This is a genomic window from Pseudomonas syringae group sp. J248-6, from assembly GCF_032586995.1.
GTDB classification, from domain to species: Bacteria; Pseudomonadota; Gammaproteobacteria; order Pseudomonadales; family Pseudomonadaceae; genus Aquipseudomonas; species Aquipseudomonas amygdali.
In genome coordinates this window covers 1-45,797 of sequence record NZ_JAWHOP010000017.1, presented here as the reverse complement: position 1 = coordinate 45,797, position 45,797 = coordinate 1, and the positions used below count along the sequence as shown (strand labels likewise).

Annotated in this window: 40 protein-coding genes and 1 tRNA gene; 6 read left to right on the top strand and 35 right to left on the bottom strand. The window is 58.4% G+C overall.

Annotation, left to right across the window (positions count from 1 at the left end):
- Nucleotides 1–130: 130 nt before the first annotated feature.
- On the bottom strand, nucleotides 131–859 hold the full coding sequence (locus RYC17_RS20070) for a dienelactone hydrolase family protein (RefSeq protein WP_058400467.1): 729 nt from the start codon (nucleotides 857–859) through the stop codon (nucleotides 131–133).
- 90 nt (nucleotides 860–949) lie between these two features.
- Nucleotides 950–2,857: a molecular chaperone HtpG gene (htpG, locus tag RYC17_RS20065; RefSeq protein WP_058400466.1), complete on the bottom strand. Its 1,908-nt coding sequence runs from the start codon at nucleotides 2,855–2,857 to the stop codon at nucleotides 950–952.
- A gap of 313 nt (nucleotides 2,858–3,170) precedes the next feature.
- Between htpG and RYC17_RS20060 the strand changes: the two genes are divergently transcribed.
- Nucleotides 3,171–3,431: a lipoprotein gene (locus RYC17_RS20060; protein ID WP_002552985.1), complete on the top strand. Its 261-nt coding sequence runs from the start codon at nucleotides 3,171–3,173 to the stop codon at nucleotides 3,429–3,431.
- A gap of 108 nt (nucleotides 3,432–3,539) precedes the next feature.
- Here RYC17_RS20060 and brnQ read toward each other — a convergent pair whose 3' ends face one another.
- From brnQ to sdhC, 10 genes are all read right to left on the bottom strand, one after another.
- Complete coding sequence (gene brnQ / locus RYC17_RS20055) at nucleotides 3,540–4,853, bottom strand: branched-chain amino acid transport system II carrier protein (RefSeq protein WP_316904215.1); 1,314 nt, start codon at nucleotides 4,851–4,853, stop codon at nucleotides 3,540–3,542.
- Between the two features lie 375 nt (nucleotides 4,854–5,228).
- Nucleotides 5,229–6,110: a succinate--CoA ligase subunit alpha gene (sucD, locus tag RYC17_RS20050; RefSeq protein WP_003316562.1), complete on the bottom strand. Its 882-nt coding sequence runs from the start codon at nucleotides 6,108–6,110 to the stop codon at nucleotides 5,229–5,231.
- Nucleotides 6,110–7,276, bottom strand: a complete 1,167-nt coding sequence (gene sucC / locus RYC17_RS20045) for an ADP-forming succinate--CoA ligase subunit beta (RefSeq protein WP_003316561.1) — start codon at nucleotides 7,274–7,276, stop codon at nucleotides 6,110–6,112. Before sucC ends, sucD begins: the two co-directional genes overlap by 1 nt.
- Nucleotides 7,277–7,484: 208 nt before the next feature.
- Nucleotides 7,485–8,921, bottom strand: a complete 1,437-nt coding sequence (gene lpdA, locus RYC17_RS20040) for a dihydrolipoyl dehydrogenase (RefSeq protein ID WP_316904213.1) — start codon at nucleotides 8,919–8,921, stop codon at nucleotides 7,485–7,487.
- A 170-nt stretch (nucleotides 8,922–9,091) separates the two neighbouring features.
- Nucleotides 9,092–10,327 carry a 2-oxoglutarate dehydrogenase complex dihydrolipoyllysine-residue succinyltransferase gene (gene odhB, locus RYC17_RS20035; protein WP_002552979.1) on the bottom strand — a complete coding sequence of 412 codons (1,236 nt, stop codon included), beginning with the start codon at nucleotides 10,325–10,327 and terminating at the stop codon, nucleotides 9,092–9,094.
- A 41-nt stretch (nucleotides 10,328–10,368) separates the two neighbouring features.
- Nucleotides 10,369–13,200, bottom strand: coding sequence for a 2-oxoglutarate dehydrogenase E1 component (locus RYC17_RS20030; protein WP_122258718.1), 2,832 nt, complete (start codon nucleotides 13,198–13,200; stop codon nucleotides 10,369–10,371).
- Between the two features lie 259 nt (nucleotides 13,201–13,459).
- On the bottom strand, nucleotides 13,460–14,164 hold the full coding sequence (locus RYC17_RS20025) for a succinate dehydrogenase iron-sulfur subunit (RefSeq protein WP_316904210.1): 705 nt from the start codon (nucleotides 14,162–14,164) through the stop codon (nucleotides 13,460–13,462).
- A gap of 12 nt (nucleotides 14,165–14,176) precedes the next feature.
- Nucleotides 14,177–15,949 carry a succinate dehydrogenase flavoprotein subunit gene (sdhA, locus tag RYC17_RS20020; protein WP_002552976.1) on the bottom strand — a complete coding sequence of 591 codons (1,773 nt, stop codon included), beginning with the start codon at nucleotides 15,947–15,949 and terminating at the stop codon, nucleotides 14,177–14,179.
- A 3-nt stretch (nucleotides 15,950–15,952) separates the two neighbouring features.
- Nucleotides 15,953–16,321: a succinate dehydrogenase, hydrophobic membrane anchor protein gene (gene sdhD / locus RYC17_RS20015; protein WP_003382006.1), complete on the bottom strand. Its 369-nt coding sequence runs from the start codon at nucleotides 16,319–16,321 to the stop codon at nucleotides 15,953–15,955.
- Nucleotides 16,315–16,689 carry a succinate dehydrogenase, cytochrome b556 subunit gene (sdhC, locus tag RYC17_RS20010; RefSeq protein WP_002552975.1) on the bottom strand — a complete coding sequence of 125 codons (375 nt, stop codon included), beginning with the start codon at nucleotides 16,687–16,689 and terminating at the stop codon, nucleotides 16,315–16,317. Before sdhC ends, sdhD begins: the two co-directional genes overlap by 7 nt.
- Before the next feature lie 362 nt (nucleotides 16,690–17,051).
- Between sdhC and gltA the strand changes: the two genes are divergently transcribed.
- The gene (gltA, locus tag RYC17_RS20005) at nucleotides 17,052–18,341 is read left to right on the top strand and encodes a citrate synthase (RefSeq protein WP_002552974.1); all 1,290 of its coding nucleotides are present in this window, start codon (nucleotides 17,052–17,054) and stop codon (nucleotides 18,339–18,341) included.
- Between the two features lie 67 nt (nucleotides 18,342–18,408).
- Here the strand turns inward: gltA and RYC17_RS20000 are convergent, their stop codons facing one another.
- The 9 genes from RYC17_RS20000 to RYC17_RS19960 all read right to left on the bottom strand — a co-directional run bounded on the left by RYC17_RS20000 (nucleotide 18,409) and on the right by RYC17_RS19960 (nucleotide 25,647).
- Nucleotides 18,409–19,020 carry an START domain-containing protein gene (locus RYC17_RS20000; RefSeq protein WP_122258717.1) on the bottom strand — a complete coding sequence of 204 codons (612 nt, stop codon included), beginning with the start codon at nucleotides 19,018–19,020 and terminating at the stop codon, nucleotides 18,409–18,411.
- Nucleotides 19,021–19,077: 57 nt separating this feature from the next.
- Nucleotides 19,078–19,335: a YkgJ family cysteine cluster protein gene (locus tag RYC17_RS19995; RefSeq protein ID WP_058400461.1), complete on the bottom strand. Its 258-nt coding sequence runs from the start codon at nucleotides 19,333–19,335 to the stop codon at nucleotides 19,078–19,080.
- 94 nt (nucleotides 19,336–19,429) lie between these two features.
- Nucleotides 19,430–20,071 (bottom strand): translation initiation factor 2, encoded by a 642-nt coding sequence (locus RYC17_RS19990; protein WP_316887309.1) that lies wholly within the window; start codon nucleotides 20,069–20,071, stop codon nucleotides 19,430–19,432.
- A gap of 116 nt (nucleotides 20,072–20,187) precedes the next feature.
- Nucleotides 20,188–21,627: a PLP-dependent aminotransferase family protein gene (locus RYC17_RS19985; protein WP_058400459.1), complete on the bottom strand. Its 1,440-nt coding sequence runs from the start codon at nucleotides 21,625–21,627 to the stop codon at nucleotides 20,188–20,190.
- Nucleotides 21,628–21,844: 217 nt separating this feature from the next.
- The gene (locus tag RYC17_RS19980; RefSeq protein ID WP_011168312.1) at nucleotides 21,845–22,660 is read right to left on the bottom strand and encodes an OmpA family protein; all 816 of its coding nucleotides are present in this window, start codon (nucleotides 22,658–22,660) and stop codon (nucleotides 21,845–21,847) included.
- A complete protein-coding gene (locus RYC17_RS19975) occupies nucleotides 22,657–23,010 on the bottom strand; it encodes a DUF4398 domain-containing protein (RefSeq protein WP_004658957.1) in 354 nt (117 codons plus the stop codon). Before RYC17_RS19975 ends, RYC17_RS19980 begins: the two co-directional genes overlap by 4 nt.
- A gap of 10 nt (nucleotides 23,011–23,020) precedes the next feature.
- On the bottom strand, nucleotides 23,021–23,848 hold the full coding sequence (locus tag RYC17_RS19970) for a substrate-binding periplasmic protein (protein ID WP_031594912.1): 828 nt from the start codon (nucleotides 23,846–23,848) through the stop codon (nucleotides 23,021–23,023).
- Nucleotides 23,849–23,967: 119 nt separating this feature from the next.
- A complete protein-coding gene (locus RYC17_RS19965; RefSeq protein WP_316887310.1) occupies nucleotides 23,968–24,897 on the bottom strand; it encodes an electron transfer flavoprotein subunit alpha/FixB family protein in 930 nt (309 codons plus the stop codon).
- A complete protein-coding gene (locus RYC17_RS19960; protein WP_316904209.1) occupies nucleotides 24,898–25,647 on the bottom strand; it encodes an electron transfer flavoprotein subunit beta/FixA family protein in 750 nt (249 codons plus the stop codon). It abuts the gene before it with no gap.
- A gap of 519 nt (nucleotides 25,648–26,166) precedes the next feature.
- On the opposite strand from RYC17_RS19960, the gene RYC17_RS19955 reads away from it, so the two are divergent.
- On the top strand, nucleotides 26,167–27,822 hold the full coding sequence (locus RYC17_RS19955) for an electron transfer flavoprotein-ubiquinone oxidoreductase (protein WP_316887311.1): 1,656 nt from the start codon (nucleotides 26,167–26,169) through the stop codon (nucleotides 27,820–27,822).
- A 47-nt stretch (nucleotides 27,823–27,869) separates the two neighbouring features.
- On the opposite strand, the gene RYC17_RS19950 is transcribed toward RYC17_RS19955, so the two are convergent.
- Nucleotides 27,870–28,763, bottom strand: coding sequence for an AraC family transcriptional regulator (locus tag RYC17_RS19950; protein WP_058400453.1), 894 nt, complete (start codon nucleotides 28,761–28,763; stop codon nucleotides 27,870–27,872).
- Between the two features lie 179 nt (nucleotides 28,764–28,942).
- Between RYC17_RS19950 and RYC17_RS19945 the strand changes: the two genes are divergently transcribed.
- The gene (locus RYC17_RS19945; protein ID WP_031594913.1) at nucleotides 28,943–29,995 is read left to right on the top strand and encodes an NAD(P)-dependent alcohol dehydrogenase; all 1,053 of its coding nucleotides are present in this window, start codon (nucleotides 28,943–28,945) and stop codon (nucleotides 29,993–29,995) included.
- An 11-nt stretch (nucleotides 29,996–30,006) separates the two neighbouring features.
- Here RYC17_RS19945 and RYC17_RS19940 read toward each other — a convergent pair whose 3' ends face one another.
- From RYC17_RS19940 to leuC, 9 genes are all read right to left on the bottom strand, one after another.
- On the bottom strand, nucleotides 30,007–30,816 hold the full coding sequence (locus RYC17_RS19940) for an IclR family transcriptional regulator (RefSeq protein WP_316887314.1): 810 nt from the start codon (nucleotides 30,814–30,816) through the stop codon (nucleotides 30,007–30,009).
- 76 nt (nucleotides 30,817–30,892) lie between these two features.
- A complete protein-coding gene (locus RYC17_RS19935) occupies nucleotides 30,893–32,203 on the bottom strand; it encodes an MFS transporter (RefSeq protein WP_002552961.1) in 1,311 nt (436 codons plus the stop codon).
- A gap of 232 nt (nucleotides 32,204–32,435) precedes the next feature.
- Nucleotides 32,436–33,614 (bottom strand): galactonate dehydratase, encoded by a 1,179-nt coding sequence (gene dgoD / locus RYC17_RS19930; RefSeq protein ID WP_255872618.1) that lies wholly within the window; start codon nucleotides 33,612–33,614, stop codon nucleotides 32,436–32,438.
- A gap of 23 nt (nucleotides 33,615–33,637) precedes the next feature.
- The gene (locus RYC17_RS19925; RefSeq protein ID WP_058409243.1) at nucleotides 33,638–34,273 is read right to left on the bottom strand and encodes a 2-dehydro-3-deoxy-6-phosphogalactonate aldolase; all 636 of its coding nucleotides are present in this window, start codon (nucleotides 34,271–34,273) and stop codon (nucleotides 33,638–33,640) included.
- 1 nt (nucleotide 34,274) lies between these two features.
- A complete protein-coding gene (locus tag RYC17_RS19920) occupies nucleotides 34,275–35,279 on the bottom strand; it encodes a 2-dehydro-3-deoxygalactonokinase (protein WP_316887316.1) in 1,005 nt (334 codons plus the stop codon).
- Between the two features lie 180 nt (nucleotides 35,280–35,459).
- Nucleotides 35,460–36,572 carry an aspartate-semialdehyde dehydrogenase gene (gene asd / locus RYC17_RS19915; RefSeq protein WP_002552957.1) on the bottom strand — a complete coding sequence of 371 codons (1,113 nt, stop codon included), beginning with the start codon at nucleotides 36,570–36,572 and terminating at the stop codon, nucleotides 35,460–35,462.
- A gap of 70 nt (nucleotides 36,573–36,642) precedes the next feature.
- Entirely contained in the window at nucleotides 36,643–37,725 is a 1,083-nt protein-coding gene (gene leuB / locus RYC17_RS19910; protein ID WP_004658980.1) for a 3-isopropylmalate dehydrogenase, read from the bottom strand.
- A gap of 147 nt (nucleotides 37,726–37,872) precedes the next feature.
- Nucleotides 37,873–38,514 carry a 3-isopropylmalate dehydratase small subunit gene (gene leuD, locus RYC17_RS19905; protein WP_005732380.1) on the bottom strand — a complete coding sequence of 214 codons (642 nt, stop codon included), beginning with the start codon at nucleotides 38,512–38,514 and terminating at the stop codon, nucleotides 37,873–37,875.
- A gap of 10 nt (nucleotides 38,515–38,524) precedes the next feature.
- A complete protein-coding gene (gene leuC, locus RYC17_RS19900) occupies nucleotides 38,525–39,949 on the bottom strand; it encodes a 3-isopropylmalate dehydratase large subunit (RefSeq protein ID WP_002552954.1) in 1,425 nt (474 codons plus the stop codon).
- 145 nt (nucleotides 39,950–40,094) lie between these two features.
- Here leuC and RYC17_RS19895 point away from each other — a divergent pair, with 145 nt between their 5' ends.
- Together RYC17_RS19895 and RYC17_RS19890 are read left to right on the top strand one after the other, a co-directional pair.
- Nucleotides 40,095–40,964 carry a LysR family transcriptional regulator gene (locus RYC17_RS19895; RefSeq protein WP_002552953.1) on the top strand — a complete coding sequence of 290 codons (870 nt, stop codon included), beginning with the start codon at nucleotides 40,095–40,097 and terminating at the stop codon, nucleotides 40,962–40,964.
- Nucleotides 40,965–41,034: 70 nt separating this feature from the next.
- On the top strand, nucleotides 41,035–43,227 hold the full coding sequence (locus RYC17_RS19890) for a putative bifunctional diguanylate cyclase/phosphodiesterase (RefSeq protein ID WP_058400451.1): 2,193 nt from the start codon (nucleotides 41,035–41,037) through the stop codon (nucleotides 43,225–43,227).
- A 45-nt stretch (nucleotides 43,228–43,272) separates the two neighbouring features.
- Here RYC17_RS19890 and RYC17_RS19885 read toward each other — a convergent pair whose 3' ends face one another.
- The 4 genes from RYC17_RS19885 to RYC17_RS19870 all read right to left on the bottom strand — a co-directional run bounded on the left by RYC17_RS19885 (nucleotide 43,273) and on the right by RYC17_RS19870 (nucleotide 45,797).
- Nucleotides 43,273–43,716, bottom strand: coding sequence for an Hsp20 family protein (locus RYC17_RS19885; RefSeq protein ID WP_058400450.1), 444 nt, complete (start codon nucleotides 43,714–43,716; stop codon nucleotides 43,273–43,275).
- Between the two features lie 130 nt (nucleotides 43,717–43,846).
- Nucleotides 43,847–44,812 (bottom strand): tRNA dihydrouridine synthase, encoded by a 966-nt coding sequence (locus tag RYC17_RS19880; protein WP_058400449.1) that lies wholly within the window; start codon nucleotides 44,810–44,812, stop codon nucleotides 43,847–43,849.
- 29 nt (nucleotides 44,813–44,841) lie between these two features.
- Nucleotides 44,842–45,303: an acyl-CoA thioesterase gene (locus RYC17_RS19875; RefSeq protein ID WP_054076471.1), complete on the bottom strand. Its 462-nt coding sequence runs from the start codon at nucleotides 45,301–45,303 to the stop codon at nucleotides 44,842–44,844.
- A 418-nt stretch (nucleotides 45,304–45,721) separates the two neighbouring features.
- Nucleotides 45,722–45,797: transfer RNA gene (locus RYC17_RS19870), tRNA-Glu, on the bottom strand.

Genomic DNA, 45,797 nt, shown 5'->3' with positions numbered 1-45,797 from the left:
AGCATGGGCACGATGATGCTCTGCGGTGTGCCTGCAGGAACGATGGATCTTCAGAACACCGCTCGTTCCTCACGCTCTGCGTGGGCACGATAGTGTTCTCCGGCACGCCCTAGGCGCGATAGGTATCCATTCAGCCGAACACTTCTTTCAGCAAATCATGCATCGACTTGAACGCACGGCTCGACACTTTGGCGTCGTACATCATCATGCCCGGCACGTTGGCGTGCGGATCGGTGAAGGAATGGAATGCCCCGCCGTAACTGTGCAGTTGCCAGTCCACACCTGCGGCGTTCATTTCCTCTTCGAAAGCAGGCAATTGCTCTTTTGGCACCAGCGGGTCCGACGCACCGTGGAGAACCAGTACCGAGCCCTTGATGTTCTTCGCATCAGCCGGGTTGGGCGTGTCCAGGGTACCGTGGAACGAAATGGCAGCCTTCAGCTCGGCTCCGGTACGTGCGAGCTCCAGCGAGCAGCAGCCACCGAAGCAGAAACCGAATGTTGCGATCTTGCTTGAGTCCAGAGACACATCCGCCTGGCTCAACAACTGGTCGAGGCCAGCCTGCATACGCTTGCGCAGAAGACCGCGATCATTCTTGAGCGGCGTCATCGCAGCGCCCGCCTCGTCATTGTTACTCGGGCGAATCTGCTGACCGTAAAGATCAGCCAGCAGCACTACATAACCCTTCGCAGCGACCGCTTTGGCGATGTCTTCAGCACCCTGGCTAACACCCATCCAGTTAGGCGCCATCAACAGGCCTGGCTGTGCAGCGCTAGCTTTCGGGTCGTAGGCAAGACGGCTTTCATAAGTCTGGCCATCGATCTGATAGACCACAGAACGAATTTCGATATTGCTGCTCATTACTGACTCCTGATCGTTAGGGAGATGAAAAACGTGTCGCGGGAACTGAAACAAAAAACCCGCCGAGGCGGGTTTCTTGTCAACCGGCTATCAAACCGACAGTTCTACCAACAGCTTGTTCAGACGACGCACATACGCGGCTGGATCCTTGAGGCTGTCACCGGCGGCCAGCGCCGCCTGATCGAACAGGATGTGCGACAGATCGCCGAAGCGTTCTTCGCTCTGCTCTGCATCAAGCTTGCCGATCAGCGGGTGGGCCGGGTTGAATTCGAAGATTGGCTTGGAGTCCGGAACCTTCTGACCGCTGGCTTCCAGAATCTGACGCATCTGCAGCCCCATGTCCTGCTCGCCAATGGCCAGAATCGCAGGTGAATCGGTCAGACGATGGGAAACACGCACTTCGCTTACAGACTCACCGAGCGCCGCTTTCAGGCGCTCGATCAGGCCCTCTTTGTCCTTGGCGATCTCTTCCTGAGCCTTCTTGTCCTCTTCGGAGTCAAGACTGCCCAGATCAAGGTCGCCACGCGCCACATCCACAAAGCCCTTGCCGTCGAAATCGCTCAGGTAGCTCATCAGCCACTCGTCGATACGGTCGGTCAGCAGCAGCACTTCGATGCCTTTCTTGCGGAAGACTTCAAGGTGCGGGCTGTTCTTGACCTGCGCGTAGGATTCGCCAGTGAGGTAGTAAATCTTGTCCTGACCTTCCTTGGCACGCGCCAGGTAATCGGCCAGAGAAACACTTTGCTCGCCGCTGTCGTCGGAGGTCGATGCAAAGCGCAGCAAGCCGGCGATCTTTTCCTTGTTGGCGAAGTCTTCCGCCGGACCTTCCTTGAGCACCTGACCGAAGTTTTTCCAGAAGCCCTTGTACTGCTCGGGCTCGTTCTTCGCCAGTTTCTCGAGCATGTCCAGCACGCGCTTGGTCAGCGCCGACTTCATCGAGTCGATGATCGGGTCTTTCTGCAGGATTTCGCGGGAGACGTTCAGCGACAGGTCATTGGAGTCGACCACACCCTTGATGAAGCGCATGTACAGCGGCAGGAACGACTCGGCCTGATCCATGACGAAGACGCGCTGCACATAGAGCTTCAGGCCGCGCGGTGCTTCACGCTGATACAAATCAAACGGAGCACGCGCAGGCACGTACAGCAGCGACGTGTACTCCAGCTTGCCTTCGACCTTGTTATGGCTCCAGCTCAGCGGGTTCTCGTAGTCGTGCGCGACGTGTTTGTAGAACTCCTGATATTCCTCATCCTTCACCTCGGTGCGAGAACGGGTCCAGAGGGCGCTGGCGCGGTTGACGGTTTCCCACTCCGGTGCCGGTGCTTCCTCGCCCTCGGCTGCCGGAGCCTGCTCTTTGGGCAGTTCGATGGGCAAAGCGATGTGGTCGGAGTACTTCTTGATGATGTTACGCAGACGGTAGCCGTCAGCGAATTCCTCTTCACCGCTTTTCAGGTGCAGAACGATACGCGTACCGCGCTCGGCCTTGTCGACGTTTGCAACTTCAAACTCGCCCTCACCTTTGGAGGACCAGTGCACACCTTCACTGGACGGCGAACCGGCACGACGGCTGAACACTTCGACCTTATCGGCAACGATGAATGCCGAGTAGAAACCCACGCCGAACTGACCGATCAGGTGCGAGTCCTTCTTCTGGTCGCCCGACAGGTTTTTCATGAAGTCAGCGGTGCCGGACTTGGCGATGGTCCCCAGATGGGTGATCACATCTTCACGGCTCATACCGATGCCGTTGTCTTCAAGGGTAACGGTCTTCGCGTCCTTGTCGAAGCTCACGCGAATCTTCAGCTCGGCGCCGCCTTCCAGCAGCTCCGGCTTGGACAACGCTTCAAAACGCAATTTGTCGACCGCGTCAGACGCGTTCGAGATCAATTCGCGAAGGAAAATTTCCTTGTTGGAATACAGCGAATGGATCATGAGGTGCAGCAGTTGCTTTACCTCGGTCTGGAAGCCCAGGGTTTCCTTTTGAGTTTCCACACTCATAATCATCAAACTCCGATCTGGATGGTATAAGCCGTCACGGTCAGGCAGCAGCCTGTGTGACAGCGGGTAGTCATCAAGGTGGGGGCTGGGTCGGGGATTTCAAGAGCCAATGATGCGCGGAACGCGTTTCATGCGCCGGATAACACACGCATTGCGTTGGTGGGTGCTGGCCAGAACTGTCCGCAATCGGTACAGCGCCATCGGCCTGTAACGACCGCGAAACAACGGCTTTCAATATTGTCACCACGGGTGGAACTTAACTCACGAGCGCAGGCTCTTAGCCTCGTGAACACTCAATAAGGAGAAACACCCCATGCGTAAATCTTTAGCCTATGCCTTGATGCTTTCTGCCACCCTGGGCCTTGCCGCCTGTGACAAAAAGTCCGAAAACACTCAGCAAGATGCCAACAAGGCAGCTCAGCAGTCCCAGGAGTCGATGGAAAAGGCTCAGGAAAAAGTGAATGACGCGGCCAAGGAAAGCCAGGAAGCCGCTCAGAAGAACGCTGAAGCCGCTCAGCAGCGTACCAATGAGAACGCCAACAAAGCGCCAGAAGCAGCGCCAGCCACCAAGTAAGGCTGAAACGCTTACAGAACTAAAAAAGCCCGCTCAAAGCGGGCTTTTTCATTTAACTTGTCTTACCTGACACCTGACGTCAGTTCGACATTGCATCGTGTACCGACTTCAAGCCAGCGCCTCGCTGCGCTTGCCCATGAGCCTGTCAACGGCCACAGCGCCCGCCAGCGTGACTACCGAGGGCACCAGCCACGCCAGGCCTTGATCACTCAGCGGCAGACTGGTCAGAACACCCGGTAGATAGTCAGTAAAACCGGCACCCTTCAGCGCATCGATCAGGCCAAAGATGAGTGATACCAGCATCACCGGTGCAACAACCCGTCCCTGGCTCTGCCAGAGGCCTTTGCAGAAGCTCAGCGCCACCAGCACGATGCACGGTGGATAGATGGCGGTGAGCACCGGAATCGAAAACTGGATCAGCTTGGTCAGCCCCAGGTTGGATACCAGCAGCGAGAACACCGCCAGGATGATCACCAACGTCCGGTAGGACAGCGGCAGCACCTTGGCAAAGTACTCAGCACAGGCACAGGTCAGGCCTACCGCTGTCACCAGACACGCCAATGAAATCAGCACGGCGAGAAAACCGCTGCCCAATGAACCGAAGGTGTGCTGCACGTAGGCATGCAGAACCGCCGCGCCGTTGCTTGCGCCTGCCGCGACCGCATGGCTGCCGGAACCCAGGCGAAACAGGCTGACATACACCAGCGCCAGCCCGACACCGGCAATGAGCCCGGCAATGATCGCGTAGCGCGTGATCAGACGTGGTGACTCGACACCACGAGAGCGAATGGCATTGACGATGACAATCCCGAAGACCAGCGCCCCGAGGGTGTCCATGGTCAGATAACCATTGATGAAACCCTGGGAAAACGGCGCAGCGGCATAGGCGGGCTCAGCCTCGCCTATTCCGCCTGCGGGTAATGCGAATGCCGCGATCCCCAATACTGCAAGGGCGATAATCTTGAGCGGTGCCAAAAAGCGCCCGACCGTGTCGAGCAAGCGCCCCGGATACAATGAAACCCAGAACACCACCAGAAAATACGCCAGGCTGTAGAGGAACAACGCGACTGGAGTGTCACCGGTCAGAGGCGCCAGGCCGACTTCAAACGAGACGGTCGCGGTACGCGGGGTCGCAAACAACGGGCCGACCGCCAGATAGCAGACTGCTGCGAGCGCCCCGCCGGCAATCTTGCCGATCGGACTGCTCAGGGCATCCATTGCTCCCCCTACCCTGGCCAGAGCAATCACCGTAACGACCGGCAGCCCGACCGCCGTGACCAGAAAGCCCAGCGCCGCCATCCAGACATGTGGCCCGGCCTGCAGGCCGACAATAGGTGGGAAGATGATATTGCCAGCCCCGACAAACAGGGCAAATGTCATAAAACCGAGTGCCAGGATGTCCTGGCCTTTCAACACTTTCATTACGAGGGACCACACGGAATCGAAATAAGGGATGGGACGCCACCCATGAATGGGGCAGACGCAGCCCGTCGGCGTAAGACGTGGCAGTACCTTGCGAAACGCCCCTCGTGAGGGCAACGCAAAAACGGCGGACAGGGTAGCCAACTTCGACCGAAAATGCACTGTCTCAGGGCGCGCCAGCCGACGACGCACCGTTTGTTGGCGGATGAAAAAGCCGCCAGACAGTTGGAAATACCGGCAATGAGAGGTTCTGGTGAACCAGGCCGGGTAAGCCTCGAACCTTTTCAGACGCCCAAACAAAAGCCACCCGAAGGTGGCTTTTGTCGATTGCTCGAATCAGGCAAGCGAGCTTACCTGATCAGCAAACAGTGAAGCTTACTTGGTTGGCCAGCCAGTCAGCTCGGCCAGGGCCTTGCCGATGTCTGCCAGGGAGCGCACGGTTTTTACACCAGCGTCCTGCAGTGCAGCGAATTTCTCGTCTGCAGTACCTTTACCACCCGAGATGATTGCACCGGCATGGCCCATGCGCTTGCCCGGAGGAGCAGTCACACCAGCGATGTAGGAAACAACCGGCTTGGTCACGTGCGCCTTGATGTAGGCAGCCGCTTCTTCTTCAGCCGAACCGCCGATCTCGCCGATCATGACGATCGCCTCGGTCTTCGGGTCTTCCTGGAACAGCTTCAGGATATCGATGAAGTTCGAACCAGGGATCGGGTCACCACCGATACCTACACAGGTGGACTGACCGAAACCGGCGTCAGTGGTCTGCTTCACAGCTTCGTAGGTCAGGGTGCCGGAACGCGACACGATGCCTACTTTGCCTGGCAAGTGAATGTGACCTGGCATGATGCCGATCTTGCACTCGCCCGGAGTGATGACGCCTGGGCAGTTAGGGCCGATCAGGACCACACCCAGCTCGTCGCACTTGACCTTGGCTTCCAGCATGTCGATGGTCGGGATGCCTTCGGTAATGCAGACGATCAGCTTGATGCCGCCGAACGCTGCTTCAAGGATGGAATCCTTGCAGAAAGGAGCCGGAACGTAGATGACGCTGGCAGTAGCGCCAGTGGTGTCTACGGCTTCTTTCACAGTGTTGAACACTGGCAGGTTCAGGTGCGTGGTGCCGCCCTTGCCCGGAGTCACGCCGCCAACCATTTTGGTGCCGTAGGCAATGGCTTGCTCGGAGTGGAAGGTACCTTGCGAACCAGTGAAACCCTGGCAGATAACCTTGGTGTCTTTATTGATCAGGACGCTCATTACTTGCCCTCCGCGGCTTTGACAACTTGTTGAGCAGCGTCGGTCAGGCTGGTCGCAGCGATGATGTTCAAACCGCTTTCTGCCAGTACTTTAGCGCCCAGTTCAGCGTTGTTACCTTCAAGGCGAACAACAACCGGGATTTTCACGCCGACTTCTTTCACTGCACCGATGATGCCTTCGGCAATCATGTCGCAACGAACGATGCCGCCGAAGATGTTGACCAGTACTGCAGCGACGTTAGCGTCGGACAGGATGATCTTGAACGCTTCGGTAACGCGCTCCTTGGTGGCACCGCCGCCAACGTCAAGGAAGTTTGCAGGCTTGCCGCCATGCAGGTTGACGATGTCCATGGTACCCATGGCCAGGCCAGCACCGTTGACCATGCAACCGATGTTGCCTTCCAGCGCTACGTAGTTCAGTTCGAACTTGGCAGCGTGAGCTTCGCGAGGATCGTCCTGCGAAGGATCGTGGAAGCCCTTCAGCTTTGGCTGACGGTACATGGCGTTGGCATCGATGTTGATCTTCGCGTCCAGGCAGTGCAGATCGCCGTCAGCCTTGATCACCAGCGGGTTCACTTCCAGCAGGGCCAGGTCGTGGTCCTGGAACAGCTTGGCCAGACCGGTGAAGATCTTGGCGAACTGAGTGACCTGCTTGCCTTCCAGACCCAGCTGGAATGCCAGATCGCGACCCTGGAACGGCTGAGCGCCGACCAGTGGGTCAATCGTGGCCTTGAGAATCTTTTCAGGAGTGTCGTGAGCGATCTTCTCGATGTCCACGCCACCTTCGGTGGAAGCCATGAACACGATACGACGGCTGGAACGATCGACCACAGCGCCCAGATACAGCTCTTTGGCGATGTCGGTGCACGATTCGACCAGGATCTTGGTCACTGGCTGACCATTGGCGTCAGTCTGGTAAGTCACCAGGCGCTTGCCCAACCACTGTTGGGCGAACGCTGCAGCGTCTTCCTTGCTGCGAACCAGCTTTACGCCGCCCGCTTTACCGCGACCACCTGCGTGAACCTGGGCTTTGACGACCCACTCGGTTCCGCCAATCTTGTCGCAGGCTTCTGCTGCTGCTTCCGGGGTGTCTACCGCGTAACCCTTGGATACTGGCAGGCCGTACTCAGCGAACAGCTGCTTACCCTGATACTCGTGAAGATTCATGCTTATTACCGTCTTCGTTTAGGTACTGCGCATTCGGTGCTGCACGTCAGCGTGCCGCACCACCTGTGACCGCTACTCCGGGTGGACTCCGCAAGTGCCGTGGGACACTCATGGAGCCGCCTGAGAGGTCGAGTCCGGCGCAGATTCCGCGGTAAGCCCTGCTTGCAAGGCCAACGACGGGCACTGCGCCGTGGTTTCTCTTGTTGTCTTAGCGTTTCTTGCGATTCTGGATATGGATGGCGCCGCCATTCACAGCCAGTGCAGCTTCATGCAGCGCTTCGGACAGGGTCGGGTGCGAGAAGACCATCATGCCGATGTCTTCTGCGCTGCTGCCGAATTCCATCGCGATTGCGCCCTGCTGTACCAGTTCGGCAGCGCTTGGACCAATAACGTGAACACCCAGTACGCGGTCAGTCTTGGCGTCGGCAATGATCTTGACGAAGCCGCCGGTGTCGTTGGCTGCCATGGCACGGCCACTGGCCGCGAACGGGAACGTACCGACATTGACTTCAACGCCTTCGGCCTTGAGCGTCTGCTCGGTCTTGCCGACCCAGGCGATTTCCGGGTGGGTGTAGATAACCGACGGGATCAGGTTGTAGTTCATCTGAGCCTTGTGGCCCATGATGCGCTCGACAACCATGATGCCTTCTTCCGACGCCTTGTGTGCCAGCATCAGGCCACGCACCACGTCACCGATGGCGTATACGCCAGGAACGCTGGTGGTGCAGTAGTCGTCAACGTAGATGAAACCGCGCTCGTCCAGATCAACGCCGCTGTCCGATGCCAGCAGGTCAGTGGTCACGGGACGACGGCCAACGGCAACGATCAGACGATCAAAGGTAATCGACTGCTCGCCAGCGGCGTCGGTGTAGCTGACCACCACTTCTTCACCATCGACCTTGGAACCGGTCACGCGAGCGCCCAGCTTGATGTCCAGACCTTGCTTGGTGAAGGTTTTCAGCGCTTCCTTGGAAACTGCCTCGTCGGCCGCCGGAATGAACTTGTCCAGTGCTTCCAGAACAGTGACCTGAGCGCCAAGGCGAGCCCATACAGAGCCCAGCTCCAGGCCGATCACGCCAGCGCCGATGACGCCCAGACGCTGTGGAACCTGTTGGAATTCCAGAGCGCCGGTCGAATCGACGATGACTTTCTGGTCAACCGGAGCTGGCGGGATGTCGATAGGACGCGAGCCCGAAGCCAGAATCACATGGTCAGCTTCGATGATTTCAACGGTGCCGTCGGCAGCTGTCAGCTCGACCTTCTTGCCAGCCAGCAGTTTGCCGTGGCCTTGCAGAGTGGTCACGCCATTGGCTTTGAACAGGCTGGCAACGCCGCCGGTCAGGCCTTTGACGATAGTCGACTTGCGACCGATCATGGCCGGCACATCGATGTTCACTTCAGATGTCGAGATGCCGTGCACGCTGAAGCCGTTCTTGGCTTCATAGAACTTCCAGGAGCTGTCGAGCAGCGCCTTGGAAGGAATGCAACCAACGTTGAGGCAGGTACCACCGAGGGCCAGTTTGCCCTCCTTGTCCTGGTACTTCTCGATGCAGGCAGTCTTGAGACCAAGTTGCGCAGCCTTGATGGCGGCAACATAACCGCCAGGGCCTGCGCCAATCACTACCACGTCGAATTTCTGGGACATAACAAAGAGTTCCTCTTTAGCTGCGAGCTTTTAGCTGCAAGCTGCAAGTCGATCCGCGATCAGGCAAAAACGACTTGCGACCTATTAATCAGGTGAAACACACCAGCCCCGGCTGCACGCCCTTTCGCTTCTGACTTGAAGCTTGAAGCTTGCAACCACGAGCTGCCTCATCAGATATCCAGCAACAGACGAGCCGGATCTTCCAGCAGGTTCTTGATGGTCACGAGGAAGGTTACCGCTTCCTTGCCGTCAATCAAACGGTGATCGTACGACAGTGCCAGATACATCATCGGACGAATCACTACCTGACCGTTGACTGCCATCGGGCGCTGAAGAATGTTATGCATGCCCAGAATTGCAGCCTGTGGCGGGTTGACGATCGGCGTCGACATCATCGAACCGAAAGTACCACCATTAGTGATCGTGAAGGTGCCACCGGTCATCTCGTCGATGGACAGTTTGCCATCACGGGCCTTCTTGCCGAAGGTGGCGATGCCGCCTTCAATTTCAGCCAGGCTCATGTGCTCGGCGTTACGCAGAACCGGTACAACCAGACCACGGTCGCTGGACACTGCAACACCGACGTCGGCGTAGCCGTGGTAGACGATGTCGGAGCCGTCGATCGACGCGTTGACAGCCGGGAAGCGTTTCAGCGCCTCGGTAGCAGCCTTGACGAAGAACGACATGAAGCCCAGACGTACGCCGTTGTGCGACTTCTCGAACAGGTCCTTGTACTTCGAACGCAGCGCCATGACTTCGGTCATGTCGACTTCGTTGAACGTGGTCAGCATGGCCATGTTCGACTGGGCTTCGACCAGACGCTTGGCAACGGTTGCACGTACACGAGTCATCGGCACGCGCTTCTCGGTGCGATCACCAGCAGCGACAACCGGTGCGGCAGCGGCAGCAGGTTTGGCAGCAGGAGCAGCGGCTGGAGCGGATTTCTTCGCTTCAACGGCAGCGACCACGTCTTCCTTGGTGATACGACCGTCTTTACCAGTGCCTTTGACGCTGGCCAGGTTGATACCGTTTTCTTCAGCGAGTTGACGCGCAGCAGGCGCGGCAATCGGGTCTTCTTCGCCAGCGGCAGCCGGTGCAGCGGCGGGTGCCGAGGCAGGCGCAGCAGAGGCAGGCGCAGCAGCAGGTGCTGGAGCAGCAGATGCCGTGGCACCATCATTCAAAGTGCCAAGCACTTCGTTGGAGAGGACGATAGCGCCCTCTTCCTTGGTGATCGAGCCCATCACGCCGTCAGCTTCGGCCAATACTTCCAGAACAACCTTGTCAGTCTCGATATCGACCAGCATCTCGTCCCGTTTTACCGCATCACCCTCTTTTTTGTACCACTTGGAAATGGTGCCATCGGCAACGGATTCCGGGAAAGAGGGGGCTTTGATCTCGATAGCCATTATCTGTAATTCCTTAATTCGGTTTCTAATGCTCGAAGGCGTTAAACAGTGAAGGCATCTTGCAACAGTTTTTCCTGCTGCTCGGCGTGCATCGAAGCGTACCCACAGGCTGGAGCGGCAGAGGCGTCACGACCGGCGTACTCAAGAACGAGTTCACGTTTGTGGTTGCCCATGCTGCGGCGCAGGTGGTGCTGACTGCTGTACCAGGCACCCTGGTTCATCGGTTCTTCCTGACACCAGACCACATGCTGCAGGTTGGTGTACGGCGCGATGGTTTCCATCAGGTCGTCTTCAGGGAACGGGTACAGTTGCTCGATACGAACGATGGCAATGTCTTCACGCCCTTCGGCACGGCGTTTTTCCAGCAGGTCGTAGTAAACCTTGCCGCTGCACAGCACCAGACGCGTGACCTTGGCCGGATCGAGGGTATCGATTTCCGGAATGACGGTCTGGAACGAGCCTTCGGCCAGATCTTCCAGGGTCGAAACAGCCAGTTTGTGACGCAGCAACGACTTGGGAGTCAGCACGATCAGCGGCTTGCGCAGCGGGCGGATGACCTGACGACGCAGCAAATGGTAGATCTGCGCCGGAGTTGTTGGTACGCACACCTGAATGTTGTGCTCGGCACACAATTGCAGGTAACGCTCAAGACGTGCCGACGAGTGCTCTGGCCCCTGCCCTTCGTAGCCGTGAGGCAACAGCATGGTCAGACCGCACAGACGGCCCCACTTGTGTTCACCGCTGGTGATGAACTGGTCGACAACCACCTGGGCACCGTTGGCGAAGTCGCCGAACTGCGCTTCCCAGATAACCAGTGCATCCGGCTGGGTGGTCGAGTAACCGTATTCGAATGCCAGCACGGCCTCTTCCGACAGGAACGAGTCGTACAGGTCGAAACGCGGCTGACCGGAGTACAGATTCTGCAGCGGGATATAGGTCCCGGCGTCTTTCTGGTTGTGCAGTACGGCGTGGCGGTGCGAGAACGTACCGCGACCGATGTCCTGACCTGTCATACGGATCGGGTGACCTTCGAACGCCAACGTGGCGTACGCCATGGTTTCGGCGTAACCCCAGTTGATCGGCAAGCCACCGGCCTGCATCTTCTGACGGTCTTCGTAGATCTTCTGAACCTGACGCTGCACGACGAAGCCTTCCGGCAGTTCCATCAGCTTGGCGGACAGTTCCTGCAGGGTCTTGAGATCGAAGCGGGTGTCGTGACGCGCAGTCCAGGCGTGGCCCAGATACGGACGCCAGTCGACGAACAATTCCTTGTTCGGCTCCTTGACCAGGCTTTTCACTACGTGCAGACCATTGTCCAGCGCGCTGCGGTAATCATCGACCTTGGCCTGAACACGGGCCTCATCGAGAATGCCGGTCTTGATCAGATGCTCGGCATACAGCTCGCGGGTGGTGCGCTGCTTGGTGATCTGCTGATACATCAGAGGCTGAGTGCCGCTAGGCTCGTCAGCTTCGTTGTGACCGCGGCGACGGTAGCAGACGAGATCGATCACGATATCGCGCTTGAACTGCATGCGGTAATCGATCGCCAGCTGGGTCACGAACATCACGGCTTCCGGATCATCACCATTCACATGGAGGATCGGCGCCTGGATCATCTTGGCAACGTCGGTGGCGTACTCGGTCGAACGCGAGTCCAGCGGGTTGCTGATGGTGAAGCCCACCTGGTTGTTGATGACGATGTGGATCGTGCCGCCCGTCTTGAAGCCGCGAGTCTGCGACATCTGGAAGGTTTCCATGACCACGCCCTGACCTGCAAAGGCCGCGTCGCCGTGGAGGGAAATCGGCAGAACCTTGTCGCCATTCGGATCGTTGCGACGATCCTGACGCGCACGCACCGACCCCTCGACCACCGGAGAAACGATCTCCAGGTGAGACGGGTTGAATGCCATGGCAAGGTGAACCTCACCGCCTGCGGTCATGACGTTGGAAGAGAAGCCCTGGTGGTATTTGACGTCACCGGAACCCAGCTCCACTTTTTTCTTGCCTTCGAACTCGTCGAACAGGTCGCGCGGGTTCTTGCCGAAGGTGTTGACCAGTACGTTCAGACGGCCGCGGTGGGCCATACCGATCACGACTTCCTTGGTGCCATAGGACCCGGAACGCTGAATCAGCTCGTCGAGCATCGGGATCAGGCTTTCGCCACCTTCAAGACCGAAGCGCTTGGTACCCGGATATTTGGTACCCAGGTACTTCTCGAGACCTTCGGCTGCGGTGACACGCTCGAGCAGATGGCTCTGGATATCAGCCGAGAACGCTGGACGACCGCGAACACTCTCAAGACGCTGCATGAACCAGTTGCGCTGCTCGGAATCCACGATGTGGGTGAACTCGGAGCCGATGGTGCGACAATATGTCTGCTGCAACGCTTCATGAATTTCGCGTAGGCTCGCTTCCTCTTTGCCGATGAACAGGTCGCCGGCACGGAAGGTCGTATCTAGATCGGCATTGGTCAAGCCGTAATGATTGATCGACAGATCCGCAGGCGCAGGGCGCTGCCAAAGGCCCAACGGATCGAGCTGGGCAGCCTGGTGGCCACGCATCCGATACGCCTGGATCAGTCGCAGCACTTCAACCTGCTTCTTCTCGTGTTCGCTGCTCACACTGCCGGCGGAGACCGGTTGAGCGCGGCGCTGGTTTTTGGCCAGCAACACGAAATGATCGCGAATAGTCGAGTGCGATACATCAGTGGCAGAGCTGCCGTCTGCTGGCAACTTCTGAAAGTAGGTGCGCCATTCTTCTGGCACAGCGTTAGGGTCGTGCAGGTAAAGCTCATAGAGCTCTTCCACATAGGCAGCGTTACCACCGGATAGGTGGGCACTGTTCCACATGCGCTGCATCACGCTTTCTTGCATGCTTGGTCACCCTCGGTAAGGGGACACCACCGGCGAAGACACCAGAGCAATCCTGAAATAGTCGTGTGCAGCGACTGTATCAAGTCACCAGGGATCACGCAGATAGTCCGGGTACCAGCCCGGATGCCCCTGCTGGTCTCATTTCTTCAAAATAAGAGCGGCAGCTTTGCGAGCTACTGCTCAGGTTAAAACTACGGCGCCGGTTGAAGCCTGCGCCGCAGCCACTTCAGTGCAACGGTGTAACAGATAAAACGATGAATCAGACGCCGTTTTGCAACAACATGTTGCGCACGTGACCGATAGCCTTGGTTGGGTTAAGGCCTTTCGGGCACACGTTGACGCAGTTCATGATGCCGCGGCAGCGGAATACGCTGAACGGATCATCAAGCGAAGCCAGACGCTCACTGGTGCGGGTGTCACGGCTGTCAGCCAGGAAACGGTAGGCTTGCAGCAGCGCAGCAGGACCCAGGAACTTGTCGGGGTTCCACCAGAAGGACGGGCAGGAAGTCGAGCAGCAAGCGCACAGAATGCGCTCGTACAGACCATCGAGCTTTTCGCGCTCTTCCGGAGTTTGCAGACGTTCGATGGCCGGAGCCGGCGTGTCATTCTGCAGGAACGGCTTCACCTTCTCGTACTGCTTGTAGAAGATGCTCATATCGACGACCAGGTCACGAATAACCGGCAAACCAGGCAGCGGACGTACGATCAGCTTGTTCTTGGCAACGACAGCCGACAGCGGCGTGATGCAGGCCAGACCGTTCTTGCCGTTGATATTCATGCCGTCGGAACCGCACACGCCTTCACGGCATGAGCGACGATAAGAGAACCCTTGATCCTGTTCTTTGACCAGGGCGAGCACGTCCAGCACCATCAGGTCCTTGCCACCGGTATCGACCTGAAACTCCTGCATGAACGGCGCGGCGTCCTGCTCAGGGTTGTAACGATAAACACTGACTTGCAACATATCGGCCACCCCTTAATAAGTCCGAATCTTGGGTTCAAAAGTCGGAACAGTCTTCGGCGAGAAGTTCACGGCACGTTTGGTCACGCGCTTGTCACCCGGGAAATACAGGGTGTGGCACAACCAGTTCTCGTCATCGCGATCTTCAAAGTCTTCACGGGCGTGAGCGCCGCGGGACTCTTTACGATGCTCTGCGGCGATCGCCGTGGCTTCGGCAACTTCCAGCAGGTTTTGCAGTTCAAGCGCTTCGATACGGGCGGTATTGAATGCCTGGCTCTTGTCGTTGATCTTGACGTTGGCGATACGCACGCGCAGGTCAGCCAGCTGAGCAATACCCTTCTGCATGTATTCGCCGGTGCGGAATACACCGAAGTAGTTCTGCATGCAGCTTTGCAGCTCTTTACGCAGCGTGGCGACGTCTTCGCCGGTAGTGCGCTCGTTCAGGCCGGCAACGCGTGCCAGCGCAGCATCGATGTCGGACTCGGAAGCACGGGCGTAGTCGATACCTTCGCTCAGCGCTTTCTCCAGGTGGATACCCGCAGCGCGACCGAACACAACCAGATCGAGCAACGAGTTGCCGCCCAGACGGTTTGCGCCGTGAACCGATACGCAAGCCACTTCACCTACCGCGAACAGACCCGGAATGATCTGATCGACACCGGCGGCGTCCTGAGTGATCGCCTGACCATGAATATTGGTGGCAACGCCGCCCATCATGTAATGGCAGGTAGGAACTACCGGAATCGGCGCTGTTGCAGGGTCGACGTGAGCGAAGGTCTTGGACAACTCCATAATGCCTGGCAAACGGCTGTGCAACACTTCTTCGCCCAGGTGATCGAGCTTGAGCATTACATGGTCGCCATCCGGACCACAGCCGTTGCCGGCAATGATTTCCTTGACCATGGAGCGCGCAACCACGTCACGACCTGCAAGGTCCTTGGCGTTAGGAGCATAACGCTCCATGAAACGCTCGCCGTGCTTGTTGATCAGGTAACCGCCTTCACCACGGCAGCCTTCGGTGACCAGTACACCTGCACCGGCAATGCCGGTCGGGTGAAACTGCCACATTTCGATGTCCTGAACCGGGACACCGGCGCGCAGTGCCATACCGATACCGTCACCGGTATTGATCAGGGCGTTGGTGGTCGAAGAGTAGATACGACCTGCACCGCCGGTTGCCAGCACGGTAGCGTTGGCACGGATGTAGGAAGTTTCGCCGGTTTCAATGCAGATGGCGATGATGCCGACAAAGGCACCGTCCTGATTCTTGACCAGATCCACGCCGTAGTATTCGTTGAGGAATACGGTGCCAGCCTTGAGGTTGGCCTGATACAGGGTGTGCAGCAGTGCGTGACCGGTACGGTCGGCAGCAGCACAGGTACGTGCAGCCTGACCGCCCTTGCCGAAGTCCTTGGACTGACCGCCAAACGGACGCTGGTAGATGCGACCCTGTTCGGTACGGGAGAACGGCAGACCCATGTGCTCGAGTTCGAAAACAGCTTCAGGGCCTACGGAACACATGTATTCGATAGCGTCCTGGTCACCGATGTAGTCGGAACCCTTGACGGTATCGTACATGTGCCAGCGCCAGTCATCGTTCGGATCGGCAGAGGCAATTGCGCAGGTGATGCCACCCTGGGCAGAAACGGTGTGCGAGCGTGTCGGGAACACCTTGGTGACCACGGCAGTCTTGTGACCGCCCTGAGCGAGCTGCAGAGCAGCGCGCATACCGGCACCGCCACCACCAATGATGATGGCGTCGAAGGAAAGCGAATTTATGTTAGCCATGAATCAGATACCCCAAAGAATCTGCACGCCCCAGACGAAGTAGGCGAACATCAGAACGCCGCATACCGCCTGAAACAGAAAACGTACTGCAGTGGCAGACTTGCCCAGCGCCATCGGCGTCAGGTAGTCGGTCGCGATGGTCCACATGCCGACCCAGGCGTGAGCGCCAAGGGCAACGAGGGCCAGCAGACTGAAGATACGCATTCCGTTGTGTGCGAACAGATCATGCCATTGGGCGTAACTCAGACCCGGATGAAAGACCATGTATCCGATCAGGAATATGAAATAAGCCGCGAGCACGACCGCAGAAACACGCTGAGCCATCCAGTCATAGAGGCCCGAACGCGAAAGGTTGGTGACGTTGGTTACCATATCCATACTCCCGCCAGAAGAATCAGTACCACGGAAACCGCGATAACGATTTTGGAGCCCAGCTTGCCGCCTTCGAGCGTCTCGCCTACCCCGGAGTCCATGATGAGGTGACGGATACCGGCCACCATGTGATACAGCAGGGCAGACAGAAGCCCCCAGATGATCAGCTTGGCCAGCGGGCTGGTCAGACACGCCTTGACTTCACCGAACCCTTCTTCGGACGCCAGCGACTTGTCCATTGCATACAGCATGATTGCAATACCGACAAAGAGGATGACACCGGAGATGCGGTGAAGGATGGACGTGTAAGCGGTGACTGGGAGCTTGATGGTCCTTAGGTCTAGATTTACAGGTCGTTGGCTATTCACGGCTTTTTTTCACACTGAAGAGCCCCTAACAATCAGGGCAAGTTGTTGGGAAGTGCACTGGTCAGGTACCCACCACCCAGGAAGTGACGACCCCCTTGAAACAGGCCAAAAAGCCTTTGGCGGTCGGACGCCGAGTATAGACAGTTAGGTTACTAATGACAACGCGCAGACTTACCGCCAATGGCGCATTGCGTTGCCGGGACAAAAGGCGTAAACGGCAGGAAACGGTCTGAAAAAATCCACGACGGGCCCTTGCGGAACACGACTTTAGGCAAATTGACTTTAGAATTTATCTCACTATAGTGATGCGGGCCCTGCGTGGGGGGCCTGTCTGATGATTTGAAGCATAAATAGGAGGCCACATGGCTGACAAAAAAGCGCAGTTGATCATCGAGGGCGCAGCCCCCGTCGAGCTGCCAATTCTGACCGGTACAGTGGGTCCGGACGTGATCGACGTACGCGGCCTGACCGCCACCGGCCGCTTCACATTTGACCCTGGCTTCATGTCCACGGCCTCTTGCGATTCGAAGATCACCTACATTGATGGTGACAATGGCATTCTGCTGCACCGCGGCTACCCGATCGAACAACTGGCCGAGCAGTCCGATTACCTCGAAACCTGCTACCTGCTGCTCAACGGCGAACTGCCGACCGCCGAACAGAAAGCCCAGTTCGTGGCCGTGGTCAAGAACCACACGATGGTTCACGAGCAACTCAAGACCTTCTTCAACGGCTTTCGTCGCGACGCCCACCCGATGGCCGTCATGTGCGGCGTAGTCGGTGCCCTGTCAGCGTTCTACCACGACTCGCTGGACATCAATAATCCGCAGCACCGCGAGATTTCCGCTGTACGCCTGGTGGCCAAGATGCCGACCCTGGCAGCGATGGTCTACAAGTACTCCATGGGCCAGCCCATGATGTACCCGCGCAACGACCTCAGCTACGCCGAAAACTTCCTGCACATGATGTTCAACACCCCGTGCGAGATCAAACCGATCAGCCCGGTGCTGGCCAAGGCGATGGACAAGATCTTCATCCTTCACGCCGATCACGAGCAGAACGCCTCGACATCCACCGTCCGCATGGCAGGCTCTTCGGGCGCCAACCCGTTTGCCTGTATCGCTGCCGGCATCGCCGCGCTCTGGGGCCCGGCCCACGGCGGCGCCAACGAAGCGGTACTGACCATGCTGGATGAAATCGGTGACGTGTCGAACATCGACAAGTTCATCGCCAAGGCCAAGGACAAGAACGATCCGTTCAAGCTCATGGGCTTCGGTCACCGCGTCTACAAGAACCGTGACCCGCGCGCCACCGTAATGAAGCAGACCTGCGACGAAGTACTGAAAGAGCTGGGCATCACCAACGATCCTCAACTCGAACTGGCCATGCGCCTCGAAGAGATCGCCCTGACCGACCCGTACTTCATCGAGCGCTCGCTGTACCCGAACGTCGACTTCTACTCGGGTATTATCCTCAAGGCCATCGGCATTCCGACCAGCATGTTCACCGTAATCTTCGCTCTGGCGCGGACCGTCGGCTGGATTTCGCACTGGAAAGAAATGCTCTCCAGCCCTTACAAGATCGGTCGCCCTCGCCAGCTCTACACCGGCAATGTGCAACGCGACATCGTCGCCCTGCAAGACCGCAAGTAAGCGTTACACGCAAAAACAAAGGGCTGCCACTGGCAGCCCTTTTTTGTGCGTACTGCATACTGCAGGATTATTGCGTTTGCGCGGCCCGCTCTCTGAGCGCTTTCAGCGTGTTGAACGGCGCGTCGACAACAAACTTGTTGGCCAGCATCGATGGCACGCTACCACCGGGCTCGGTGTGAACCTGATAAGTCACCTCGGTCTGGTTTGGCCCCTTGGGCACCATCTTCCAGAACCCCTTGACCTCGGTCACACGCACGAAACCCTTTTCCTCGGGAACGTACTTGGGCTGCTCCTCAAGATTCCGGGTAATACTGCCGTCAGCCCCCTCCTGAGTGGTGATCAACAACACCGAGTCACGGGGCGTCACCGGCCAGGGCGTATTGAACTGGCTGTAGGTCCAGGTCTTGTTACCTTCGTGCTTGAGTATCTTCTGCAACTTGCACTCATGAATCCAGGCGCAGGCCCCGGCAACATCCTCTTGAAGCGCACGCAGCTTGCTCACGCTGGCATTGATCAGCGCAATGCCCTGGTAGGCCTTGTAGTCGGACCCAGGCACGTCACTCAACGAAACCTTGATGCCATCCTCGTTCTTGACCACTTTCCAGTCGTCAGCCTGTGCCGTTCCGGCAAGCATTACAGTAAAACCACAAGCAACAGCCATGCGATACAGCGGACTCATTGTTTTATTCCTTGTTTTGAAGTTCCGACAAAGCACTTGCGCTCAAAAACAGCCCTTTCATGCCACTGCAGTAGCTTTTTCCCACCAGCCAATAAGGCGAATGGCATCCGCCTGATCGACTCCGCAAACATCTTCAGCCGCCTTGAACTGACTGCATACCGCAGGTCGCTCGGGCTTGCCGAACAAGGCGCAAAGAAACTCGACCGACAAGTGCAGGCATCGCTCACCTGCAGGTTTTCCCTCAGGCATGCCGGGTATGGGAGACGTGATGGAAGGCGCTATGCAGCACGCACCACAATCGGAACGGCAGTCCATGACCAGACACCCTTACTGAAAAATAGAAAAAGAGGAAGGATATTAATCGTCAAAACGTCTGTTTGAAAACGCTGTATCGGACGATAGGCAGGGCTTACTGCTTGAATTTGAAATCCAGTGCAGCACCTTCGACATCACGACGGTTTTCGTTGCGCATCTGCAATTGCATTTCGTTGGTCAGCAATCGACCTTCAAGCTCAAAGGGACCCGGATTGGCCGAAGCCCCCTTGTCGCTGAACATCTGCGGCAATATCGGCTTGCGCTTGCTGGTAATCACATTGGCGGGCGGGTCCAGCTCCTTGACAAGCTCGGGCGGCAAACTCAGGTCGAGCTTTGGCGACTTGATGCGCACATCCTTGGCACTGGCCGTTTTGGCGTCTTTGGTGTTCTTGCGCTTGCTGACAGGCGCCTTGGCCGCCACTACTTTCGAAGGCGACTTTTCAGAGACTGCCGCCTTGGCCACCGGAGGTGCTGAGGGTTGTGATTTTTCCTTGCCCACCACTACCGGCACCACCGGAACACCCGGCATCAACTGATGCATGGTATCGGGTGCCTTTATCTGTTTTGCATCCGTCGCCACCGCCTCCACAGGAGCCTCGGTCTTCAAGTGCACTTCAGGCGACACCGGAGCAGTAATAACCGCCTCGGTCTTGGGCTTGGGCACAGACGAGTCCTGAGCATCACAACCACTCAGAAGCACGACGACAAGCAATCCCAGACAGCGAAAAACATTCATAGGCAAAAAGTCAGGCAAGACAGTGGCAAAGAGCCGGAAAAGAAACACATGCTGTCCTTTTGAGGCCAACCTGACAAGCCAAGAGTTCAAAACAACTGACAAAAAATCTTTACAACTCAGTACACATGTATCGCTTCCTGACACAACTGCTTGGCCAGAATACCCAGCGTCATCAGTGCCCGCTCAGCCTCTTTGTTCCAAGGCATCCCGCAGTTGAGGCGAATGCAGTGATTGAACTGCTCGGTATTACTGAAGATCAACCCTGGCGCGATACTGATACCCTGCTCCAGCGCGCGAACATGCAGCTCCTGAGTATTGACCCGGCCCGGCAGGCTGACCCACAGAATGAACCCACCCGCAGGGCGACTCATCTGCGTGCCCTCAGGGAAGAACTGCTGCACCGCCAGCTGGAAGGCGCTGAGATTCTTGCGGTATTCCAGGCGAATGAAACGCAAGTGCCGATCGTAGCCGCCGTTTTCGAGGTACGCGGCGACTGCCATTTGCGTGACACTGCATGCAGAGTGCGTGCTGAAAGTCTGCAAACGTTGAATTTCTGCCTGATATTTGCCAGCAATGATCCAGCCGATGCGTACACCCGGCGACAGGGTCTTGGAAAAGCTGGAACAGTAAATCACCCTCCCCAGCCGATCAAACGCCTTGAGCGCCTTGGTCCTCCCGACTTCGAACATCAACTCGCCATAGACGTCGTCTTCAACCACCTGAATATCGAAGTCCGAGGCCAGACGCAGGAGGTTCTTCTGCCGCTCCTCCGGCATGGTGCCGCCCAGTGGGTTGCTCAGGCGTGACGTCAGTACCAATGCTTTGATTGACCATTGATTGGCCGCCAGTTGCAGGGCCTCCAGACTGATGCCGGTGGCCGGGTCGCTGGGGATTTCGATGACTTTCAAGCCCAATAGGTCGGCAAGTTGCAACAACCCGTAATAAGCAGGCGACTCGGCAGCGATCAGGTCACCCGGCCGGGTCAGCACGCGTAGAGTCATCTGCAGTGCATCCACGCACCCGTGGGTGATCACCACCTCGGACGGATCGACCACCACGCCGGCGTCGCGCATACGGATGGCGACCTGCCTGCGCAGCGGCTCGAAACCCGGACTGAACATATAGCTGAAGGCCCGCGGGCTGTGAAAACGCGTCACTTTCGCTAATTGCTGATGCAGCGCGCGCACCGGCAGGTAGTCCACATGAGGCACAGCGGCACCCAGAGCAAACACGCCCTCGCGTCGGGATTCCTCGAGCACTTGCTGGATGATACTGCTGCGCGTGACCAGACCAGGCCGCTCGACCCGCGCGATATCCGGGGTCGAAGCCGTAAGTGCCGGGGTTTGATGAACATAGTAGCCGGACTGAGGGCGCGCCCGGATCAACCCTTGATCTTCAAGGTTCGCATAAGCCTGCAATACCGTCGCATGGCTGACATTGAGCTGCGAACTCATCTTGCGAACCGAAGGCACACGCTCACCGGGTTGATACACCCCACGACGAATATCTTCGGCAAGCTGCTGGGCGATACGCTGATAGAGCAAAAGATTGGTCATGACACAGCCTCGAAAAGACCGGTGATTTATTGTTTTTAAAAATACAGATACGGAATAACCGGCACAGTCCAGAAGTGTACGGGAACAGTTTACGTTCAAGCCAGCGGTCACGACCGCTGCACGAAAATAAACGCGGCTGAAAACGCCATATGCAAAGCCTTTAAAGCCAAAAAAGCCCGAGACCGTTTCCGGCGTCGGGCTTTTTGAGAGGTCTTTATCAGCGCGCTGCGCCTAACTGACCTTTTTCATCGGAAAAAACAATTTCCACACGGCGATTTTGCGCGCGCCCGCGCTCGGAGGCGTTGGCGTTCACCGGGAACTGCTGACCGTAGCCCTCGACATGTATACGTTTTTCATCGACACCCAGGTCCATCAGAACGTCTGCGACTGCTTGTGCACGATCCTTCGACAGCTTCAGATTCTCCTGACGATCACCTGTGCTGTCGGTGTAGCCCTCGATCCGGACCACTCGACGCGGATTGATCTGCAAAAACTGCACAACCTTGAGAATGGTGCGACTGGCCGAGCTTTTCAGCTCGGCGTGGCCAGCGTCGAACAGCACATCTCCCAACGTCATGACCAGCCCGCGATCGGTCTCGGTGGTGGCCAGACTGAGGATCTGATCTTCCAGCCAGCGCCCCTGCTGCTGGGCACTGGCCAGCTTGGCCTCACGCAGCGCCAATTGCAGACGCTGGCGCTCCATGTCCATTTTCGCCAGGCGCTCCTGGCTCAGCATAAGATTGCTGTGCTCACGCGCGATCTCGCTGTAGCGGCTGCTGAGGTAGGCGTAGTGAGCGACATCGGCACCGCTCCCCAAGTAACTGGACAGACGCTCGGCGCGAGCCAGAGATTCGCCAGCGCGAATCACATCCTTGGGCGCGCTGCGCAACACATCGGTATCTTCCTTGACCTTCTGGAAATCGGCACTGGCCTGTTGCAAGGCCTGCCCGCTGTCCTGATGACCGGCACACCCGTAAAGGCCAGCCGAACCCAGCAACAGGCACACACTCAGTACACGCGGAAGACGGTTCATTGTGCCTCTCCCAGTTGCTTGCGTAACCGATTGAGGCGGGTATTCAACTGATTGACCTGCTCCTGACTCTTGAGGGTGAGCACTCGGGCCTCTGCCAGCCGGGCATCAAGCTCGGCCTGCTCGGCTTTCATGCGCGCGTCCTTGTAGGCGTGGGTCGCCATGGAGGCGCGAGCTTCGGCAAAGCGGGCCAGAGCGACTTCCATCTCGGGCTGATCATCACCCGCGCCAACGGCTTTGGCCTGCTCCAGCGCCTGCTCGGTCAGCTTGAACTGCTCGGTCGGTAGCGGGTCGCTGGCGCAGCCAGCCAGCGTGGCGATGGCCATGACGGCGATTGAAAAACGAATACTCACAAAAACATCCCTACTTGTCTGGTGCGCTGGCGCTGGCAGGTTGCAACAGTTGGGCTTTCCACAACTCCAGGTTGTGCCTGATGACATCACCCGCAAGGCCGGAGGCGGCCGATTCTGTCATCTTTTTCGCCAGTTGTCCGCGCAACCATGGTTCGTTGCAGGCCGAATTGAACGACAACGCCAGATAAAACCCGGGTGTATCGACCGGCAATGGTTGAGCAGCCAGGTCTGCTGAGAGACCCAGCGTCTGCACCATGACCATCCCGGCGTAACGACCGGCAAGCACGTAATCCACCTCACCCAGCGCCAGCTTCTGAAAAGCCGGGGTCAGGCCTGGCAGGCGTGTCAGGCTCAAATGCTGCTTGGCCGCAGCCTCGAATGAAGGCGTCAATCGGGTCTTTTCCGACATGGCGCCAGGATGGTCGTGCAGCTCATCCAGGGTATTGAACGGTACGCTGTGATCGTGGCGCGTCCAGACCATGATGTCGTTCTGCACGATCGGCGGGTGAATGTAATCAAGCGACTCAAGTTGCGCCGCATTAAACGGCGCGTCCGCCAACAGATCCATGCGTCCGGTGCGCACCTCTTCAAGTGCCTGACTGCGTTTGCCGCCGTACAGGAACTCGACCTTGATACCCAGCTCACCTGCTGCCTGTGTGAGCAGATCGGCATTGGCACCCATCAGATGACGTGGGTCCTGAGGATCACGCCATAAATAAGGCGGCGCGTCCGGACTGCCGGTCACAATCAGACGCTCGCACTTGCCTGCCGCGAATGAAAGCGTCGGCAGCATGACCAGCCCGAGAAAAAGCGAAGACAGCAGCCGGGGATGCACCATGAAAAGTCCTTTGATACCCGATAAAAAACCCGCTCGATCCGGGCCTGTGTACCGCAAGCAATCTGCCGGCACACAACCCCCGAACGGAACGGGTTCTCTTTATAGTGGAAGCGCGTGGCTTAAACCAGCTTCTCCAGCTCGGGAATGGCTTCGAACAAATCAGCCACTAGCCCGTAATCGGCCACCTGGAAGATCGGAGCTTCCTCATCCTTGTTGATCGCAACGATCACCTTGGAGTCTTTCATGCCGGCCAGATGCTGAATGGCACCGGAAATACCGACAGCAATATACAGCTGAGGCGCGACGATCTTGCCGGTCTGGCCGACCTGCATGTCGTTGGGCACAAAACCGGCATCGACCGCAGCACGGGAAGCACCCACTGCAGCACCGAGCTTGTCGGCCAGCGTGTACAGGTGCTTGAAGTTGTCGCCGTTCTGCATGCCGCGACCGCCGGATACGACGATCTTGGCTGCTGTCAGTTCTGGACGATCGGATTTGGCCAGTTCTTCGCCGACGAAGCTGGACTTGCCCGCATCGTGGGCAGCCGAAACCGCTTCAACAGAAGCCGAACCACCCTCGGCAGCGACCGGATCGAAACCGGTGGCACGCACGGTGATGACCTTGATCGCGGCAGTGGACTGCACGGTGGCAATGGCATTACCGGCGTAGATCGGGCGGGTGAAGGTGTCGGCCGAGACCACCGAAACGATCTCGGAGATCTGATCGACATCCAGCTGCGCAGCAACGCGTGGCAGGATGTTCTTGCCGTTGGAGGTTGCAGCAGCCAGAACGTGACTATGACCCGCAGCCAGCTCTACGACCAGTGGCGCAACGTTTTCAGGCAATTGGTGTGCGTAGGCAGCGTTGTCGGCCACCAGCACTTTCGCCACGCCGGCAATTTTGGCGGCGGCGTCGGCAACGGCGCTTACGCCTGAACCGGCAACCAGCAAGTGGATGTCACCGTCGATCTTCTGCGCGGCAGCCAGGGTATTGAGCGTAGCCGGGGCTACGGTCGCATTGTCGTGCTCAGCGATAACCAGGATCGTCATTTAGATTACCTTCGCTTCGTTTTTCAGTTTCTCGACCAGTTCAGCCACCGATTTGACCTTGATGCCCGCGCTGCGTGCAGCCGGTGCTTCAACCTTGAGGGTCTTGTTGGTCGATGCCGTGGAAACGCCCAGTGCATCCGGGGTCAGCACTTCAAGCGGCTTTTTCTTGGCTTTCATGATGTTGGGCAGCGAAGCGTAGCGTGGCTCGTTCAGACGCAGGTCCGTGGTCACGATGGCTGGCAGGCTCAGGGAAACAGTTTGCAGGCCACCGTCGATTTCACGGGTCACGGCAACCTTGTCACCGGAGACTTCAACCTTGGAGGCGAACGTACCTTGCGGGTAGCCGCTCAGCGCAGCCAGCATCTGGCCGGTCTGGTTGTTGTCACTGTCGATAGCCTGTTTGCCAAGGATCACCAGTTGTGGCTGCTCCTTGTCGACCACTGCCTTGAGCAGCTTGGCCACGGCCAGAGAGGTCAGCTCTTCGGCAGACTCGACCAGCACGGCACGGTCTGCACCCAGCGCCAGCGCAGTACGCAGTTGCTCCTGAGCAGTGGTCGGACCAATGGTGACGACCACGATTTCCGTTGCCACGCCCTTCTCTTTCAAGCGCACCGCTTCTTCAACAGCGATTTCGCAGAACGGGTTCATGGACATTTTGACGTTGGCAAAATCGACGCCGGAGTTGTCCGCCTTGACGCGAACCTTGACGTTGTAGTCGACCACTCGTTTGACAGCTACAAGAACCTTCATGGATTCCTCACTCTCCGGTGAAAAGAAGTCGCCTGGCGACACCAGGCGATCGATATGTGTCCTCAACAAGCAATCGCAATGCGTGCAGGCCGTCCGGGCGACTTTAAAAAGCCATATAAAAGCCGGGAGTCACCCGTCAAGCAGCGGCAGGGTGTGTAAAATGCGCCGTGCGACGTTGACCTTTTGCCTGCACCGCGTCCGCCTGATGCCTTTTGAGAGACTTCCTGCAACGCAGGTGCCTCGTTTCAGCCTACGGCAAACGCAAAACCGCCCGTATATTGACCGCAACGCCTTTTCCGGTCAATACGCCAAATCGGCCAGTTCCGAGTCTGGCGTCTTTGATTTATCTGGGCTGCGGGCAATTCAAACAAACGTTTGTATTGGACCCATGCAGTGGTGTAGATATAATGCTTGCCATTAAAAGACGGGTGGTGCTCAACACCTCCTGCGTCGGCCTGCAGCGACCCATAAAGCAGCGCCCATAAAAATACCGTGAGCCTTGAACGTAGGAGATAGCCTGTGGAACGCGAATACATGGAATTCGACGTCGTCATCGTCGGAGCCGGCCCTTCCGGGCTTTCTGCCGCTTGCCGCCTTAAACAGAAGGCCGCTGAAGCCGGGCAGGAAATCAGCGTCTGCGTGGTGGAAAAAGGCTCCGAAGTCGGCGCACACATCCTGTCCGGTGCCGTGTTTGAACCGCGCGCACTGAACGAGCTGTTTCCAGACTGGCAGGAATTGGGCGCTCCGCTCAATACACCGGTCAAGCGCGATGACATCTACGTCCTGCGCGACGCCGAAAAGGCGCAGAAAATTCCGGACTTTTTCGTCCCCAAGACCATGCACAACCATGGCAACTACATCATATCCCTGGGCAACCTGTGCCGCTGGCTCGCCCAGCAGGCTGAAAACCTCGGTGTGGAAATCTACCCGGGCTTTGCCGCTCAGGAAGCACTGTTCGATGAAAACGGCGTGGTACGCGGTATCGTCACCGGCGATCTGGGTGTCGACCGCGAAGGCAACCCCAAGGAAGGCCTGTACACCCCTGGCATGGAACTGCGCGCCAAGTACACGCTGTTCGCCGAAGGCTGCCGCGGTCACATCGGCAAGCAATTGCTCAAGCGCTTCAACCTCGACGACGAAGCCGATGTGCAGCATTACGCCATCGGCCTGAAGGAAATCTGGGAAGTCGACCCGGCGAAGCATGAACAGGGCCTGGTGGTGCACACCGCAGGATGGCCACTGGACGACGCCAATCCGGGCGGCTCGTTCCTGTACCACCTGGAGAACAATCAGGTAGTGGTCGGCCTGATCGTCGACCTGTCCTACAGCAACCCGTACCTGTCGCCGTTCGACGAATTCCAGCGCTACAAGCACCACCCGGTCATCAAACAGTACCTTGAAGGCGGCAAACGCATCAGCTACGGCGCACGCGCCATTGCCAAGGGCGGCCTGAACTCGCTGCCGAAGATGGTATTCCCTGGCGGCGCGTTGATCGGTTGCGACCTGGGCACCCTGAACTTCGCCAAGATCAAGGGCAGCCACACGGCAATGAAGTCCGGCATGCTCGCAGCCGATTCGGTGGCAGATGCCCTGTTCGCCGGCAAGGAAGGCGGCGATGTGCTGACCTCCTACGTCGATGCCTTCAAGACCAGCTGGCTGCATGCAGAGCTGTTCGCCAGCCGCAACTTTGGCGTGGCGATCCACAAATACGGCGCTATCAAGGGTGGTGCCTTCAACTTCATCGATCAGAACATTTTCGGTGGCAAGCTGCCGTTCACGCTGCACGACACCACGCCGGACTACGCCTGCCTCAAGCTGGCAGCGGACTCAAAGAAAATCGATTACCCGAAACCCGACGGCAAGCTCAGCTTCGACAAGCTCAGTTCGGTATTCCTCTCCAGCACCAACCATGAAGAGGAACAACCCTGCCACCTGAAGCTGACCGACCCGAGCATCCCGATCAGCAAGAACCTGCCGCTGTACGACGAACCGGCACAGCGCTATTGCCCGGCTGGCGTGTATGAAGTCATCACTAAAGAAGATGGCGAGAAGCGCTTTCAGATCAACGCGCAGAACTGCGTGCACTGCAAGACCTGCGACATCAAGGACCCTTCGCAGAACATCACATGGGTTGCACCGGAAGGCGCTGGCGGGCCGACTTACCCGAATATGTAAGGCAGCGGCAAGTTACAGGCGCTGATCTTGCCGCTTGTAGCTTGCCGTTAAACCCTGCAGCCCTCTTCTCCCGGACTGCGCTCAAAGTAACGTTTGTATTCACGGCTGAATTGCGACGCACTCTGATAGCCGACCCTGAGCGCGACCTGCGACACATTCAGCCCGTCGGCCACCAGCAGTTGCTGGGCCTTGAGCAGGCGCAGACGTTTGAGGTACTGCACCGGTGACAACAAGGTGCTGCGTTTGAAGTGCTCGTGAAAGGTCGAGGTACTCATGTTTGCGCAACTGGCCAGCGTGTCGACGTTCAGCGCGTGATCATAGTGCTCATGCAGATAGGTTACCGCCGAAGCAATCCGTGCGAATTGCCCCTGCTGTTCGACCAGCGCACGCAAAACCCCTGATTGCGGTCCACGCAGCGCGCTGTACAGCACCTCACGAATCCTTGATTGCCCCATCGCCTGACACTCCAGCGGATCGTGCAGACAACGCAGCAGGCGTTCGACGCTGTCACGCATCGCAGAGTCGATGCGTACCGAGGTCATCGACTCCGGGGTCTGCATCTGGCTTTCCTGGCCGCTGGCCGGGCCCATCGCTTGCACCAACTCGCCAAGCAGCACGCGGTCGATGGCTACCGATACGCCATACAACGGCTTGTCTGGAGTGGCAAAGGTTTCGCATTTGAACGGTACAGAAAGCGCCTGAATCAGGTAATGCCCGGTGCCATACTCAAACGTACGTGGCCCCAGGCAGGCGACCTTGCTGCCTTGCACGACGATCATCAGGCTCGGCTCGTAAATCTGCGGGCTGCTGGCGACATAGCCAAACGCCGAAAGCACGCGAACCTCGGGCAAATGCGTCGCCACAAAGCCGGGACGCACTGCCAGCGGCTGGATCAAGGAGACAAGCGTGGCATTGCCATCAATAACAACAGGTAACGTCATGGGAGCAGCCTGACAGAGAAACAGACAGCTGTATCATCGCAGATTTGCGCTTCATAGCCGACCCTGAAACGTCAGGCCGGAGGAATAGGCATGAAACACGTAGGATTCACCATAGCCACGAAGGGCACGTATCAGGACAATTGGTCGCCTCTATTCCGTAACACCTTGCGAGGTCAAACATGTACACAGCAATAGGTTATGCCGCACAGTCAGCTACCGCCCCCCTCGCCCCGATGACCTTCGAACGTCGCGCTCCGCGTGCCGACGACGTTGCCATCGAAATCCTCTACTGCGGCGTCTGCCACTCCGACATTCACCAGGCGCGCAACGAATGGGGCATCGCTGTTTACCCGCTGATGCCTGGCCATGAAATTGTCGGTCGCGTGACCGCCACTGGCGCCAACGCCAGCAAATACAAGGTCGGCGATCTGGTCGGTGTTGGCTGCATGGTCGATTCGTGCCGCGAATGCTCGGCCTGTAAATCGGATCTCGAGCAGTATTGCCTGGAAGGCCCGACCATGACCTACGCCACGCCTGACCGCGTGGACGGCAGCAACACCATGGGTGGCTACTCCAACAGCATCGTGGTCGCCGAGCATTTCGTTGTGCGCATTCCAGAGAAACTCGACCCGGCCGCTGCTGCGCCAATCCTTTGCGCAGGCATCACCACTTATTCGCCGCTCAAGCACTACGGTGTGAAGGCTGGCGACAAGGTCGGTATTCTGGGCATGGGTGGTCTGGGCCACATGGGCATCAAGTTCGCCAAGGCAATGGGCGCTGAAGTGACCCTGTTCACCCGCTCCGCAGCCAAGGCTCAGGAAGCACGTCGTCAGGGTGCAGATCATGTGATCGTGTCCACCGACGCTGAACAGATGAAAGCCGCTGCCGGTCATTTCGACTTCCTGCTCGACACCATTCCGGTCCAGCATGACCTGAACCCCTACCTGGAAACGCTGCGTTTTGACGGCGTGCACATTCTGGTCGGTCTGATCGAGCCGGTCGAGCCGCCAGTCCATGCAGCCCACTTGGTGATGAGCCGTCGCGTGCTGGCCGGTTCGCTGATCGGTGGTATCGCTGAAACTCAGGAAGTGCTGGATTTCTGCGCAGAGAACGACATCACCTGCGATATCGAAATGCTCGATATCCGCAACATCAACGAAGCCTACGAGCGCATGCTGGCCGGTGACGTGAAATACCGCTTCGTGATCGACATGGCCACGCTGCAGGCCTGATTCACCGCGAATCAGCCGCCGAGATCGGCCGAGAGTTCCGCTGCTATCTGCTTGATCAGCGGGACCAGCTCGGCCATCTTCTCCAGCGGCATGTAGGGCACGGTACTGGCGACACTGATGCCGGCAACGATCTGTTTGCTGGCATCACGTACCGGCGCTGCAACGCAACGGATCGACGGTTCGTTGTCCTCCAGATCGAACGCATACCCTCCCTGCACATATTCTTCCCTTCGCGCCTGCAACTGCTCCCAGGTTTGCTGCTCATGAGCAGGCCATAGCGGATTCCTGCCACTGCTCGGCATGCTGGCGTTATACAAGCGCTGCCACTCCGGCAACCCGCTGTCCAGCAGCAACGCCTTGCCGATACCGGTTCGCACCAGCGGCATGCGATGCCCGACCCGCGAGCGCATTTCCGGGCCATTGCGACCAGGGTTCTTGTGCAGATAAAGCACGTCGTCCCCTTCCCGCACCGCCAGATGCACCGTATCGCCCGTCAGCTCCGACAGCCGATCCAGATATGGCCGGGCGAGCATTGCCAGTGGCACTTCTTCGCGCGCCTGAAACCCAAGCTCAATCAGTTTCGGTCCGAGCAGATAACCCACTTGAGGCACCACCCGAAGGTAGCGCTCTTCGACCAGGCAACTGGCCAAACGGTGAGTGGTGCTGCGTGTGGTGCCGATCAGCCGGGCGATTTCCTTCAGGTCCCGCGCACCACCGGCCACCGCCTGCACCACGCCAAGCCCGCGCAGCAGAGTCTGGGTCCCTGTCGGCGCCGGTTCTTTGCCGGTAATTTTTTCAGGGATGATCGAATCGTTGTGCATGACAGGCCATTTTCATAAAAGGGGCGGATCGAAAAGCTGACGGCATTATCGCCGCCAGCATCCAGATACGTCGACATCAGAGCTCGATACGCTCTACTTTGCCTACCAGCAGGATGTAAGACAGCGCGCCCAGCAATGCCAGCACCGAAATGTAAGTGATGGCCGGCGCAAACGAGTCACCCGTTGCCAGAAAGCCGATCACGATCGGCGTGGCGATGGCGGCGAGGTTGCCGATGAAGTTGAACGTGCCGCCAGTCAGGCCCAGCAAGCGCGCCGGGGCCAGGGTCGATACCAGCGACCAGGTGATCGACGCCAGACCGTTGCCGAAGAATGCCAGCGCCAGAAAGGTGATGACCAACGGGGTGGAGTCAACGAAGTTGGCACCGATGATCGAGGTCGAGATCAGCAGCCCGGCAATGATTGGCAACTTGCGCGCAAAGCCCACGCTATGCCCGCGACGGATCAGCCAGTCGGAAAAGAACCCCGAACACAGCACGCCGACAAACGCCGCAAGAAACGGCAACGACGCCAGCAGCCCGGACTTGATGAAATCCATGCCGCGGTATTTCACCAGATAGGTCGGGAACCAGGTCAGGAAGAACCATAGCGTGGAGTTCAGGCAGAACTGCCCCAGATAGATCCCCCACAGCTTGCGCTTGCTCAACACAATGCCCAGGTCCAGCCAGCTGAAACCCTGCTTCTGTTTTTCGACATCCTTCTGGATGTCTACCAGACCGCCGCCCTCTTTGATCAGGTCGATTTCCTGCTGATTGACACCTTTGAAGTCACGCGGCTCGCGATAGACCGTATACCAGATCAACGCCCACAGCACACCGACACCACCTGTAGCGACAAACACCATGTGCCAGCCATAGTGCGCCTGTAACCAGGCCAGCACCGGGGTTAGAAACGCCAGGCCGACGAACTGCCCCGAGGTATAGACGCCAATGGCGGTAGCCCGCTCGCGCTCGGGAAACCAGGTGGTCACGACACGGCTGTTGATCGGATAGGCAGGTGCTTCCAGCGCACCGACCGCCATGCGCAGTACGAACAGCGCAATAAAGCTGGCCGCAAAACCAAGCATGATGGTCGCGATGGACCACAGCAGCAGCGCCGCGGTGTAAAGGATACGCGGCGGCACACGGTCCACCAGCCAGCCACCAGGCAATTGCATGGCGGCATAGGTCCAGCCGAACGCGGAGAAGATCAGCCCGATGTGAACCGTATCAAGGCCCAGCTCGGCGGTCAGCGCAGGAGCGGCAATCGACAGGTTGCTGCGGTCCAGGTAGTTGATCACCACCGTAATGAACAGCAGCACCATGATGAAGAAACGTTTGCGGGACGGCGTCACCAGGGATGCCGCACCCTCAAGAGTTCGAGTGCGCATGGAATGTAGCCTCTTGTTGGATTTATTGAGGTCTGTGTTTCGATTGGCGAGCTCTCGTTCCCACGCTCCGCGTGGTAATGCATTTCGTGACGCTCTGCGTCACATACCTGCGCCGCACCGCGCTCTCAAAATCGTACGCAGAGCGTCCAGAACGGCATTCCCATGCAGAGCATGGGAACGATGATTACAAGTGCCGTATGCGGGAACGATGGTTACGGGGATTTACTGTGCTCTACCACTCGGCAAAACTGCCATCGGCATGGCGCCAGATCGGGTTGCGCCAGCGGTGGCCGATGGCCGCGCGTTCGATGACATATTCTTCGTTGATCTCGATGCCCAGGCCCGGCCCGTTGGGAATCTTGACCATGCCCTTGTCGTAGTCGAAGACTTCCGGGTGCTTCACGTAATCGAGCAGATCGTTGCTTTCGTTGTAGTGAATGCCCAGGCTCTGTTCCTGAATGAAGGCGTTGTAACAAACCGCGTCCAGTTGCAGGCATGCCGCCAGCGCGATAGGCCCGAGCGGACAATGCAGCGCCAGCGCGACGTCATACGCTTCGGCCATATTGGCGATCTTGCGGGTTTCAGTGATGCCACCGGCGTGGGACGCATCAGGCTGGATAATGTCGACATAACCTTCGCTCAACACGCGCTTGAAGTCCCAGCGTGAGAACAGCCGCTCACCCAGGGCAATCGGCGTGCTGGTCAGCGGTGCCAGCTCCTTCAGTGCTTCATAGTTCTCGCTGAGCACCGGCTCTTCGATGAACATCAGCTTGTAGGCGTCCAGCTCCTTCATCAGCACCTTGGCCATGGGCTTGTGAACCCGGCCATGGAAGTCCACACCGATGCCGACATTCGGCCCGACGGCATCGCGCACGGCAGCCACGTTGGCCAGCGCCAGGTCGACCTTGTCGAAGGTATCGAGAAATTGCAGCTCTTCGGTGCCGTTCATTTTCACCGCAGTAAAACCACGTCCGACCGCTTCTTTCGCAGCCCGCGCCGTGTCTGCAGGGCGGTCACCGCCGATCCACGAATAGACGCGAATCTTGTCACGCACCTGACCACCGAGCAGGTCGCTGACGGAAACGCCCAGGGCCTTGCCCTTGATGTCCCACAACGCCTGATCGATGCCTGCCAGGGCGCTCATGTGGATCGCCCCACCCCGGTAGAAGCCGCCGCGGTACAGCACCGTCCAGATGTCTTCGATGTTGCGCGGGTCCTTGCCGATCAGGTAATCGGAGAGTTCTTCCACAGCAGCGGCCACGGTGTGCGCGCGGCCTTCGACCACTGGCTCGCCCCAGCCGACAACGCCCTCGTCGGTCTCGACCTTGAGGAAGCACCAGCGCGGCGGAACGATGAACGTGGTGAGTTTGGTGATTTTCATGGGTGCGGTTTCTCTTGTTGATTCTCTTATTGGATAACGACTACCGGCGCCGGTCAGTCTGCAAGCGCTGCGCTGTGCTGCTTCCAGGCAGCCACATAGGCCTGGGCGCGCCCGGTAACGTCAGAGGTGCTCATGCCTGGCTTGAACAGCCCGGAGCCCAGGCCAAAGCCTTTCACGCCGGCATCGAGGAACACCTTCATGTTGTCCGGCGAGATCCCCCCGACCGGCAGCAGAATCGTGCCCTTGGGCAATACCGCCAGCCACGCCTTGACCACCGCGGGCGACATCTGCTCGGCAGGAAACAGCTTCAGCACATCAGCCCCTTCGGCCAGCGCGGCAAAGGCTTCGGTCGGCGTCGCCACGCCTGGTGAGAGGAACAGCCCGGCAGCCTTGGCTGCACGCAGCACCTTCGCATCGCTGTGCGGCATGACAATCACCTGGCCTCCGGCATCCTTGACCTGAGTCACCTGCTCCGGGGTCAGCACCGTTCCCGCACCGATCAGGCAATCGGCTGGCAGTTGCTGGCGCAACAAACGGATGCTGTCGAACGGCTGTGGAGAGTTGAGCGGCACTTCGATGACCCGAAACCCGGCCTCGTACAACACATCGCCAATCGCAGGCGCTTCTTCGGGACGCAGGCCGCGCAGAATTGCGACCAGACCGTTTTCCTTCAATGCTTGCTTGAGCATGTCACACCTCTTGAATGTGTTGGGACGAGCGGCGCGCGATCAGGCCGGCTTGAACGGCGACCTGCCAGAGGCCGCGCTCGGTCGCCTGCTCGGCCAATGTCACGCCGGGAAAGCCACAAACGGCCAGCCCGCGTGCATAGCGCGTGCACAGCGAATCGCTGCCGATGAGGACCACCGCAGGCAATTGTTCGTGGTTGTGCAGATGCAGCCTGGCGATGGCGCCCAGTTCATGGCCAATCAACAGGCCGGAAAGATAGTCAGGTTGCGCACTGGCAGCCAAATGCCCGGTAAGGCCGAGCGTTCGTGTGCTGAAAATCGTCGATAGCGGCCCGGCAGAGCCCGCGTCGGACAGGGCAATCGACAAGCCGCGGTCAAACGCCTGCTCGTCGAACGCCTCCGAAGGCTGCATGGTGCGTCCCAGAATAGTGTGCGCGCAGAGCGCGGCGTAGACCTCGCCGGTCATGAAGGTGTCGAAGTGAACAATGCGACCCCGTTCTACCTGCACCCATTTGGAGTGGCTGCCGGGCAGACCGATCAGCAGCTGCTGGCTGCTCTGCCCGGCGTCGAGGCCGGCCAGCACACCCAGCACCTGGGTTTCTTCGCCACGCATGACGTTGGGCAGGGTCGAGCGTTGCAGGACGCCGGGGATGATGTGCACCGTCACGCCGCGCACGCTGCGCACCGTCTGCAGCGCTGCGCTCAGCTCATTGACGCTGGCCGGCGTTTCCCGGTAAGCCGCCTCGCGCCAGCCCTGTGCGCTGCCGACCATGCCACAGGCAATCACCGGCAGGTCCGGTTGGGCATCGAGCCAGTCGCCGCACGCCTGGTCAAAGGCCAGTTCGAAACCGTCACTGCAGAACTGCCCCGCGATCAGCCGCGGCGTGGTCGGCAACTGCATGATGCCCGCGCTCAATGCGCGCTGTTCCAGTACCTGGCCATGTTCGCCAAGTCGATAAGCACGAAGTGAGGTTGTCCCCCAATCGAGCGCGATCAATTGCGCCTGCATTGCGTCACCTGTTGTTTTTTTGGAAGTGAGTGCAGGACGACTATAAACCCGTTGTTACACTTATCTCAATATGTAAATTTCAATCCCATATATAGGGAAAAAAGACAGTCAATCAAAAGTATCAGGCACTAAAAAACCCGCCTTCCTTTCGGAAAGCGGGTTTGCTGTAAAACCGAAGCCTCAACGCTCCAGCAGGATTCTCAGCATGCGGCGCAGCGGCTCTGCCGCGCCCCACAACAGCTGGTCACCCACGGTAAAGGCACCCAGGTACTGCGAACCCATGTTCAGTTTACGCAAACGGCCCACCGGAATACTCATGGTGCCGGTTACGGCAGTCGGGCTCAGCTCGTGCATGCTGGCTTCACGGTTGTTCGGCACCAGCTTGACCCAAGGGTTGTGCTGGCTGATCAAGCCTTCGATGTCCGCAATCGGCACATCCTTGTTCAGCTTGATGGTCAGCGCCTGGCTGTGGCAACGCATGGCACCGATGCGTACGCAAATGCCGTCGACCGGGATCGGGCTCTTGAAGCGACCGAGAATCTTGTTGGTCTCGGCCTGGCCTTTCCACTCTTCGCGGCTCTGGCCGTTCGGCAGCGCCTTGTCGATCCACGGGATCAGACTGCCCGCCAGTGGCACGCCGAAATTCTCGGTCGGGAACGACTCGCTGCGCATGGCTTCAGCCACCTTGCGGTCGATATCCAGAATGGCGCTGGCCGGGTTGGCCAGATCATCGGCCACCGAGGCATGCACGGCGCCCATCTGCCTGATCAGCTCACGCATGTTCTGCGCGCCGGCTCCGGAGGCCGCCTGATAGGTCATGACGTTCATCCACTCGACCAGCCCGGCGTCGAACAGACCGCCCAGGCCCATCAGCATCAGGCTGACCGTGCAGTTGCCGCCGATATAGTTTTTGGTGCCCGCATCCAGCTGCTGATCGATGACCTTGCGGTTCACAGGGTCGAGCACGATAACGGCGTCATCCTGCATGCGCAGACTGGAGGCGGCATCGATCCAGTAACCCTGCCAGCCGGCTTCGCGCAGCTTGGGGAACACCTCATTGGTGTAGTCGCCACCCTGACAGGTCAGCACTACGTCCAGGGTTTTCAGCTCGTCGATGCTGTAGGCGTCTTTCAGTGGCGCAACATCCTTGCCCACCGAAGGCGCCTGGCCACCGACATTGGAAGTAGTGAAAAACACCGGCTCAATGAGATCGAAGTCCTGCTCTTCCCGCATCCGCTGCATGAGCACGGAACCGACCATGCCGCGCCAACCGATCAGACCTACACGTTTCATCGCAACTACACCTTGAATAAAAGTGGGACCACCGCTCTGCGCATGCACAGCAGGCGGCGGGCCAGAGAGATTACAGATTCCGCAGCGCGGCGACTACTGCATCGCCCATTTCCTGCGTACCGACTTTGACTTTGCCTTCCGACCAGATGTCGCCGGTGCGAATGCCCTGATCCAGTACCACGCTGACCGCCTTCTCGATGGCGTCAGCAGCATCGGTCAGGTTGAAGCTGTAACGCAGCATCATCGATACCGACAGAATGGTCGCCAGCGGGTTGGCAATGCCTTTGCCGGCGATGTCCGGCGCCGAACCATGACAAGGCTCGTACATGCCCTTGTTGGCGGTGTCCAGCGAAGCCGACGGCAGCATGCCGATGGAACCGGTGAGCATCGACGCCTGATCGGACAGAATGTCGCCGAACAGGTTGTCGGTCACGATTACATCGAACTGCTTGGGCGCACGAACCAGCTGCATGGCGGCGTTATCGACATACATGTGGCTGAGTTCGACTTCAGGGTAATCCTTGGCCACCTGCTCGACGATTTCGCGCCACAGCTGGCTGGACGCCAGCACGTTGGCCTTGTCTACCGAGCAGAGCTTTTTGCCACGCACCATGGCCATGTCGAAACCGACCTTGGCAATGCGGCGGATCTCGCTTTCGCTGTACGGCAGCGTGTCATAGGCCTGACGCTCGCCATTATCCAGCACGCGAGTGCCGCGTGGCGCGCCGAAGTAGATGCCACCGGTCAGTTCGCGGACGATCAGGATGTCCAGACCGGCAACGATTTCCGGCTTGAGGCTCGACGCATCCGCCAGTTGCGGGTAAAGGATCGCCGGACGCAGATTGCCAAACAGGCCCAGTTGCGAACGAATTTTCAGCAGACCGCGTTCAGGACGGATGTCGCGCTCGATGGTGTCCCATTTCGGGCCGCCGACTGCGCCCAGCAGTACGGCATCGGCCGCACGGGCGCGATCCAGGGTCTCGTCTGCCAGCGGCACGCCGTGTTTGTCGATGGCTGCGCCGCCGATCACGTCGTGGGTCAATTCAAAGCCCAGCTGATACTTTTCGTTGGCCAGTTCCAGCACCTTGACCGCTTCGGTCATGATTTCCGGACCAATACCATCACCTGGGAGAATCAGAATCTGCTTGCTCATAACATCCTCGATTTTGTGCATCGGCGTCGTGAACAACGCCTGTTTATAACGCTCGCAGCGGCGAAAAATTTATCACCTGTCTTAAACACTTTTGCCAGCAAGGCGCAGGGCCCCTTGCTGGCAAACAGACAGGTTGCGATGAATCAATCAGTCGCGGAACAGCCACGGCTGACTGGCGCGGTGCCTGCTTTCGAAACTGGCAATGGCGTCAGCGTCCATCAGCGTCAGGCCGATGTCGTCCAGGCCATTGAGCAGGCAATGTTTGCGGAACGCATCGATTTCAAAGCTCAGCACCTTGCCGTCGGGACGGGTCACGGTCTGCGCCTGCAGATCAATGCTCAACTGGTAGCCGGGGCTGGCCTCGACCTGCTTGAACAGCTCGTCGACCTCGGCTTCAGACAGAATGATCGGCAACAGGCCGTTCTTGAAGCTGTTGTTGAAGAAAATGTCCGCGTAGCTCGGCGCAATAATCGCGCAGAAACCATACTCTTCCAGTGCCCACGGCGCATGCTCGCGACTGGAGCCACAACCGAAGTTTTCCCGAGCCAGCAGTACGCTTGCACCCTGGTAACGCTCATGGTTGAGCACGAAGTCATGGTTCAGCGGACGCTTGGAGTTGTCCTGATACGGCTGCCCCACATCCAGATAACGCCACTCATCGAACAGGTTCGGGCCAAAACCCGTGCGCTTGATCGACTTGAGGAACTGCTTGGGGATGATCTGGTCGGTGTCGACATTGGCACGATCCAGAGGAGCGACCAGGCCATTGTGCTGGGTAAAGGCTTTCATGCTGGATTCCTCAGAGCTGGATCAAGTCGCGAACGTCAATGAAACGGCCATTGACCGCCGCCGCGGCAGCCATCGCAGGGCTTACCAGATGCGTGCGGCCGCCAGCGCCCTGACGGCCTTCGAAGTTGCGGTTGGAAGTGGATGCACAGTGCTCGCCGGAACCCAGGCGGTCCGGGTTCATCGCCAGGCACATCGAGCAGCCCGGCTCACGCCATTCAAAACCGGCTTCGATGAACACCTTGTCCAGCCCTTCCTTCTCGGCCTGTTCCTTGATCAGGCCCGAACCCGGCACCACGATGGCCTGCTTGATGGTCGCGGCCACCTTGCGGCCCTTGGCGACGTCGGCAGCCGCGCGCAGGTCTTCGATCCGCGAGTTGGTGCAGGAACCGATGAACACCCGGTCCAGCTGGATATCGGTGATCGGCTGATTGGCTTTCAGGCCCATGTACTTCAAGGCGCGCTCGATGGAGCCACGCTTGACCAGATCCGGCTCTTGCGCAGGGTCCGGCACGTTTTGATCGACGGCAAGCACCATTTCCGGCGAAGTGCCCCAGCTGACCTGTGGCTTGATCTGCGCGGCGTCCAGCCTGACCACGGTGTCGAATACAGCGTCAGCGTCGGAAACCAGATCCTTCCAGGCCTCGACTGCCAGGTCCCATTCCGCACCTTTAGGAGCAAACGGACGACCCTTGACGTACTCGACGGTCTTTTCGTCGGTGGCAACCATGCCGACCCGGGCACCGGCTTCGATGGACATGTTGCAGATGGTCATGCGGCCTTCGATAGACAGGTCGCGAATCGCGCTGCCAGCGAACTCGATGGCGTAACCGTTACCGCCCGCCGTACCGATCTTGCCGATCACGGCCAGCACGATGTCTTTTGCTGTCACGCCGAACGGCAGTTGCCCTTCGACCGAGACCAGCATGTTCTTCATTTTCTTGGCAACCAGGCACTGAGTCGCGAGCACGTGCTCGACCTCGGAAGTGCCGATACCGTGCGCCAGCGCACCAAACGCGCCGTGGGTCGAGGTGTGCGAGTCACCGCAGACCACGCTCATGCCTGGCAGGGTTGCGCCCTGCTCCGGGCCGATCACGTGAACGATGCCCTGACGCGGGTCGTTCATCTTGAATTCGGTAATGCCGTACTCGTCGCAGTTGTCATCGAGGGTCTGCACCTGCAGCCGCGACACCTGATCTTCAATGGCGTCGATACCCCCCTTGCGTTCCGAGGTGGTCGGAACGTTATGGTCAGGCGTGGCGATGATCGAGTCGATCCGCCATGGCTTGCGCTTTGCCAGCCGCAGGCCTTCGAACGCTTGCGGCGAGGTCACTTCGTGGATGATATGGCGGTCAATGTAGATCAGCGCCGAACCGTCGTCGCGCTGCTTGACCAAATGCGAATCCCAGAGCTTGTCGTAGAGCGTTTTCCCGGCCATCGGACGTACTTCCTCATCAGCTTGTTTCTATGCCTTGGGCAATCGTGACGATGACCCCTTGGCTTGTGCGGTCATCCTATGGAATATGCTTAAATAACTCAAATTCATAATTTTCATACTTTGGATAACCAAATGGAATCCGACCATGGATCTCGCCAACCTTAATGCTTTTATTGCCATCGCCGAGACCGGTAGCTTTTCCGGGGCAGGCGAACGCCTCTACCTGACTCAACCGGCCATCAGCAAGCGCATTGCCGGTCTGGAGCAACAATTGAATGTGCGCCTGTTCGACCGCTTGGGCCGGGAAGTCAGCCTCACCGAGGCCGGGCGCGCCCTGCTGCCGCGTGCCTATCAGATTCTCAACGTGCTGGATGACACTCGCCGCGCGCTGACCAACCTGACCGGCGAAGTCACCGGACGGCTGACTCTGGCGACCAGTCATCACATCGGTCTGCATCGCCTGCCCCCGGTATTACGGGCATTTACCCGTACCTATCCAAAGGTCGCACTGGACATTCAGTTCCTGGACTCGGAAATTGCCTATGAGGAAATTCTTCACGGGCGCGCCGAACTGGCAGTCATTACACTCGCACCCGAACCGCATACGCTGATCCGCGCGGTGCCCGTGTGGGACGACCCGCTGGACTTCGTCGCGGCACCGGAGCATCCGCTGGCCAACAGCGGCCCCATGAAACTGGAGGATGTCGTGCGCTATCCGGCAGTATTTCCGGGCGGTAACACGTTTACCCATCACATTGTCAGCGGCTTGTGCGAAGCCCAGGGCCTCAAGCCCAACATCGCGATGAGTACCAATTATATGGAGACCATCAAGATGATGGTCTCCATCGGCCTTGCCTGGAGCGTTCTGCCACGCACTATGCTTGACGAACAAGTGGCGCGCATTCCATTACCGGGCGTGCAACTCAATCGCCAGCTAGGCTACATCCTGCATACCGAACGCACGCTATCGAATGCAGCAAGAGCATTCATGAAACTGCTCGATGCGCAGACATAGTGGGTAGACCATGCTGCAAACCGCAGACTGATCGCTCTATCGGTTCTTTCGATTAAAGGCTCGTGATCACATGTCCAATCCACCGGATAACTCCGTGCTGAAAGCCCCTGCACAGGCAGCCGCCCCCAGTCTGCCGCCGACAGGCGCGGAGCGCGCCCTCCAGCAAACCCGGGACCGTCTGGAACTGGCGCTGGAACTGGCGCAGATGGGCACCTGGGATCTGGACATCACCGGCAACCGGCTGCAAGCCTCGGCGCGTGCGTCTGCGCTGCATGGCATGGCGGCGCTGCCCTTCGACGAGGATGGCCGGCAGTTCTTCGGCAGCCTGCCCGCTGAAGAGCGCCGGCGCATGCGCGCAGTTTATGCTGCAGCACTGGAAAACCAGCAGGATTGCCTGCAGGTGACCTACCGGTTTCAGTTGCAAAACGGCACATCGCGCCTGCTTGAAAGCCGTGCACGAATCTATCGCAATGAACATGGCCAGGCCGTGAAGCTGTCCGGAACCGTGCTGGACATCACTCAACAGTGCGTCCAGTCGGCGCTGGAGGCCAGCGAGGAGAAGTTTGCCAAGGCATTTCATTCAAGCCCGGACTCGATCACCATCACTGAAATCGAGTCCGGCCGCTATGTAGAGGTCAATGACGGCTTCTGTCGCCTGACCGGCTTCAGCGCTAAGGAAGTCCTGGGTCGCACAGCCCACGAAATCGGTATCTGGTCCGACACCGTGCAGCGCGAGTACATGATTGACGAACTACGCCAGAAAGGCCGCGTGCATCATCGCGAAATGAATGGCCAGGACAAGCACGGCGCGCCTCTGGTGCTGGACATCTCGGTCGAGTTCATCACCCTGAACAATACCGCCTGCCTGCTGATGAACGCCCGAGACATCGGCCAGCTGAAAACCGCCCAGGCACAGGTTCAGCATCTGGCTTATCACGACCCGCTCACCGGGCTGCCCAACCGCGCGCTGCTGATGGACCGCCTCAGCCAGCAAGTCTCGCTGCTCCAGCACCAGAACCTGCGCGGTGCCCTGCTGTTTCTTGACCTGGACCATTTCAAGCACATCAATGACTCACTCGGCCACCCGGTGGGCGACAGCGTGCTGAGTATCATTGCCGCGCGCCTGGAGGCCAGCGTACGCCAAGAGGACACCGTGGCCCGCCTGGGCGGTGACGAGTTCGTGGTGCTGATCTGCGGGCTGGACGGCACCCGCGATGAAGTCACTCAGCAGGTCCGCGTGCTGGCCGACAACCTTCGCGAGCTGCTGGCCGAGCCGATGTTCCTCGACGGTCATCGCCTACAGGTCACGCCGAGCATCGGCATCGTTCTGATTCCGGACGATGGCCTGGCCCCTGCCGATTTGCTCAAACGGGCCGATATTGCGCTGTATCGCGCCAAGGATTCCGGACGCAATGCGTCACAGTTTTTCCATGTGTCCATGCAGCAGGCCGTCAGCCAGCGCCTGCGTCTTGAAAACGACTTGCGACTGGCGCTGACCCGCAACGAATTCCAGCTGCACTTCCAGGCCCAGATCGATTGCCGGGACCAGTACATTACCGGCGCAGAGGCGCTGCTGCGCTGGGACCACCCCGAATACGGGTTGCTGTCGCCTGATCAGTTTGTCCAGATACTTGAAGAAAGCGGGATGATTCTGGAGGTCGGCAGCCACATTCTGGACGAAGCCTGCAAAACCGGCGGCCTGCTTTTAAAGCAGGGGCTGATCTCGAAAAACAAATTCCTGATGGGCGTCAATATCAGCCCGCGTCAGTTCCGCCAGAACGATTTTATCGAGCGTGTGCAACACAGCCTCAAGTTGCACCAGTTGCCTGCCTCCATGCTCAAGCTGGAAATCACCGAGGGCATTGTCATCCAGAACCTTGATGACACCATCCTCAAAATGCGCAGCCTGAAGGAATTGGGCGTGAGCTTTGCGATGGACGACTTCGGCACCGGCTATTCCTCACTGACTTACCTCAAGCGCTTGCCGGTGGATACGCTGAAGATAGACCAGTCCTTCGTTCAGGACGCCACCAGCGACCCCAACGATGCAGAAATCATCCGCGCCATCGTGGCCATGGCTCAGAGCCTCAACCTTAACGTCATCGCTGAAGGTGTCGAAACGCCGGAGCAGCTGGCGTTCCTGGAAAGAGTGGGCTGTTACAACTATCAAGGCTACCTGTTCAGCGAACCGCTGCCGGGGCCGCAGTTCGAGAACCTGCTGCAGCTCAAGCGGCAGTTACAGGAAAGTGCGTCTCTGGAGTGAAGACAGAAAAGGCGCCCGAAGGCGCCTCTTCTATAGAACAACTGATTAGCTGCCCAGTACTTTCTGGGTATTGAGCGGAATGCGCTTTGGTTTTGCCTCTTCCGGCACGTTGCGCACCAGGTCGATGCTCAACAGCCCGTGAGACAAGTCGGCACCTTTGACCTCGATATTGTCGGCCAGCCTGAACGACAGCTTGAATTCACGCCGGGCAATACCCTGATGCAGATAGGTCACGTTGTCGGCTTCCTGCTCGCGCTTGTTGCCGATCACGGTCAATACGCCCTTCTCGACTTGTAGTTCAAGGTCCTGCTCTTGCATGCCTGCTGCAGCAATCACGATCCGGTAATGATCATCGGTATGCCGCTCCACGTTGTAGGGAGGGTAACCGCTGGCTGTCTCATTTCGTGCCGCCGACTCGAAAAGGTCGTTGAAGCGGTCGAAACCCACGGAATGACGAAAGAGTGGGGCCAGTGAAAATGCAGTCGCCATGATAAGTTCTCCTGTTTGTCAGCGAGTGGTTTACGCGACCCGTATCCGGCATCGCTTGATCACCAAAATAGGGCTACCCATTCACTTTTCAAGAGACTTTTTTCAGGTTTTTTTTGACCGTTCGTCGGGGTTAGGTTTGGGGTAAGCCGCCGGGCAGGCAGCCCAACATCACACCGATTCGATCACAGTCGGTTTCGCGGCGTAGCGCATTGAACATCAGGGTCGCCTCAGGGTAGCTCTTGGTCAGCAGCACCAACCATTGCTTGAGACGACCCGGCGCCTGAATGAGCGTCATTTTGATCAGACAGGCCTGCCAGAAAGCGCGCAGCATCGGCTGCAACTCGTCCCAGGTCATCGGCACGACCTCTTCACCCTTCTGTGCCGCAGCAATCTGCCGGGCCAGATCAGGGCGCGCCACCAAGCCGCGACCAATCATGATGTCGCGTGCGCCGCATATTTCCCGGCAACGACGCCAATCGTCAACGGTCCAGATTTCACCGTTGGCCACCACTGGGACCTTGACCACTTCCTGAATGCGCGCAATCCACTCCCAGTGCGCGGGCGGCTTGTAGCCGTCGACCTTGGTGCGTGCGTGAACGACTATCTGCTCTGCCCCGCCGTCAGCCAGTGCCCGGGCACAGTCCAGCGCGCCATCGGTGTTTTCGTAACCCAGACGCATCTTGGCTGTTACAGGAATATGTTTGGGCACGGCACGGCGTACCTGGCTGACGATGGAATGCAGCAGTTCCGGCTCTTTGAGCAGAATTGCGCCGCCACGCGAGCGGTTGACGGTCTTGGCCGGGCAGCCGAAGTTGAGGTCCAGTACCGGTGCACCCAACTCACAGGCGAACGCGGCGTTCTCGGCCAGACATACTGGGTCGGAGCCCAACAGCTGGAGCCGCAAAGGCGTGCCTGCGTCGGTCTTCGCGCCTTTGTGGAATTCCGAAGCGTATTTGTAAAAGTAGTGTGCAGGCATCAAACGCTCGGACACCCGAATGAATTCGGTCACGCACCAGTCGATACCACCTACTTTCGTCAGGGCATCGCGCAGGATGTCGTCGACCAACCCCTCCATGGGCGCCAGAGCAATTTGCATGGGTCACACTCGAAAAAAAGTCCGGCAGTTTACTGCCCGGCGTGCGGATTGGGAACGGTGCCGTCAGGGATGGCTGCGCCGTAGCCGTCAATGAACTCGGCAGGCATGCGCTTGGGCCGACCGCTGGACAGCTCGATACAGACAAAGGTGGTTTGCGCGCGCAGCAACGTCAGGTTGTCGGCGGGCCGCTTGAGCTGAAAGCAACGGGTCATTTTCAGGCGGCGATCCCAATCGACGATCCAGGTCGCCAGTTGCAGTTCATCGTTCTCATAGGCACTGGCCAGGTAGTCGATCTCGTGTCTGACCACCGCCATGGCCCGGTCCAGACGCCGGTATTCGGTCAGGTCCAGGCCCAGATACTGCGAATGCCGCCAGGCACAGCGCTCCAGCCAGGAGACGTACACGGCATTATTGGCATGCCCCAGCCCGTCGATGTCTTCAGCGCCGACGTTCAGATCAATGACGAAAGGCGTTGCCCGATCCCAGACCATGCGTGCTCCTGCTTGAGTGAATTTGGTGTGCGGAGAGTGTAGCGGTTCATTAACCTCGTTCACACGACGGTCTGCAATGCCCGTAATGTTGACTATCGTGCCGATGCTCCGCGTCGGCATGCAGTTCTGGACGCTCTGCGTCCTCTTTGTGGCGCTACGCGTCACACTTGGGGTTCTGCGAGTGCCATCGTGGCGAAAAAAGCGTTTTTATGTGCAGTAACTTCGGCGAGGCATGATGCAGTACAGACGTGACGCCTTGCGTCATCTGATGCAGGCCACCGAAGCATTGGCGCGAGGGTCAGTTGGATTTGTGTATGGAAACAGCAAGAATCTGAAAGGAAGGATTTTTCAAACCCTGAAAAAACAAAAGGGCCATTCAATAATCGAATGACCCTTGGTCCCGCAGAGCGGGAAATCGTGGCGTCCCCTAGGGGACTCGAACCCCTGTTACCGCCGTGAAAGGGCGGTGTCCTAGGCCACTAGACGAAGGGGAC

Bases quoted from the DNA above. Each gene is read 5' to 3' on its own strand.
- RYC17_RS20030 (WP_122258718.1), bottom strand. From the start codon at position 13,200: ATGCAAGAAAGCGTGATGCAGCGCATGTGGAACAGTGCCCACCTATCC.
- RYC17_RS19875 (WP_054076471.1), bottom strand. From the start codon at position 45,303: ATGGTCTGGGATCGGGCAACGCCTTTCGTCATTGATCTGAACGTCGGC.
- sucC (WP_003316561.1), bottom strand. From the start codon at position 7,276: ATGAATCTTCACGAGTATCAGGGTAAGCAGCTGTTCGCTGAGTACGGC.
- brnQ (WP_316904215.1), bottom strand. From the start codon at position 4,853: ATGAAAGTGTTGAAAGGCCAGGACATCCTGGCACTCGGTTTTATGACA.
- RYC17_RS20000 (WP_122258717.1), bottom strand. From the start codon at position 19,020: ATGAGTCCGCTGTATCGCATGGCTGTTGCTTGTGGTTTTACTGTAATG.
- RYC17_RS19880 (WP_058400449.1), bottom strand. From the start codon at position 44,812: ATGCAAATTGCTCTGGCGCCCATGGAGGGGTTGGTCGACGACATCCTG.
- gltA (WP_002552974.1), top strand. From the start codon at position 17,052: ATGGCTGACAAAAAAGCGCAGTTGATCATCGAGGGCGCAGCCCCCGTC.
- RYC17_RS20070 (WP_058400467.1), bottom strand. From the start codon at position 859: ATGAGCAGCAATATCGAAATTCGTTCTGTGGTCTATCAGATCGATGGC.
- RYC17_RS19890 (WP_058400451.1), top strand. From the start codon at position 41,035: ATGTCCAATCCACCGGATAACTCCGTGCTGAAAGCCCCTGCACAGGCA.
- odhB (WP_002552979.1), bottom strand. From the start codon at position 10,327: ATGGCTATCGAGATCAAAGCCCCCTCTTTCCCGGAATCCGTTGCCGAT.
- RYC17_RS19965 (WP_316887310.1), bottom strand. From the start codon at position 24,897: ATGACGATCCTGGTTATCGCTGAGCACGACAATGCGACCGTAGCCCCG.
- RYC17_RS19935 (WP_002552961.1), bottom strand. From the start codon at position 32,203: ATGCGCACTCGAACTCTTGAGGGTGCGGCATCCCTGGTGACGCCGTCC.
- RYC17_RS19950 (WP_058400453.1), bottom strand. From the start codon at position 28,763: ATGACGTTACCTGTTGTTATTGATGGCAATGCCACGCTTGTCTCCTTG.
- htpG (WP_058400466.1), bottom strand. From the start codon at position 2,857: ATGAGTGTGGAAACTCAAAAGGAAACCCTGGGCTTCCAGACCGAGGTA.
- RYC17_RS19885 (WP_058400450.1), bottom strand. From the start codon at position 43,716: ATGGCGACTGCATTTTCACTGGCCCCACTCTTTCGTCATTCCGTGGGT.
- RYC17_RS20060 (WP_002552985.1), top strand. From the start codon at position 3,171: ATGCGTAAATCTTTAGCCTATGCCTTGATGCTTTCTGCCACCCTGGGC.
- RYC17_RS19895 (WP_002552953.1), top strand. From the start codon at position 40,095: ATGGATCTCGCCAACCTTAATGCTTTTATTGCCATCGCCGAGACCGGT.
- RYC17_RS19945 (WP_031594913.1), top strand. From the start codon at position 28,943: ATGTACACAGCAATAGGTTATGCCGCACAGTCAGCTACCGCCCCCCTC.
- sdhD (WP_003382006.1), bottom strand. From the start codon at position 16,321: ATGGTAACCAACGTCACCAACCTTTCGCGTTCGGGCCTCTATGACTGG.
- lpdA (WP_316904213.1), bottom strand. From the start codon at position 8,921: ATGTCCCAGAAATTCGACGTGGTAGTGATTGGCGCAGGCCCTGGCGGT.
- leuD (WP_005732380.1), bottom strand. From the start codon at position 38,514: ATGAAAGCCTTTACCCAGCACAATGGCCTGGTCGCTCCTCTGGATCGT.
- sucD (WP_003316562.1), bottom strand. From the start codon at position 6,110: ATGAGCGTCCTGATCAATAAAGACACCAAGGTTATCTGCCAGGGTTTC.
- RYC17_RS19925 (WP_058409243.1), bottom strand. From the start codon at position 34,273: ATGCTCAAGCAAGCATTGAAGGAAAACGGTCTGGTCGCAATTCTGCGC.
- leuC (WP_002552954.1), bottom strand. From the start codon at position 39,949: ATGGCCGGGAAAACGCTCTACGACAAGCTCTGGGATTCGCATTTGGTC.
- RYC17_RS19995 (WP_058400461.1), bottom strand. From the start codon at position 19,335: ATGGACTGCCGTTCCGATTGTGGTGCGTGCTGCATAGCGCCTTCCATC.
- RYC17_RS19990 (WP_316887309.1), bottom strand. From the start codon at position 20,071: ATGAATGTTTTTCGCTGTCTGGGATTGCTTGTCGTCGTGCTTCTGAGT.
- RYC17_RS19920 (WP_316887316.1), bottom strand. From the start codon at position 35,279: ATGCAGGCGCAATTGATCGCGCTCGATTGGGGGACAACCTCACTTCGT.
- RYC17_RS19940 (WP_316887314.1), bottom strand. From the start codon at position 30,816: ATGCACAACGATTCGATCATCCCTGAAAAAATTACCGGCAAAGAACCG.
- RYC17_RS20025 (WP_316904210.1), bottom strand. From the start codon at position 14,164: ATGTTGCAAGTCAGTGTTTATCGTTACAACCCTGAGCAGGACGCCGCG.
- RYC17_RS19980 (WP_011168312.1), bottom strand. From the start codon at position 22,660: ATGAACCGTCTTCCGCGTGTACTGAGTGTGTGCCTGTTGCTGGGTTCG.
- RYC17_RS19985 (WP_058400459.1), bottom strand. From the start codon at position 21,627: ATGACCAATCTTTTGCTCTATCAGCGTATCGCCCAGCAGCTTGCCGAA.
- sdhA (WP_002552976.1), bottom strand. From the start codon at position 15,949: ATGGCTAACATAAATTCGCTTTCCTTCGACGCCATCATCATTGGTGGT.
- asd (WP_002552957.1), bottom strand. From the start codon at position 36,572: ATGAAACGTGTAGGTCTGATCGGTTGGCGCGGCATGGTCGGTTCCGTG.
- RYC17_RS19960 (WP_316904209.1), bottom strand. From the start codon at position 25,647: ATGAAGGTTCTTGTAGCTGTCAAACGAGTGGTCGACTACAACGTCAAG.
- leuB (WP_004658980.1), bottom strand. From the start codon at position 37,725: ATGAGCAAGCAGATTCTGATTCTCCCAGGTGATGGTATTGGTCCGGAA.
- RYC17_RS19970 (WP_031594912.1), bottom strand. From the start codon at position 23,848: ATGGTGCATCCCCGGCTGCTGTCTTCGCTTTTTCTCGGGCTGGTCATG.